This window comes from Dubosiella muris, from assembly GCF_004793885.1.
In the GTDB taxonomy this organism is placed as follows: Bacteria; Bacillota_I; Bacilli_A; order Erysipelotrichales; family Erysipelotrichaceae; genus Dubosiella; species Dubosiella muris.
In genome coordinates, this window is record NZ_SRYG01000013.1 from 1 (window position 1) to 57,337 (window position 57,337).

Annotated in this window: 54 protein-coding genes and 1 other annotated feature; of the genes, 20 read left to right on the forward strand and 34 right to left on the reverse strand. The window is 51.6% G+C overall.

Annotated features, from left to right (window positions below):
* The 8 genes from E5336_RS07035 to E5336_RS07070 form a co-directional block, all read right to left on the reverse strand.
* The coding region (locus tag E5336_RS07035; RefSeq protein ID WP_135980404.1) for a GH32 C-terminal domain-containing protein at positions 1-5,119 on the reverse strand (5,119 nt) is incomplete at its 3' end.
* A gap of 294 nt (positions 5,120-5,413) precedes the next feature.
* On the reverse strand, positions 5,414-5,647 hold the full coding sequence (locus tag E5336_RS07040; RefSeq protein WP_135980405.1) for a hypothetical protein: 234 nt from the start codon (positions 5,645-5,647) through the stop codon (positions 5,414-5,416).
* Positions 5,648-5,715: 68 nt separating this feature from the next.
* A complete protein-coding gene (locus tag E5336_RS07045; RefSeq protein ID WP_135980406.1) occupies positions 5,716-6,531 on the reverse strand; it encodes a hypothetical protein in 816 nt (271 codons plus the stop codon).
* Between the two features lie 296 nt (positions 6,532-6,827).
* A complete protein-coding gene (gene metA, locus E5336_RS07050; protein ID WP_135980407.1) occupies positions 6,828-7,766 on the reverse strand; it encodes a homoserine O-acetyltransferase MetA in 939 nt (312 codons plus the stop codon).
* Position 7,767: 1 nt separating this feature from the next.
* Positions 7,768-9,051, reverse strand: coding sequence for an O-acetylhomoserine aminocarboxypropyltransferase/cysteine synthase family protein (locus E5336_RS07055; protein WP_135980408.1), 1,284 nt, complete (start codon positions 9,049-9,051; stop codon positions 7,768-7,770).
* A gap of 35 nt (positions 9,052-9,086) precedes the next feature.
* Positions 9,087-9,313, reverse strand: a binding site (T-box leader).
* A 177-nt stretch (positions 9,314-9,490) separates the two neighbouring features.
* Entirely contained in the window at positions 9,491-9,739 is a 249-nt protein-coding gene (locus E5336_RS07060; protein WP_135980409.1) for a hypothetical protein, read from the reverse strand.
* 438 nt (positions 9,740-10,177) lie between these two features.
* Complete coding sequence (locus E5336_RS07065) at positions 10,178-11,266, reverse strand: FUSC family protein (RefSeq protein WP_135980410.1); 1,089 nt, start codon at positions 11,264-11,266, stop codon at positions 10,178-10,180.
* A 129-nt stretch (positions 11,267-11,395) separates the two neighbouring features.
* On the reverse strand, positions 11,396-12,865 hold the full coding sequence (locus E5336_RS07070) for a glycoside hydrolase family 1 protein (protein ID WP_135980411.1): 1,470 nt from the start codon (positions 12,863-12,865) through the stop codon (positions 11,396-11,398).
* A 176-nt stretch (positions 12,866-13,041) separates the two neighbouring features.
* Here E5336_RS07070 and E5336_RS07075 point away from each other — a divergent pair, with 176 nt between their 5' ends.
* The 3 genes from E5336_RS07075 (at position 13,042) to E5336_RS07085 (ending at position 16,312) form a co-directional block, all read left to right on the forward strand.
* The gene (locus tag E5336_RS07075) at positions 13,042-14,499 is read left to right on the forward strand and encodes a glycoside hydrolase family 1 protein (protein WP_135980412.1); all 1,458 of its coding nucleotides are present in this window, start codon (positions 13,042-13,044) and stop codon (positions 14,497-14,499) included.
* Positions 14,492-15,124 carry an HAD family hydrolase gene (locus E5336_RS07080; protein WP_135980413.1) on the forward strand — a complete coding sequence of 211 codons (633 nt, stop codon included), beginning with the start codon at positions 14,492-14,494 and terminating at the stop codon, positions 15,122-15,124. The genes E5336_RS07075 and E5336_RS07080 overlap by 8 nt, the downstream gene beginning before the upstream one ends.
* A gap of 162 nt (positions 15,125-15,286) precedes the next feature.
* On the forward strand, positions 15,287-16,312 hold the full coding sequence (locus E5336_RS07085; protein ID WP_135980414.1) for an Rpn family recombination-promoting nuclease/putative transposase: 1,026 nt from the start codon (positions 15,287-15,289) through the stop codon (positions 16,310-16,312).
* Positions 16,313-16,391: 79 nt separating this feature from the next.
* Here the strand turns inward: E5336_RS07085 and tig (E5336_RS07090) are convergent, their stop codons facing one another.
* From tig (E5336_RS07090) to tig (E5336_RS07100), 3 genes are all read right to left on the reverse strand, one after another.
* A complete protein-coding gene (gene tig, locus E5336_RS07090; RefSeq protein ID WP_135980415.1) occupies positions 16,392-17,606 on the reverse strand; it encodes a trigger factor in 1,215 nt (404 codons plus the stop codon).
* Between the two features lie 100 nt (positions 17,607-17,706).
* Positions 17,707-19,173: a glycoside hydrolase family 1 protein gene (locus E5336_RS07095; protein ID WP_135980416.1), complete on the reverse strand. Its 1,467-nt coding sequence runs from the start codon at positions 19,171-19,173 to the stop codon at positions 17,707-17,709.
* A 93-nt stretch (positions 19,174-19,266) separates the two neighbouring features.
* The gene (gene tig, locus E5336_RS07100) at positions 19,267-20,499 is read right to left on the reverse strand and encodes a trigger factor (RefSeq protein ID WP_135980417.1); all 1,233 of its coding nucleotides are present in this window, start codon (positions 20,497-20,499) and stop codon (positions 19,267-19,269) included.
* 139 nt (positions 20,500-20,638) lie between these two features.
* On the opposite strand from tig (E5336_RS07100), the gene E5336_RS07105 reads away from it, so the two are divergent.
* Positions 20,639-21,520 (forward strand): DMT family transporter, encoded by an 882-nt coding sequence (locus tag E5336_RS07105; RefSeq protein ID WP_135980418.1) that lies wholly within the window; start codon positions 20,639-20,641, stop codon positions 21,518-21,520.
* A 79-nt stretch (positions 21,521-21,599) separates the two neighbouring features.
* The gene (locus tag E5336_RS07110) at positions 21,600-22,397 is read left to right on the forward strand and encodes a YoaK family protein (RefSeq protein ID WP_135980419.1); all 798 of its coding nucleotides are present in this window, start codon (positions 21,600-21,602) and stop codon (positions 22,395-22,397) included.
* Positions 22,398-22,589: 192 nt separating this feature from the next.
* On the opposite strand, the gene rpoN is transcribed toward E5336_RS07110, so the two are convergent.
* A complete protein-coding gene (rpoN, locus tag E5336_RS07115) occupies positions 22,590-23,816 on the reverse strand; it encodes an RNA polymerase factor sigma-54 (RefSeq protein WP_135980420.1) in 1,227 nt (408 codons plus the stop codon).
* 110 nt (positions 23,817-23,926) lie between these two features.
* Between rpoN and E5336_RS07120 the strand changes: the two genes are divergently transcribed.
* The 8 genes from E5336_RS07120 to E5336_RS07155 all read left to right on the forward strand — a co-directional run bounded on the left by E5336_RS07120 (position 23,927) and on the right by E5336_RS07155 (position 31,714).
* The gene (locus E5336_RS07120; RefSeq protein WP_135980421.1) at positions 23,927-26,620 is read left to right on the forward strand and encodes a sigma 54-interacting transcriptional regulator; all 2,694 of its coding nucleotides are present in this window, start codon (positions 23,927-23,929) and stop codon (positions 26,618-26,620) included.
* Positions 26,621-26,745: 125 nt separating this feature from the next.
* Positions 26,746-27,174 carry a PTS sugar transporter subunit IIA gene (locus tag E5336_RS07125; RefSeq protein ID WP_135980422.1) on the forward strand — a complete coding sequence of 143 codons (429 nt, stop codon included), beginning with the start codon at positions 26,746-26,748 and terminating at the stop codon, positions 27,172-27,174.
* Between the two features lie 18 nt (positions 27,175-27,192).
* On the forward strand, positions 27,193-27,663 hold the full coding sequence (locus E5336_RS07130; RefSeq protein WP_135980423.1) for a PTS sugar transporter subunit IIB: 471 nt from the start codon (positions 27,193-27,195) through the stop codon (positions 27,661-27,663).
* Between the two features lie 9 nt (positions 27,664-27,672).
* Positions 27,673-28,455 (forward strand): PTS mannose/fructose/sorbose/N-acetylgalactosamine transporter subunit IIC, encoded by a 783-nt coding sequence (locus E5336_RS07135; protein ID WP_135980424.1) that lies wholly within the window; start codon positions 27,673-27,675, stop codon positions 28,453-28,455.
* Positions 28,436-29,257 (forward strand): PTS system mannose/fructose/sorbose family transporter subunit IID, encoded by an 822-nt coding sequence (locus E5336_RS07140; protein ID WP_348687811.1) that lies wholly within the window; start codon positions 28,436-28,438, stop codon positions 29,255-29,257. Before E5336_RS07135 ends, E5336_RS07140 begins: the two co-directional genes overlap by 20 nt.
* 15 nt (positions 29,258-29,272) lie before the next feature.
* Positions 29,273-30,268, forward strand: coding sequence for an SIS domain-containing protein (locus tag E5336_RS07145; protein WP_135980425.1), 996 nt, complete (start codon positions 29,273-29,275; stop codon positions 30,266-30,268).
* Between the two features lie 9 nt (positions 30,269-30,277).
* Entirely contained in the window at positions 30,278-31,345 is a 1,068-nt protein-coding gene (locus E5336_RS07150; protein WP_135980426.1) for an SIS domain-containing protein, read from the forward strand.
* 159 nt (positions 31,346-31,504) lie between these two features.
* Complete coding sequence (locus E5336_RS07155) at positions 31,505-31,714, forward strand: hypothetical protein (RefSeq protein WP_135980427.1); 210 nt, start codon at positions 31,505-31,507, stop codon at positions 31,712-31,714.
* Positions 31,715-31,773: 59 nt separating this feature from the next.
* On the opposite strand, the gene E5336_RS07160 is transcribed toward E5336_RS07155, so the two are convergent.
* On the reverse strand, positions 31,774-32,781 hold the full coding sequence (locus E5336_RS07160) for an aromatic acid exporter family protein (RefSeq protein ID WP_135980428.1): 1,008 nt from the start codon (positions 32,779-32,781) through the stop codon (positions 31,774-31,776).
* Between the two features lie 114 nt (positions 32,782-32,895).
* On the opposite strand from E5336_RS07160, the gene E5336_RS07165 reads away from it, so the two are divergent.
* Positions 32,896-33,501 (forward strand): HD domain-containing protein, encoded by a 606-nt coding sequence (locus tag E5336_RS07165; RefSeq protein WP_135980429.1) that lies wholly within the window; start codon positions 32,896-32,898, stop codon positions 33,499-33,501.
* Between the two features lie 61 nt (positions 33,502-33,562).
* Positions 33,563-34,630, forward strand: coding sequence for a 3-deoxy-7-phosphoheptulonate synthase (locus E5336_RS07170; RefSeq protein ID WP_277820817.1), 1,068 nt, complete (start codon positions 33,563-33,565; stop codon positions 34,628-34,630).
* A gap of 15 nt (positions 34,631-34,645) precedes the next feature.
* Here E5336_RS07170 and E5336_RS07175 read toward each other — a convergent pair whose 3' ends face one another.
* The 13 genes from E5336_RS07175 to E5336_RS07235 form a co-directional block, all read right to left on the reverse strand.
* Positions 34,646-35,032, reverse strand: coding sequence for a YybH family protein (locus E5336_RS07175; RefSeq protein WP_168353588.1), 387 nt, complete (start codon positions 35,030-35,032; stop codon positions 34,646-34,648).
* 14 nt (positions 35,033-35,046) lie between these two features.
* Positions 35,047-35,493 carry an AEC family transporter gene (locus E5336_RS07180; protein WP_168353589.1) on the reverse strand — a complete coding sequence of 149 codons (447 nt, stop codon included), beginning with the start codon at positions 35,491-35,493 and terminating at the stop codon, positions 35,047-35,049.
* Positions 35,454-35,888, reverse strand: coding sequence for a hypothetical protein (locus E5336_RS07185; protein WP_135980433.1), 435 nt, complete (start codon positions 35,886-35,888; stop codon positions 35,454-35,456). Before E5336_RS07185 ends, E5336_RS07180 begins: the two co-directional genes overlap by 40 nt.
* A 184-nt stretch (positions 35,889-36,072) precedes the next feature.
* Entirely contained in the window at positions 36,073-36,588 is a 516-nt protein-coding gene (locus tag E5336_RS07190) for a phosphatase PAP2 family protein (protein WP_135980434.1), read from the reverse strand.
* Positions 36,585-36,851: a hypothetical protein gene (locus E5336_RS07195; protein WP_135980435.1), complete on the reverse strand. Its 267-nt coding sequence runs from the start codon at positions 36,849-36,851 to the stop codon at positions 36,585-36,587. The genes E5336_RS07190 and E5336_RS07195 overlap by 4 nt, the downstream gene beginning before the upstream one ends.
* Positions 36,852-37,057: 206 nt before the next feature.
* Positions 37,058-37,519, reverse strand: a complete 462-nt coding sequence (locus E5336_RS07200; protein WP_135980436.1) for an SseB family protein — start codon at positions 37,517-37,519, stop codon at positions 37,058-37,060.
* A 69-nt stretch (positions 37,520-37,588) separates the two neighbouring features.
* Positions 37,589-38,140 (reverse strand): rubrerythrin family protein, encoded by a 552-nt coding sequence (locus tag E5336_RS07205; protein ID WP_135980437.1) that lies wholly within the window; start codon positions 38,138-38,140, stop codon positions 37,589-37,591.
* 70 nt (positions 38,141-38,210) lie between these two features.
* Positions 38,211-38,600, reverse strand: coding sequence for an Inorganic pyrophosphatase (locus E5336_RS07210; protein WP_135980438.1), 390 nt, complete (start codon positions 38,598-38,600; stop codon positions 38,211-38,213).
* A gap of 78 nt (positions 38,601-38,678) precedes the next feature.
* Positions 38,679-39,845 carry a GNAT family N-acetyltransferase gene (locus E5336_RS07215; RefSeq protein WP_135980439.1) on the reverse strand — a complete coding sequence of 389 codons (1,167 nt, stop codon included), beginning with the start codon at positions 39,843-39,845 and terminating at the stop codon, positions 38,679-38,681.
* Between the two features lie 13 nt (positions 39,846-39,858).
* On the reverse strand, positions 39,859-40,737 hold the full coding sequence (locus E5336_RS07220) for a Cof-type HAD-IIB family hydrolase (RefSeq protein ID WP_135980440.1): 879 nt from the start codon (positions 40,735-40,737) through the stop codon (positions 39,859-39,861).
* 93 nt (positions 40,738-40,830) lie between these two features.
* On the reverse strand, positions 40,831-41,799 hold the full coding sequence (locus E5336_RS07225) for an asparaginase (protein ID WP_135980441.1): 969 nt from the start codon (positions 41,797-41,799) through the stop codon (positions 40,831-40,833).
* Between the two features lie 3 nt (positions 41,800-41,802).
* A complete protein-coding gene (locus E5336_RS07230) occupies positions 41,803-42,315 on the reverse strand; it encodes a hypothetical protein (protein WP_135980442.1) in 513 nt (170 codons plus the stop codon).
* Positions 42,308-43,453, reverse strand: coding sequence for a glycerate kinase family protein (locus E5336_RS07235; RefSeq protein ID WP_135980443.1), 1,146 nt, complete (start codon positions 43,451-43,453; stop codon positions 42,308-42,310). Before E5336_RS07235 ends, E5336_RS07230 begins: the two co-directional genes overlap by 8 nt.
* A gap of 180 nt (positions 43,454-43,633) precedes the next feature.
* Here E5336_RS07235 and coaBC point away from each other — a divergent pair, with 180 nt between their 5' ends.
* Both coaBC and E5336_RS07245 read left to right on the forward strand, forming a co-directional pair.
* Positions 43,634-44,830: a bifunctional phosphopantothenoylcysteine decarboxylase/phosphopantothenate--cysteine ligase CoaBC gene (gene coaBC / locus E5336_RS07240; protein ID WP_135980444.1), complete on the forward strand. Its 1,197-nt coding sequence runs from the start codon at positions 43,634-43,636 to the stop codon at positions 44,828-44,830.
* The gene (locus E5336_RS07245; RefSeq protein WP_135980445.1) at positions 44,824-45,612 is read left to right on the forward strand and encodes a type III pantothenate kinase; all 789 of its coding nucleotides are present in this window, start codon (positions 44,824-44,826) and stop codon (positions 45,610-45,612) included. Before coaBC ends, E5336_RS07245 begins: the two co-directional genes overlap by 7 nt.
* 221 nt (positions 45,613-45,833) lie before the next feature.
* Here the strand turns inward: E5336_RS07245 and E5336_RS07250 are convergent, their stop codons facing one another.
* From E5336_RS07250 to E5336_RS07260, 3 genes are read right to left on the reverse strand one after another with little or no spacing between them, the layout of a single operon-like run.
* Positions 45,834-46,739 (reverse strand): ketopantoate reductase family protein, encoded by a 906-nt coding sequence (locus E5336_RS07250; protein ID WP_135980446.1) that lies wholly within the window; start codon positions 46,737-46,739, stop codon positions 45,834-45,836.
* A gap of 1 nt (position 46,740) precedes the next feature.
* Positions 46,741-47,328 (reverse strand): histidine phosphatase family protein, encoded by a 588-nt coding sequence (locus E5336_RS07255; RefSeq protein WP_135980447.1) that lies wholly within the window; start codon positions 47,326-47,328, stop codon positions 46,741-46,743.
* Positions 47,325-47,918, reverse strand: a complete 594-nt coding sequence (locus E5336_RS07260; protein ID WP_135980448.1) for a histidine phosphatase family protein — start codon at positions 47,916-47,918, stop codon at positions 47,325-47,327. Before E5336_RS07260 ends, E5336_RS07255 begins: the two co-directional genes overlap by 4 nt.
* A 111-nt stretch (positions 47,919-48,029) precedes the next feature.
* Here E5336_RS07260 and E5336_RS07265 point away from each other — a divergent pair, with 111 nt between their 5' ends.
* Both E5336_RS07265 and E5336_RS12405 read left to right on the forward strand, forming a co-directional pair.
* Positions 48,030-48,929 carry a DUF362 domain-containing protein gene (locus E5336_RS07265; protein WP_135980449.1) on the forward strand — a complete coding sequence of 300 codons (900 nt, stop codon included), beginning with the start codon at positions 48,030-48,032 and terminating at the stop codon, positions 48,927-48,929.
* A 167-nt stretch (positions 48,930-49,096) separates the two neighbouring features.
* Complete coding sequence (locus tag E5336_RS12405) at positions 49,097-49,273, forward strand: hypothetical protein (protein ID WP_168353590.1); 177 nt, start codon at positions 49,097-49,099, stop codon at positions 49,271-49,273.
* Positions 49,274-49,335: 62 nt separating this feature from the next.
* Here the strand turns inward: E5336_RS12405 and E5336_RS07270 are convergent, their stop codons facing one another.
* Together E5336_RS07270 and E5336_RS07275 are read right to left on the reverse strand one after the other, a co-directional pair.
* Positions 49,336-50,736: a 3'-5' exonuclease gene (locus E5336_RS07270; RefSeq protein WP_135980450.1), complete on the reverse strand. Its 1,401-nt coding sequence runs from the start codon at positions 50,734-50,736 to the stop codon at positions 49,336-49,338.
* Positions 50,737-50,775: 39 nt separating this feature from the next.
* A complete protein-coding gene (locus E5336_RS07275) occupies positions 50,776-52,014 on the reverse strand; it encodes a helix-turn-helix domain-containing protein (RefSeq protein WP_135980451.1) in 1,239 nt (412 codons plus the stop codon).
* Between the two features lie 71 nt (positions 52,015-52,085).
* Between E5336_RS07275 and E5336_RS07280 the strand changes: the two genes are divergently transcribed.
* On the forward strand, positions 52,086-53,645 hold the full coding sequence (locus E5336_RS07280) for an ATP-binding cassette domain-containing protein (protein WP_135980452.1): 1,560 nt from the start codon (positions 52,086-52,088) through the stop codon (positions 53,643-53,645).
* Between the two features lie 135 nt (positions 53,646-53,780).
* Here E5336_RS07280 and E5336_RS07285 read toward each other — a convergent pair whose 3' ends face one another.
* The 3 genes from E5336_RS07285 to E5336_RS07295 all read right to left on the reverse strand — a co-directional run bounded on the left by E5336_RS07285 (position 53,781) and on the right by E5336_RS07295 (position 57,326).
* Positions 53,781-54,971 carry a MupG family TIM beta-alpha barrel fold protein gene (locus E5336_RS07285; protein WP_168353591.1) on the reverse strand — a complete coding sequence of 397 codons (1,191 nt, stop codon included), beginning with the start codon at positions 54,969-54,971 and terminating at the stop codon, positions 53,781-53,783.
* 87 nt (positions 54,972-55,058) lie between these two features.
* Positions 55,059-55,811 (reverse strand): ChbG/HpnK family deacetylase, encoded by a 753-nt coding sequence (locus E5336_RS07290; RefSeq protein ID WP_135980454.1) that lies wholly within the window; start codon positions 55,809-55,811, stop codon positions 55,059-55,061.
* Between the two features lie 81 nt (positions 55,812-55,892).
* Positions 55,893-57,326, reverse strand: a complete 1,434-nt coding sequence (locus E5336_RS07295; RefSeq protein WP_135980455.1) for a PTS transporter subunit EIIC — start codon at positions 57,324-57,326, stop codon at positions 55,893-55,895.
* Positions 57,327-57,337: the final 11 nt, after the last annotated feature.

Consider the following 57,337-nt stretch of genomic DNA (forward strand, 5'->3'; position numbering starts at 1 on the left):
TGTTTTTCGCTTCCTCGCATGCCTTTTTCAGCGCGTCGGCATCGACAACCGGCTGCTCCGGCTTCTTCAACGCCTTTTGCGCATCATTCAGCGTTTTCGTGGCTTCATCCACCGCGTCCTGGCTCGCCTTGTCGTCTTTGGCGACTTCGTTCGCCTTGTTCAACGCGGTTGCGAACACCTTCCAGCTTTCCGGCGTGTAGTCCGCTTCATTCAGCTTGCCGGCCGCCTCGATGGCCGCATTCAAATCCGTCTTGTCTACAACGACCGGCTGTTCCGCCGTCGTGACCATAAAGTTTTTGAATGACGCTTTGCCATCCCACAGACCCAGTCCGACATGGGCTGTATCAAAGTGGGAATCGACGGCATCGTAGGTATGCTTTAACACTTCTTTTCCATCCACAGACACGGTGACGCTCTTTCCTTTTTTGGTGATTTCCACATTGTGGTAGGTATCGTCACACAGTGGCTTATCCAGCTCGACGGTCGCGTCATCTCCACCGCCAAACCGGAACAGACGCAGCGCGTTGTCTTGTGTCAGCTGCACGGCATACGCCTCCTTGTCGAAAGGACTGCCGTTGGAGGCAAAGAAGATGTTGACCAGTCCCGAACCGAATTTCACATCGGTCGACACGGTGTAATCCTTGTCAAATGTTTCCTTGGACAGCCAGAAGGCGTTTTGCCCTTTGTTGTCGTTGATAAGCTCGTCGTTTTCAATGACCCAGTTGCCATCGGTCACCGTGTCGTTCACGTTGGTGTTGAAATTGTCTTCCTTGACCGTGATCGCGAATTCCAGTTTAAGCGCCGGATCCGACTTCGCCTGGACGGTGATCGTCGCCGTGCCCGCTTTGTGTCCGCTCACGATTCCGTTTTCATCGACCGACGCGACATCCGGGTTATCTGAAGACCATTCCACGCTCTGATCCGTATCAACCGGAAGAATGTAAGCCGAAAGCTGTTTCGTTTTTCCGGTATAAATCGTTTGTTCTCTGGCGTCCGACGAATCAATTATCGTGCCGACATTTTCTTTTTCCCAAATCGAATCCAGCGGATAGACCGTCAAATCCACCTGGCAAGGATCACCTTCCACCACAACGCTTGCGCCACGGGAAGTTGGAAGCGGGAAGATCTGGTTCGCGCCCGCCGCCGTGTAACCGTTGGCAAACACTTCCACACTGCTTGCGTCCACAAACAAGTGGAGGTCGATCGACCCGTCCGCGTTGCGTGTCGTCTTGCTTCTTTGAATCAGATCCGACAAATCCTGGCTGTTCGTCTCGGCAAATTTATTCGAAATTTGAATGCCGGATTTGGAACGGTTGAGTGTCAGCGTATTGTTTTCCACATCGTAAATAACGGCTGTTTCTTCGCCATTGGCGCCTGTGCGCACTTTAAATCCGACCTTCTTCGTGCCGCTTTCCGGGATAAAGCGCGATACGATTTCATAGCTTGTTCCCTGGAAATCTTTCAACAAATCGTTGTCCGCGCCGACTTTGTCTGATTTTTCCACACCTGTGCCTCGAAGCTGTTCATACGCGTCGATTGGTGTTTGCGTCAGACGATATACGCCATTGGCGTCCCGCACCAATCCGATTTTCAAATGCAGGTTGAACGTTCCATTGTATTTCTGTCCTACCGTGTCGGCGACCTGATCGCAGTAGTCGTCCCACGTGTTCATCCAGTTCAATTCGATAATATCCGGAATGGTCGGGTTGGCCGCGGTTCCAAAGCTGGACTCGTAATACGTCATCGCCGCGTAGGAATCGCGTCCAAAATTCATGACGCCATCCTTGTCCTTGTAGTAGTCGTCCGGCACGAACGTCCATTTTCCATCGACTTCCTTCAAGTCGCCGACTTTGTAAAAACGCCCGCCTCTGGAAAGAATCCACTTCACTGTGCCGTCGACTTGCTGCGGATACAAATCCGGACATTCGGTATGCAAATCGTTGTACGCCGACTCCTCTTTCCAGTTCACCATGTCGTCGCTTGAATAAATGCGCAGTGGTCCGCCCGCCACGACCATGAACCATTTGCCTTCCCAGTTGAATACTTTCGGATCGCGGAAATCTTTGTTGTAGAGGGAATCGTCGCTCCAGTCCGCCGCGATTTTATCCGATTTTTTCCACGTCTTGCCTTCATCCTCGCTGTACGCGAGCTTGATTCGCTGGCCGTTGCCGTTTACCGTAATGTACGCGATCAATCCGCCTTTGCTCGTTTTAAACAATTTGGACGCGTTGGTTTCGTCCACCGCCACGCAGCCCGAAAACATCGTTCCGTTCATATCCGGATAAAAAGCGACTGGTTCCTCCTCCCAATGAAGAAGATCGGTGCTGGTCGCGTGCATCCAGTGCATCGGTCCCCACTTGGTGTCGTCGTAGAACTGATAAAACATGTGGTATTTTCCATTGTATTTGACAAGGCCGTTTGGATCGTTGGCCCATCCTTCCTTGACCGAATAATGGAACTGTCCGCGATATGGCTCATTGTAGTAGGTGGATTCTTTCGCGAACCGGTGCACATTCAGACGATACGTCCTTGAAACGCCCCCCTGCTCGATTGTCATCGTAATCCAGTTGGCGCCTTCGGCGATTGGAATATCCTGTCCGGCGGCGTACGTCGTTCCATCCTTTTCAAACGTCACGTTCGCGCCTTCTTTGATTTGCGCTTCCAAATAAACCGTTTGGGCGTCGTTTTTCACGTACTGCATCCATGTCGGCGATTCCGGGAAAAACTGCGCTTTCTTATCGACCGTGCCTGTATGGGATTTGACATCCACATCCAAAACGACCGGCGTGTTGTTTTCGTTAAGAACGGTGAATTTCGTGTTTTGGAACACGGCCTCGCTGTTCCAGTTCAACAAGCCGTAATAGCCTTTCGTCACGATCGTGTTTTGTCCAAGATCGTCCTTTTGCATCGTAAAGTCGCCAAGATTGGCGATGAGAACACCGTTGACCCAATACTGGATCGACCCGTCGATGCACACGACTTTCAAATGGTACGTATCCGCTTTTTCGACTTCCTTTTCGGTAATCAGCTGCTGGGCCTGGTCAGCCTCCCAGCGCCAGAATTTCGCCTTATGGCTGCCGGCATCCACATTGACCGCGTAGCCTTCCTTGCCGTTTTCGGTATTGGAAAAGCGGAACAACAGTCCGGCCGCCCCCGTATCGCCCCGGTAAGAAAGATCGGTTTCGTACACAAAGTTCTCTCCTTCCATTTGCGAAATGAGGAACGTGTCGCCTTTTCCTGTGGCGTCCGAAAAAAGTCCATCATCGCTCATCGACCAGCTTCCGCCTTGCGCGACCGATTCACCCAAATTGTTATCCCACCGATTATCCGTCTCGATTGGCTTCTTTTCCTGTTCGACTGTGCGATCCGTGAACCGGACATTCGAGAACGCCGCCTTGGCGCAAAATGTCAGCAATCCGACATAGCCGCCTTCCCAGTTTTCGATCGTCCCGGTCGCTGTGTGCATATTCGCACCCACGTTGCCAAATGTATATGTCAAAGAACCGTCTGCTTTCACGTCCACCGCCAGATGCAGTGGTTTGGTCGCATCGACATCGTCGACACGTCCGCCCGAAAGAATGTCGCGTCCCGCGCCGAATACGCGGAAATAGTCCGCCTCGTTTTTCCGCCTTGTATCGACGTTCGCTCCATACCACTTTGTGCCCGGCTGTTTTTTATTGGCCGCGCCAAACACGAGCGCCGCCGACATCTGGTCGCCTTCCTCGCCTTCGCCAGTTCCTGCCAGCAGCTGCACATCCGCCTCGAAATGGAAATCATTCGACGGGGTTTTCTGCGTGCTCAGCATCGCGAAATGATCGCCAGCCGCGTCCAGGATCAGCGCGTTTTGATCCACCGTGCTTCCCCCCGCGCCGACATTGTTGAAGTCTTCCGGCTTCACATCGTCCGCGCTTTTCAAAGCGGCTTTCGCGTCGTTCAACGCCTGCAGCGCCTGGGCCACCGTTTCCTCGCTCGCCGTGTCGTTATTTGCGACTTCTTTGGCCTTGTTCAACGCTTCCGTGAATGTTTTCCAGCTTTCTGTCGTGTATTCGGCTTCGTTCAGCTTGCCTGCCTCTTCGATTGCCTTGTTCAGGTCGGTCTTGTCCACACTTGGCTGGACCGGCTTTTTCTCTAATGCGGTTTGCGCCTCTGTCAGTGCTTTCGCCGCGTTATTCACGGCTTCTTGATTCGCCGTGTCGTCATTTGTGACTTCTTTGGCCTTGTTCAACGCTTCCGTGAACACTTCCCAGCTTTCTGTCGTATAGTCGGCTTCGTTCAGCTTGCCTGCCTCTTCGATCGCCTTGTTCAGGTCAGTCTTGTCCACACTTGGCTGGATCGGTTTTTCCTTCAGAGCCTCTTTCGCTGCTTGCAGCTGCGTGAGCGCCGCATTGATTTCTTCCTGGCTGACTGCTTTTTGTGCCACTTGCAATGCATCCACAAGCGCCTGCCAGCTCTCCGCCTCATAGTCCGCTTCACTTAGCGTCTGGCACTCCGCTATCAGTGCGTCCAAATCCGTGCGATCGGGAGCGGGTGGCTGCTCTTCCTCTTTTTCCAGCACAATGTTCGAGAAAGTCGCGCTGGAGGAATAAGTCATTAAGCCGATCCTTCCGCCATTGTAGCCTTCTTTTAATTCCGAACTGCAAACCAGTATCCCGTTGATCCAATAAGAAACGGTTCCCGCGGACGCCACTTGCACTTTCAAGGTGAAAGGCTGCGACAAGTCGATTCCATTGGCCTCAAACCATGTATTGGCTTGTCCTTTATCTCCCGGGCAGACCGCTTCGTGGGTCAAAGAATTGCCCCAAAGTCTGGCCGGATTGTTCCAGTCTATCTTCTTATGCACATTGGCCCGCATATCCCCGAATGCCAGCGCGGCCGATTGCTGACCGGCTTCAAAGTCGTTGAACGTCACCGTCGCCTGGTATGTGAAATACTTCGCCTCGCCCAGCTCGTCAAGCCACAACTCATTATCTCCGCCTGTGTTGTCAACCGTCACGCTTCCAACGGTCAAGGTTTCCGCATGGACCGGCCATGATGCCAACGGTCCAGCGACTGTACCAAGACTAAGCATAGCGGCGAGCACCGCGTTACCCGTTCGAATCAATATTCTCTTCTTCTCCATCTTCCCATCTCTCCTTTGTTGGATATCAGTATATCTGTCCTTATTCGATATCAGTATTTCATAAGAAGAAATAAGTAAAAAGTGATAATTGTCATCACTTTCCAAAAGAAAAGGAGGTTCCGTTTTTGATGCCTTCAAGCAACCGCTTCTCTCGCATGTCACAAACCTCTATATAGGTAATAATCCACCACTCTTTTATTGGATTTCATTATTGTCTTGCATATTAAAAAAGCATCATGACGGGTGCCATGATGCCGGACTGTTACGCGGGTTGTTTCATTTTGAAAAACGATTTTACCTGGGATAACGATTGATTGGTGATTCGCGCAATCTTTTTTCTTCGCGTAAATTGCGCATAATGGATTCCCGCTCTTGCGCACGTCCCTCGGCACGCCCTTCTCTACGTCCTTCGTTCTTGGACTCTCTTTCAAATTCTCTCATGATCTCGCACATGGCATTCACTCCTTTCGGTTTCTTTTTAAAATACGATACGGCTTCTCTAAGCTCATCATAAAACATATCATCCAAGTTTGCACAGTTAACGCGTAAAAATAAAACCTTCAACCCAGGGAATGGATTGAAGGCGGAAAACAGTTTTATCCTTTATTCAATGCTTGTTTTTGGAAAAACGTTTCGACTTTGGAAACAGTTTGTCCCGTTACTTCGGCGATCGTAGGACAATCCATGCCTTTGGCATACAATTTGCGCATAATGGCTTCCATGCGTTTCTTTGCTTTTTTACGTTCTTCTGCACGCCCCTTGTTTCGGGACTCCTTTTCAAATTCTCTCATAATCTCGCACATGGCATTCACTCCTTTCGGTTCCTTTTTAAAATACGATACGGCTTCTCTAAGCTCATCATAAAACATGTCGTCCGGGTTTGTACAGTGGAAATCATGCATCAGCTTTCCAATCGCGTCATCGCCCCGGTATTCTCCATTCACAAAGCGGATATGCGCTTTCGTATGCAGGATCCGTTTCCATTTCCGATCGAACCATTCATACGTGTAAAATGGCTCGTTTCGACGCATAAAATCTTTTCTTGTCAGGAAAACGACCCACGATTCGTTCAACGCGCAAAACGGTTCGTTTGGCTTCACCATATGGGAAACGAGCACGCTCAAATTGAACAACGCCCGCTGTCCAAGAGCCCTCCTGCCGTTTTCAATCTCAAAGTTGTACAAGTTGCCTTCCATATCCTCGACAAACAAATCGTAGCGGACATGCCGAAAAAACGGCAGTCCCTTCTTTACCTCCATCCCCCATCGCTTGACAACGAGGTCGGGCTTGCCGGTCAGGATGCGTGCCAGCAACGTGATGGCCGGTTTGCTGCGGGAAAACACTTCGTACATGAAAAAGTCGCTAAACAACGTGAATTGCTGAATCATAAAGTAGTATTGATGATTGTTCAAGTAAGCACCTCCAAAAATTATTTCAATGAAACCAAGATCGCAAAAGATCCATTTCTGTTTTCATGCGGTGCTTTGATCTAAAAAAGTGAAGAGGAAAAAATCAAAGGAAGCCATAAAAAGACAAGAGAGGAAAGAACCTGGGGAAAAAGAACGGAATCTTTCGATGATTGGAATCAGGCTCCGCCGGAAGGCGGATGTGGACAAACTATAGCATGAAAAAAATGAGGACGTCAACAGAAAAAGTGGAAGAACCCAATATCCTTCCACTTGTTAAACCGGAACTTCCCTTTTTTCATTTACTTTTTAAATTCCTTAAGCAGCTCGATCTTTTCCAAATCGTATGGCGTCGTCTGGTAGACGATGTAGTTGAGCCAGTTGGCATACAGCAAGTTCGCACTCGAACGCCACGTCATTCGAATCGGCTTCGTATCGTCGTCGTCCTCATAGTAGTTGTACGGCACGTGGATCGGCAGTCCGAGTTTTTTGTCGCGCAAATACTCGTTTTCCAGCGTATGCGGGTCGTATTCGGCATGTCCGGTAATAAACACTTGCCGGCCGCCTTCGGTGGAAACGGCGAACACACCCGCCTGCGGACTGGATGCGAGAATCTTGAGGGTGGGCACTTGTTCGATATCCTCCCTTTTGATCGTCGTATGGCGCGAATGAGGCACCATGAACGTGTCGTCGAACCCCCGAAACAAAATCGAGGACGACCGTTCGACCTGGTGCGGATACACGCCAAACAGCTTTTCCTCTAAATCGCGTTTTTGAATGCCATAGTGGTAGTACAGGCCGGCTTGCGCGCCCCAGCAAATGTGGAAGCACGAATACACATTCGTTTTCGACCACTCCATGATCTCGCAAAGCTCGTCCCAGTACTCGACATCCTCAAATGGCATTTGCTCGACGGGTGCCCCCGTGATGATGAGCGCGTCGTACTTGTTGTCCCGGATCTGGTCGAACGTCTGATAAAACTTGCCCAGATGGTTGCTCGACACATGCCTGGACTCGTGGCTTTTCGTATGGATGAATTCCAGCTCGACCTGGATCGGCGTGTTGCCCAGCAGGCGGGCGAGCTGCGTTTCCGTCTCGATCTTGGTCGGCATGAGGTTGAGCAGGACGACATGAAGCGGACGGATGTCCTGGGAAAGCGCCCGCTTTTCCGTCATGACGAAAATGTTTTCATCCAGCAGTGTCCGGGTCGCCGGCAAGTCCTCCGGAATCTTGATTGGCATGTCAGCACGCCTCCAGCGCCTGGGCGATGTCGTCAAGCAAGTCCTGCGTGTCTTCCAATCCGCACGACAGCCGCACCAGACCGCCGCTGATGCCCGCCGCGCGAAGCTCTTCCTCATTCATTTGCCGGTGTGTCGTGCTGGCCGGATTGAGCACGCAGCTGCGCGCGTCGGCGACGTGCGTTTCGATCGCCGCGATCCGCAACCGTTCCATAAATGTTTTCGCCGCCTCTTTGCCGCCAACCAGCTCGAACGACACGACGCCGCACGATCCGTTTGGCAAGTACTTTTGTCCCAGTTCATAGCATGGATCGCCCGGCAGTCCGCAATATGTCACCGACCGCACTTTCGGATGGTTCGATAAAAACTCCGCCACTTTTTGCCCGTTTTCGCAATGGCGCGGCATCCGCACATGCAGCGATTCCAGCCCCAAATTCAAATAAAACGCGTTTTGCGGCGATTGAATACAGCCCAGATCGCGCATAAGCTGAGCGGTCGCTTTCGTAATGTACGCGCCCTCTTTGCCAAACGCCTTCGTGTACGTGACGCCATGATAGCTTTCATCCGGCGTCGTCAATCCCGGAAACTTGCTCGCGTAGGCGTCCCAGTCGAAATTTCCCGAGTCGACGATGGCGCCGCCAACCGCCGCGCCATGGCCATCCATGTATTTGGTCGTCGAATGCGTCACGATGTCGCCTCCCCACTCGAACGGACGGCAGTTGATTGGCGTCGCGAACGTGTTGTCGACAATCAGCGGCACGCCATGGGCGTGGGCGACTTTGGCGAACTTCTCGATATCAAGCACCTTCAGCGCCGGATTGGCGATCGTTTCGCCAAACATCGCCTTCGTGTTGTCCTGAAAAGCGGCCGCCAGCTCTTCCTCGGACGCGTCGGGATCGACGAACGTGAAGTCGATACCCATGCGCTTGAGCGTGACGGCGAACAAGTTGTACGTCCCGCCGTAAATCGACGTCGAACAGACGACATGGTCGCCCGCGCCGGCGATATTAAAGATGGCGAAAAAATTCGCCGCCTGGCCCGACGATGTCAGCATGGCTGCGCTGCCACCCTCCAGCTCGCAAATCTTGGCCGCGACGCTGTCGTTGGTCGGATTTTGCAGACGGGTATAAAAATATCCGGTCGCCTCCAGGTCGAACAGCGCGCCCATATCATCCGCCAAATCGTATTTAAATGTCGTGGACTGCACGATGGGAACTTGTCTTGGTTCCCCGTTTCCCGGCCGATAGCCTCCCTGCACGCTAATCGTGCCAATTCCTTGTTTGCTCATTTCATATCCTCCTTGAAAATAAAAAAAGGTTTCCGCCATAGGACGAAAACCGCGATACCACCTATATTCGCGCGCTTCTCGCAAAACGCGCCTCGTCGGGAACAACCATTCCCCAGTCCGCTAACGGTGACTTCCGTTCCGCCTTACGTATCAGACGGACAGCTCAAAGACCATCTTCGCCGCGCGTCCAGCGATTCCTTCCACCACCCGGAATCTCTCTTGGCCCGCAACGCGCCGCTACTCTTCTCTTCCTCGCTTTTTTATATTGTCCCTACTTTACCACAATCATTTTCATTTGTCTTTCATTTTTTGAAAATTTTTCAAAAAAAGAGGCAAAACAAGATGCCCAAAAACGTCTTGCATGAATCAATAGGTATCCAAAAGATTTAGGTTACTATATCAACATACTGAATGAACTAAAGATCAAATACCCGTAGTTCTATTTACCGCTTACTTTTTTTGAATACCTATAACCTAAAACAATCCATATAAACAGCAGGATTATAAAAACACTTATATCAACAACTATTGGTGCTTTTAAAATTCTGAAAATTACTGTCAACACTGAACCTCCGCCAAAAAGCGCCATCGCTAATTTATGAATATATTTTAAGTAATCCTCAACAATATAGTTGTTATCGCAATCAAAATTGTCATAATACGAAACTCTTGTGATCAATGTCATCATTCTATATTTATAAAGAAAATAGGATAAAGCCATCACAAAAGCATAACTATTTATGATCATAAAACCACACAATAATCCTTTATTCGAAATAAATAGTGGCCCAATAATTATGCTCAATATATAAATCATACATAAAATATAATATTTTTTCATTTTTCCTCTCTCTGCTTACTTTATGTCTTCGTTTTTACTCTGCATATATTTGGGGAATAAAAGATGATTAGAAGAGAATATTTATACCAAAAACCGTTGATCAACAAGGAAATTGGAACAATTATTTTCTTTTCACATTCTTCTCTTCCTCGCCTTTTTATATTATCCCTACTTTACCACAATTATTTTCATTTTTTAATTTATTTCGTTTCCTCGTCCTATAAAAAAAGAAGGCGACCATTCCACAGTCGTCTTCCAACAATCCATTTCCTTTTTAAAAGATTGCTACTTTTTTTCTTCTTTTCGCGCGCCATAATGGGAACGATGCGGCAAAAAGCGATGCAGCACGAACCGGTCGTACACGTAGAAAAACGCGAGTGCGAACACGATTCCGATCAGCGTATCGGCGATGCGGATCCATACAGCCGCTTCCACGCCGTACATGCCGGCCGCCAGCATAAGCGCTCCAAAGCAGTTGAGCGCCGTCTTATGCTTGTACTCGGTGCAAAGACCCAGGCATAAGCCGCCAACCGGGCCGACAAGCGGGTACAAAGACGCGGGAAGAATCGTGTACACCACATAAAAGGCCGCGCTGCCGAGCACGACGCCCAGAAGCCGGTCGGAAAATTTCTCCCGGATTCTCGCTTCCACATCGACATCCGAAAGCAGCGATCCGCAAGCGAAGCCAGCCCACATGAATCGTTCCAAATGTATGGAGGAGAAAACCGCAAGCAGCAGCCCGACGCCAACTGCCAGCCGGATCCGCCATTGATCTTTGTATTCGTAAAGACTGAACCGCCTGATTTTGGACCAAAACGTAACATTCGCGTTTTGGTCTTTGTGGTTATGCGCGTAAACAAGCGCGCAAAGAACAAATCCAATGAGCGTCATCCACGCCCGATTCACAAACGCCTGTCCCTCCACCGGATTGCCGGTCAAAAAAATAAACGCAAACGAATACAACCCGCCGTTTCCCATTTTCGGATCGTCGCTCGTCATCATCAAAATCACGAAAAGCGACAGCCCATCCATTAAAAACTTGAGGACGGGATCCACCGCGTACGAGGCGACAGGCGCCACAAGCAGCAGCGCGAACACAATCGCCATATTGAGAATCGAATCGCGCAGGCAATATCCGTAATTCACAAAACGAACCGCCAGAAGGATGCAAAAAATCGAAACGGCCATCGCGCTGTTGTCGCTGCCAAACAAGGCCGCCATCACGCCAATAAAGGCGATGGCGAACACGACAATCAAAAGCGAGCGCACGATCATCCCCCGACGCAGCCGTTTGATTTCCTGCGGATCGTCGCTGGACCGGATCATCCGTTTCAGCACGTCCGGACTGCATTGCAGAATATCGTAAAATTTCATAAAAACGCCTCATTTCAATATTTTCCGATTTTCCATGGAATAGCTTAACAGAAAAGCGAAAAAAGTGAAATGTGAAACCCTTTTCAAGTTGAAACCGGCAAAAAAGGCACCCGAAGGTGCCGTTTTGTGTTAATCCAAATCCTCGCCATTGCTTTCGATGGCTTTTTTGTACCAGTAGAACGAGTCCTTTTTGCTTCGGGAGAAGTCGCCCGTTCCATCGTCGTGCCGATCCACGTAAATGAAGCCGTAGCGTTTGGCGTACTGACCCGTTCCCGCCGAAACAAGGTCGATCGGTCCCCACGTCGTGTAGCCAATCAAAGGCACGCCGTCCTCGATGGCTTCGCGCATCGCGATCAAATGCGGGCGGAAGTAGTTGATACGGTAGTCGTCGTGAATCGAGCCGTCCTCCTCGACCGTGTCGAACGCGCCAAAGCCGTTTTCCACAACCATGAGCGGCGTGTCCGGATAGCGGCCATGCAGCACATTCAACGTGTAGCGCAAGCCATCCGGGTCGATTTGCCAGCCCCAGTCCGACGCCTTCAAATACGGGTTCTTGGCGCCAAGCGACATGTTTCCCGACGTCTTTTCGGCGTTCTCGTCCACCGTCACGCAGTTGGTCATGTAGTACGAGAACGTGTACATGTCCACCGTTCCCTCTTTGAGAATCTTCTTGTCCTCCTCGGTAATGAACGACGTGTCGATGCCGTTTTCCTTAAAGTAGCGCCACATGAAGCTCGGGTATTCGCCGCGCACCTGCACATCGCCGCAAAAGTTGTTGTGGAGGTCGTCCACATTCATGCAGGCGAGCACGTCTTGCGGATTGGGCGTCAGCGGATACGTCGTCTCGTGGGCGATCATGTTGCCAATCATAAAGTCCGGATTGATCTCGTGGCCGGCTTTCACGGTCAGCGCGCTGGCCACAAACTCGTTATGCAGCGCCTCATACGTTCTTTGAAGGTTGTATTTCAGCTGGTCGAGCGGAATGCGATGGTCCGACTGAATATCCTCTTCGTCCATAACACCCAAACCATACAGCGGCCCGATGCCGCCGGCATGCATGCAAGGAATGTTGATTTCATTGAACGTCAGCCAGTATTTCACCTTGTCTTTGTAGCGCTCGAAGCATGTCGTGGCGTATTTGACAAACAGGTCGATGACTTTCCGGTTCGAAAATCCGCCGTATGTCGTCACGATATTCCATGGAATCTCGTAATGGCAAAGCGTCACAAGCGGCTCGATGCCGTATTTTTTGCATTCGTCGAATACCGCGTCGTAAAACGCCAGTCCGGCCTCGTTTGGTTCTTCCTCGTCCCCGTTTGGATAAATGCGTCCCCAGTTGATGGACAGCCGGAAGCATTTGAACCCCATTTCGGCAAACAAGGCGATGTCTTCCTTGTAGCGATGATAAAAGTCGATCGCCTCGTGGCTTGGATAAAACGCGCTGTCGTCCAGCTTTGGCAAAAACGTTCTTGGCGTGTTCACGTCCCCGCCCAGCAGCATGTCGGGTACGGACAGTTTCTTGCCGTCTTCTAAAAACGCGCCTTCGCACTGGTTGGCCGCGACCGCGCCGCCCCACAAAAAGTTTTCAGGAAATCCCATAATCGTATCCTCTCTTTCTGCTTCTATTTTATCATTGGACCCTTCTTTTGTAAGCTGTTACATCGTTCCCGTTTTTCCGCGTTTTCGGCCGTTTTTACCATAATTCGCAAATTTGAAAACCGTTACACTGTTACGGGTTGTTTTCCTATATAATAAAAAAAAGAGGAGATTTTTGTATGTATATCACAAAACCAAACAAAGAGTTCCCGAGCGATTTCCTTTGGGGGTCGGCTTCGGCCGCCTATCAGGTGGAAGGCGCCTGGGACGAAGACGGAAAAGGCCGCTCGGTTTGGGACGAGTTCGTCCGGATTCCGGGAAAAACATTCAAAGCGACGACGGGCGACAAAGCCGTCGACCACTATCACCGTATGGAGGAAGACGTGCGGCTCATGAAGGAAATGGGGCTGAAAACGTATCGCTTCTCGATTGCCTGGACGCGTATCTTTCCGGATGGCAACGGCGAAGTCAACGAGGAAGGCGTCGCGTTTTACAACCGGCTGATCGACGAGCTCATCAACAACGACATCACGCCGATGATCACAGTGTACCACTGGGACTTGCCGCAGGCCCTTGAAAACGAGTACGGGGGCTGGGAAAGCCGGCACATCGTCGACGATTTTGTCCACTACGCCAAAACGCTGTTCGAACGCTTTGGCGACCGTGTCAAGCACTGGATCGTCTTGAACGAGCAAAACGTATTTACCGCCCATGGCTGGCTCATGGCGACGCACCCGCCAGGAAAAGTCAACGACCGCAAGACATTTTACCAGGTGAACCACCACGCGTTCATGGCGCATGCCAAATCGGTCATCGCCTTGAAATCGCTATGGTCGGACGCAATGGTCGGATCGAGCTTCGCGTTTGGACCATCCTACGCCAAGAGCGACAAGCCAGAGGACGCGATGGCGAAAATGGATTATGACGACTTGCAAAGCTACTACTGGATGGACGTGTACGGCTATGGACGCTACCCGAGAGCCGCGCTGGCGCAGTTGCGAAGCGAAGGCGTGGCGCCGGTTTTCGAGGAAGGCGACGAGGAGATTTTAAAAGAGGCGGCCCAGCTTGTCGATTTTATGGGTGTCAACTATTACCAGACGTGCGTGGCGGAATACAACCCAATCGACGGTGTGGGCATGACGAACACGATGAACACGACTGGAAAAAAAGGAACGAGCACGGTGCAGGGTGTGCCGGGCTTGTACAAAAACCCGCAAAACGAGCATTTGCCAACGACGGACTGGGACTGGACAATCGACCCGGAAGGTTTGCGTTTCGCGTGCCGCGACATCACGAGCCGCTACGATTTGCCGATCGTCATTTCCGAAAACGGACTGGGCGCGTTCGACAAGCTGGAAGAAGGAAAAGTGCACGACCCGTATCGGATCGACTATTTGAAACGGCATTTGATCGAGCTGAAAAAAGCGATTGACGAGGGCTGCCGCGTTCTGGCGTATTGCACGTGGTCGTTTACCGACTTGCTTTCGTGGCTCAACGGCTACCAGAAACGGTACGGCTTCGTGTATGTGGACCGGGAGGAGGACGAAAACGAGGGCACGCTCAACCGCATCCCGAAAGATTCGTACTACTGGTACAAATACACGATCGAAACCAACGGGGCCGAGCTCGATGTGTAAAGCCTACAAAGCGGTTTTATACGACTTGGATGGGACAATCGTGAACACGCTGGACATGAACATGATCCCGCTGATGCGCGTTCTCGAAGAGGAAACCGGGCGGCCGTGGACGTGGGAGCAAGTGCTGCCATACGCCCCATGGCCGGGGTTGAAAGTCATGGAATCGCTGCATTTTCCCGATCCCGAGGCGGTGTACGCCCGCTGGGTCCAGGCGGTCAACGAATACGAAAACGGCGCGACGTTGTTTGACGGCTGGATGACCGTGTTCGAACGCTTCCAGCAGGCGGGTATCCGCCAGGCGGTCGTGTCGGCGAAAACGAGAAGCCAGTACGCCCTCGACGTGGCGGCGCATGGTGTCGACGCGTTCATGGAAACGGCCGTGCTGGCGGACGATACAACGAAACACAAGCCCGATCCGGCGCCGATTCGCCTCGCGCTTGAAAAGCTGGGACTGCGCCCGGACGAGGTGCTGTACATTGGCGACGCGCCCTCGGACTACGAAGCCGCCAACAACGCGGGTGTTGATTTTGGCTGGGCGAAATGGGGCGCCACGATGCCTTTGGAGCTGCCGGATTTTGTGGAAGTGTTTGAGTGCCCACTCGACTTGCTGCGGCTGATCCCGTAATTCATCAAAAACGCGTGACGTGATTGCGCGTTTTTATTTTTCTTGCGTTTCGAGAAAGGATTGCTATAATGGGAAAGTAACATTTCAAACCAATCATTCGATTGGTTTTATCCGGAATTTCTTTTTTCCACATGTATTCATCCCAGAAAGGAATCGTATCTCATGTCCAACAAAGACATCTCTCAAAAAGATCTTTTGCGGATTCCAAGTGTGGTCGCCTCTTTGATCAACTTTCTTCTTTACGACAACAAGACCGTGATCCGCGCTTCCCAAATCCGCTACATCGACTTATCCGAACATTTTTTCTTCGACAAGCTCTTGCGTCCTGTTTTTCCCGATGTGTGTGTTTTCGTTTCGGGTTCCAAACGCAACCTGCCCTTCATCCTTTGTTTTGAAAATCAGACCCGTTCCGATTCAACGATGGCGGTTCGTAATTTCATCTACATAGCCGCCGTCTTTTTGTGGCAGCTGCGACAGAAACATTCTTCCGGTTTTGAATGGACAAAAAACCGGTTCGTTCCTTGTGTCGTGTTCACCTTGCATTATGGCCGGTTTGCCTGGAAACCCAAGTCGTTTCGGGAATTATTTCAGTTCGATTCATATCCTTGCTTGCAACCGTTCCTGACCGATTATAAAATGAATGTAGAAAACATCGCTTGCTGGGACCGGGAAAAAATCGAGTCGATTCGAAGCGATTTCCGGTTCATTGCCGACTATTGCGCACAAATGCGCGCCAGTCACGGGAAAACCTACGAGCCGCCAACGACCTGGCCGATTGAACACGTCGAACAAACCTTGACGGCGCTGGCGGCTTTGTCGCAAGATCCCGATTTAAAGAAGGTATTCGATGAATACGTGCAACAATTCAAAACAAATGAACAGAAAGGAGCCCCGACAATGGCTAGTGTAATTGCCCATATCCTACAGCGCGGCGAGCGCATTGGAGAACAACGTGGTGAACAACGTGGTGAAAAACGCGGAAGACAACTTGGTTTTCAGGAGGCGGAAAGAAAATTTGAGAAAAAGCTCCACACCTTGACCCGGGAGCATAATGAAATGATCTCTACCTTCGTCATCCTCGCTCAAAAGCGCATGGTCGAACAGGGTCTGTCCGCCAGCGAGGCGCTCGACCAGCTCGGCTATCCGGAAACCATTCGCGCCAAAGTCCTTCCCTTTCTTGTCAACTGATGGATAATTTTCCTAAAGGCCTTCAACTGAAGGTCTTTTTCATACAAAAAAAAAGCCAGCGGCTGCTGGCTAACATATTTTATTTTGAATTGTTTTTCGTTAAGAAATCCAACGTCTTGCGCTGCACGATTTGCGGACGAATGACATCGTCGGAAATGAACATTTGAAGCTGTTCGGCCGGCATATGGTAAAGATTGCTCATCAATTCATATTCCTGCGCGATTTCTTCCTGTGTCGCTTCGATCTTTTCTTTTTCAGCGATCGCGATCAGAATCAGCGCTTGTTTGATTTGCGTAACCGCCTGTGGCTCAAGCTGCTTTCTGAACTCTTCCTCGGTTGTCTGCGCCATTTGCATATACTGGTCAAACTGCATGCCGTATTGCTGGAGCTGACCTTTCAGCTCGTTAAGCTGCTGGTCGACTTGCTGGTCGATCATCTTTTGCGGCACTTCCACTTGCGCATCCGCGACGACCTTGTCCAAAATTTCAATCGCCTGCTTGTTTTTGGCTTCCTGCTCTTTGATCTCCCGCATATGTTCTTTGGACGTCGCCTTGAACTCCTCGACGGTTTTCACATTTTCCAAACCGAGCTTTTCGATAAACGCGTCATCGAGCTGCGGCGCGATCTTTTCCTTCACCGCGTGGCAGGTGACTTGGAAAACAACCGGCGCGCCCGCCAGCGACGCTTCAAAGTAATCCTCAGGGAATGAAACGTTGATTTCCTTTTGTTCTCCCTTTTGAATGCCAATCAGCTGCTCTTCAAATCCGGGAATGAAGGAATGCGAACCTAAGATCAGCGGATAGTTTTCCGCGCTTCCGCCATCAAACGGAACGCCGTCTTTCACGCCGATAAAGTCGATAACGACCTGGTCGCCGTCCTGCGCGGGCCGATCCACGTCCTCCCACATATCCTGGGACTGGATTTGCTGGTTGACATACTCCAGCACTTCTTCGTCGCTTACACTGACTTCTTCTTTCAGCACTTCGAATCCCGTATACTTTCCTAAGTTGACATCCGGTACGAGCGTGCAAGCCACCGTAATGCGCAAGTCGCCGTCTTTTTCCTCTTTAAATTCGATTTCCGGCTGGGTCGCCAGCTTCAATCCTTCTTCGATGATCGCCTCCTGAATGAGCTGCATCGCCTCGAATTGTTTCGCGGACTCTAAATTGGCCGCCTCGTCTTCCGATTTTTGGCTTTCCGCGACGTTTTTAATGACTTCATCCAAGTCGGCTTTGGCAACAACCGCCTCGATCAGCACTGTGTCTTTATTTGGTTTATTGATTTTTTTATCCATGATGATCCATCTTCTTTCTACAGTTTCATTATAATCTCTCCATAACAATTCGGATAACCGTTTGCCTGCAAGAGAAGGCGCGAAACTATATATTCAAAATTCAATCCTCATTTTCCTCGTGCAAGCTTTTCCCGTTGGACGCGATCACGTCCTTGTACCAGTAAAAAGAATCCTTCCGCCTTCGCTCCAGCGTGCCGCGGCCTTCGTCGTCCTGGTCGACATAAATGAAGCCGTACCGCTTGCTCATTTGATTCGTCGACGCGCTAATCAAGTCAATGGGCGCCCACGACGTGTAGCCCATAACCTCCACGCCCAGGTCGATCGCCTTCTCCATTTCCAGAAAATGGTCTTTAAAATAAGCGATCCGGTACGGATCGTGGATGCTTCCATCCGCCTCCACGACATCCATGGCGCCCATGCCGTTTTCCACGACAAACAACGGCACCTGGTAGCGGTCGTACAATTCAACCAGCGAGATGCGCAATCCAACCGGGTCGATTTGCCACCCCCAGTCGCTGCTTGGCAAAAACGGATTTTTCACCCCGGTCACCGTGTTGCCCGGCACCCGGTCCGCGTCTGGACTGGCCGATTCCGTACGCGACATATAGTAGCTGAACGAAACGAAGTCGACCGTGCCGTCCTTGAGCACTTCCTCATCCTCTTCCCGCATCTCGATTCGGATGCCTTCCTGTTCGAACCGCTTGCGCATGAGCTTTGGATATTCGCCGCGCACCATCACGTCCGTGTAAAACAAGTTTTCCAAATTGACTTGCTGCGTCAAGGCGACATCCTCCGGATGACACGTGCGCGGATACGTCGTCAGTTTCGTCAGCATGCAGCCCATCTTCGCGTCCGGCAGCAGTTTTTCCATCAGCATCTTCGCGTACGCGCTCGCCACGAACTGATGGTGCGCCCCCTGATAACACGCCTGGCGCAAGGTTCCCGGCTCGCAAAGCTGGGGCACGATGCCCCCGCTCGTAAACGGATGCCGGATGATCGAGTCGATCTCGTTGAAGTTCAGCCAGTACTTCACGTATTCGCCAAAATTCGAATAGCACGCAAACACGAAATTCAAAAAGTAGTCAATCATTTTGCGACTCGTCCAGCCATTGTATTTCAGCGCCAGATCCAGCGGCATCTCGTAATGCGACAACGTGACAACCGGCTCGATCCCGTACTTTTTCAGTTCCTTGAACACGTCAAGATAATACGCGACCGCCTCCTCGTTAGGCAGTTCCTCCTCGCCGCGCGGAAACATCCGCGACCAGGCGATCGAAAGACGAAGCGTTTTAAATCCCATTTCCGCGAACAGCGCGATGTCTTCCTTGTAGCGATGGTAAAAGTCGACGCCGCGCCGCTTCGGATACGCGTCGTCCCCGTCCTGAATCGCCCGCTCGATTTCGTCGAGCGAAATCGCGTTGTGCGCCTGATAGTTCTTTACGTCGACATCGGGCTTGTATCGCGCCATATCGGCGACGGAAAATCCTTTTCCGCCTTCGCGCGCGCCTCCCTCAACCTGATTGGCCGCGATTGCGCCGCCCCATAAAAATCCTTCTGGAAATCCCATATTTATTCCCTCTCTTTTTCGTTTATTTTAACACGGTTTCGGTATTGGGATGCTTTCTTTTTTTCATTGTGTTTCATTTTTGAAAAAAGCCGGCTACTGCCCGGCTTTGTCCCCTTCCATGTTGTGGTCTTTTAAGAAGTCCATCGTCTTGCGCTGCGCGATTTGCGTCGCCACCGCCGGCGCCGGAATCATTTGCACCAGCTGGGAAGCCGGCATTTGATACACCCGCGCGAGCAGCTCGTACTCGGCTTGCAGTTCCTTCTCGTCCGCTTTGATTTGCTCCTTTTGAGCGATCGCGTCCAGCACGAGCGCCTGCTTGATTTCCTGCGTCGCCATCGGAACGAGCTGCGCTTTCAACGCGTCCAGTTCCTGTCCGCTCATTTTCAAATACTGCTCCATCGTCATCCCGTATTGCTGGATTTGATTTTGAAGCTGGCTCAAGCGCTGGGCCACCTGGTTGTCAATCATCTTTTGCGGAACGCGTACTTCCACTTGCGCCATCACTTTTTCCAAAATCGCCGCCGCGAGCTTGTCGTCCGCCTCGCGTTCCTTCACGGAAACGAGATGGTTTTTGACCGTTTCCTTCAGCTGCTCGACCGTTTTGATTTGCTCGTGGCCCAGCTTGGCGACAAACGCGTCCGTAAGCTCCGGTTCCACGGCTTCCTGCACCGCTTTGCACGTCACGTCGAAAACGACCGGCGCTCCCGCCAGGCTCTTTTCAAAATAATCGGCCGGGAAAGTCACTTCCACCGCTTTTTGCTCGCCCTTTCGAATGCCAATCAGCTGCGTTTCAAAGCCGGGAATGAAAGCGCCCGATCCAAGAACGAGCGGATAATCCGTCCCGCTTCCGCCTTCAAACACCGTTCCGTCTTTTTTTCCAACGAAGTCGATGATGACCTGGCTTCCGGATGTGGCCGGCTGGTCGGTTTCCTCCCATACCGGATGCGCGGCGATTTGTTTTTGGGCTTCCGCCAGAACCTCTTCCTCTTTGACGTCGACAATTTGTTTTTCCAGCTGGAAGTTGGTGTATTGTCCCACTTCGATGGCCGGAATCAAGGTGCACGTCACCCGCGCCTCGATATCGCCGTTTTCGTTTTCCTTTTCTTCGATTTCCGGCTCGGTGGCCAGCTTCGAACGCGTCTTGACAAACTCTTCCTCGATCGCCTTGGAAATCTCGTAGTTGAGAGCGTATTGGCGCACGGTCTTCTCGTCTGCGTTTTGGAGCATTTCTTTCGCCTTGGCCATCGTCTCTTCCAATTCTGTTTTGGAAATCGTCACATCCAATACGACGATTTCCTCGTTTCGATGATTCACTGTATACTGCATAAGATCCTCTTCTTTCCTGTGTTTTTATATTGTATCGTGTCCTTTGTCCTTGCAACAATGCGTTTGCCTGCATTTCGCCTGCGACCTTTCGACAGAGCCTATGGTAAAATAGACAAGCGAAAAAGGGGGAATTTATTTTATGGGTTTTGGATTGCTCGCGGGCGTCTTATGGGCGCTGGACACGGTCGTGCTCTCGAAGGCGCTCTCGTTTTACGAGGCGCTGCTCATCGCGCCGCTCGTGGCGGCGTTTTTGCACGACACCTGCTCGTTTGTTTATTTGACGTTTTACCATGGATGGAAAAAGGGAATAAAAAAAGCGGTGCGCGTGCTGCGTTCGAAACAAGGACTTTGGATCGTTCTGGCTTCGATTTTGGGCGGCCCGCTCGGCATGAGCGGCTACGTCAGCGCGATCTTCTTCATGGGACCAAGCTACACGGCCGCGTTTTCCAGCTTGTATCCCGCCTTTGGGGCGCTGATGGCCGTTGTCCTGTTCAAAGAAAAGCTGACTCGAAAACAAGTTTTTGGCATGTTTGTCGCCTTGGGCGGCGTCGTGGCGTTGTCGATGACGCCAAACGATTCGATTCGAAATTTTCCGCTTGGCCTTGGCTGCGCCCTGCTTTGCATGGTGTGCTGGGGACTGGAAGGCTTGCTCGCGCAGCAGGGAATGAAAAAAGAAACGATTTCCAGCGACCAGGCATTGTGGATGCGCCAGGGCGTTTCCGCCCTTGGATACGGGCTTGTCATCATGAATTTGATTTCGGGCTGGGAACTGGCGGAAACCATGGTCGTCCAGCATCATATAGGCTGGATCGCGCTGGCGGCGCTGGCCGGCACGGCGTCGTACTTGTGCTACTATCACGCGCTGCACCAAATCGGATCCACGAAAGCGATGCCGCTCAATATCACATACGTCGCCTGGTCGATCGGCTTGTCCTTTTTGATTTTGGGCGCCGTCCCTTCGGGGCGGGAAGTGCTGTTTGCCCTGGTTGTTTTGTGCGGCGCCATCCTGTCGGCCAGCTGAAAGCGCTGTCAACAAAAAATTCCATTTTTTAAAGGCTTTCTGTCCACTTTTTTTCATTCCCGAGTATAATAGGGGGCGTATGAATCAACTTCAAAAACAAGTGGAACAGGAAATCGAGGAAGAGCTCATCGACGAGCTCGCCGAAGAACAAATCGAGGAAACCGAGGAAAGCGAATTCGAGTATCTGGAATGCGAAAAGCGTCACGTGTTCCTTTTGCTGATGTTCGTCGGCGGCTTTTACGGCGCCTACACGTATTCGATTCGCGGGGGCGTGTTTTGCAACGCGCAAACCGCCAACTTTGTGTTGTTTGCCATGGCGCTGGGCAGCGCCAACTTCATGAAAGCCGTGTACTACCTCGTGCCGATGGGCGCCTACCTGCTTGGAACCATCGTTTCCGAGGCCCTCCCTTCCCCGATCAAAAAACATCACTGGCTGCGCTGGGATACGATCCTGATCGGTTTGGAAATCGTGGCGGTCGCCCTGCTGGGCTTCGTGCCGGACAGCGCGCCGTTCCAAATCACCCAAATTACGATCAACGTGCTGTGCTCGATGCAGTACAACACGTTTCGCCAGGCGCGGGGCATTCCGATGGCGACGACCTTTTGCACCAACCACGTCCGCCAGCTTGGCATTCATATCGTCAAAGCCCTCAAGCATCCGGAAAACCAGGCGTTCTCCAAGCGGGCGTGGCTGCATGTCGGCATGCTGGGCGTCTTTGTGGCCGGCGGCGTGCTCTCCACATTTTTGTGCGCGGTGTTTTCCGGCCGGGCCATCTGGTTTACTTTGATTCCGCTTGGCTTTATTTTCATCCAGCTCATTTACGCCGATCTCGTGAAAGAAAAAGAAGTCTTCGATATGACCCCGAAAGGACATTAAGACTTCTTTTTTATATTCTCTAAACCTTTGATTGAACTTTCCGCAAACGCCGGCTGGAAAAGCGCTTTGAAAATAGCGGTTCCCTTGTGCGTTTTGCTTATCAGATAGAACATTCCAGGCTTTCCGCGCCAGAAATTCTATCCCCTCGTCTTTATTGTACGCTTTTATTTATAAATGACCACCCTTAAAGCTTTATTTTTTCATTTTTTTCTTTCTTTGGCTTGATCCCGGGATTTTCATACTTGTACGATACTTTGCGACTGTCCGTCGGGAAACATACAATTCCATATCCGCCAAGGCTTCGGAAAGCTCCTGATCGCTTAACGGATTGTCCGGATCCTCCTGCTCCACAAGCTGGCGCAGCGCTTTGACAATCGAGTCTTTGCTCGTTCCGCCTTTCGTTTTTGAAATAAACAAATCTTTGACCGCAAAAATCTGATCTCCATATTGGTAGTACTTATTCGACAGCGTGCGGGAAACGGTCGATTCATGAAAACCGGTTCTCATCGCGATTTGCTGGAGCGTGCACGGATTCAATTCGTCATCAAATAAAAAATAGTTCTTTTGTATCCGAATCAACTCGTTCATCAAAATGAGCAAAGTCTTGTTTCTTTTATTGACAGAATCTATAAAAAACCGCGCTTCTTCCAAATACGCCTTGATTTCCGGGCTAGGCTCCTTCAAAACGCCGATTTGATTGTCAATTCGCAAAGCACCCGCGGTTCGAGGCACGATTTCAATTTGTTCATGCGCCACTTTGATCTCAAAATCCGGACGGATATAGGAAGGCGCCTCTGACGCGTAGGCCTGACATGGATCGAGCGAACAAGATTGAATCGCCCTGAGAGCCTGGTGGATACGGTTCGTCGAAACATTTTCCGCTTTGGCGATGCCCGCCAGATCTTTTTTCGCCAACGCCTCGGGATACATCTGGAAAATCCGGGCCGCGAAATCCTCGTTCTTTTTTCGCAGCTGCAAAACGACGCACTCGTTTCTTGACGTCGCCGCGACGCCCGCCGGTTCCAAAGACTGGACACAACGCAAGGCTCGTTTCAGTGCTTCGCCCGAACAATCCAAAACACGAGTCGCCGTTTCTTGATCCTCCAGAAAAAAGCCATGGGAATCCAGCGATTCAATAATATATGCGCAAAGGTTTTTATCGTAAGCGTAGCCGCTTGTGCGCAACTGCATGTACAAATCATCTTGAAGCGACGGCCGTTTCGAGAATGTCTCCTCTATGATTTGGTTCCAGTCCCGGCTTTCGTCCAATTCGACAAATGGATTCGAAAACGCCAGTTCCCGCATGCACTCGACAAGCTCCTCCTGGTCCATTTTCAAGACATCCAGTGATTTTTTCATCGTTTGCGTGAGTGTCAAGGTTTGTTTTTGGGTTTGTTTTTGAGAAAAATTTTGCTTCATACCGCCTTCCTCCTCACTAGTATATAAGCAAGAAACATGCCAACAAATCGTGACAAGGATTCGTTTGACTTTGCTTTTTTTTCAAAATATACTCCCTGTAGGTGATTCCTATGAAAGATACTCTTTTGCGTCAAATCTACGAACAAACCTTGTCCGGTGCCTATGATCAAAATACCGTGGCTTCTTTATCCGAGACTCTTCAAGTTCCTAAAAACAAAATTACGTTTGCGCTCCAGCAGCTGTTTCAGGAAGGGCGACTCATCAAAGCGGAAGGAAAACCGGTTCGCTTTTTAAGCCGCGCCGCTTTAGAGAATCAATACAACCTTTCCATTTCCGATACAAAAATCGGCAATCTCGAGCTTTGGCTTGCCGGCTTGGCGAAAGAACCTGCCGACTTTGAAAAACTGGTTGGCTACGACGGCAGCCTCGCCTCCCTTGTCGAGCAATGCAAGGCGACGATTTCCTATCCGCCAAACGGGCTTCCCCTCATGCTGACGGGCGAAACAGGCACGGGAAAAAGTTTAATCGCCCGCCTCACGTACGAGTATGCCAGCCGCCAGGGCTTGCTCAAACCCGATGCCCGATTCGTTTCGGTCAACTGCTCCGAATACGCCAACAATCCCGAGCTTTTGACAGCCAACCTGTTCGGCTACGTCAAAGGCGCGTTTACAGGCGCCGAGCAGACGACACCGGGCCTCATCGAGCTGGCAGACGGCGGTGTCTTGTTTCTTGATGAAGTGCATAATTTAAAAGGGGAATGCCAGGAAAAGCTGTTCCAGTTTATGGACCAGTCCATCTATCATCGAATGGGCGACAACAAAACGTGGCACACTTCCCATGTCCGGCTCATTTTCGCGACAACCGAGGATCCGGAAAAAGTCCTTCTCAAAACGTTGCAGCGCCGAATTCCGATGAATATCACCGTTCCCAATTTATCAAAACGGGGCACCTATGAAAAGGTACAAATGATTCACTCCATTTTTAAAACCGAACAACAGCGATTGAATGTTCGAATCAAAATAAGCTCGACCGTTTTTCGACTGCTCGTATCCTATCCGTTTCCGGAAAATATTGGCGGACTGAAAAGCACGATTCAATCTTCTTGCGTTCAGGCGCTGTTTCAAATCAACGATAGCGGCGAAATGGAAATCACTGCCAAAAATCTGCCTTCTGCGCTTTCAAAAAACATATCGGTGGCGTCCCTGAACAAATTGGAGGAGCCGTCTTGGATTTATATCGACGAGTTGCTGGATCTTGATCATAGCGCCGGAAACGACTTGGCGTTTTATCAGGAAATAATCGAATCGTTAGAAAATCCGGATACCTTCTTCGCTGTCTGGAAAGCCGAAAGCAGCTGGCTCATTCAGCATTTGAGCGGCGAAAATTCGGCACTCTGCGAGCAAAGACTGTATGAAAGCGTCCGGCACGTCTGCGCCGGCTACCATATGGAACTTTCAAGCAAGGATTTAGAAACGCTTCAAAAAGCGCTGGGATCGTTTTTACGCCAATCCAGGCTTCTTCATTTTTTGCAAAGCCAAAACCCGCTTCAAATTGAAAAACTTACGCTGCAAATGAAAAAACAAAAGTTTCGTTACTACAGCATGGCGTCTGAAATCGACTGCATGCTTGGCCGGGCGTTTGATTATAAATTGAACGATTTGCATCGTCTGGTTTTGGCGCTGCTGCTTTCCGGACTGGAAAAGCAGCAGTCGATTCCGAAACGAATGGGCGTGATCCTGGCTCATGGACTTTCAACCGCCAGCTCGGTTTCGGTTTGTGTCAACCAGCTTCTTGACGAGTATGTGTTCGACGCGATTGATATGCCGCTTTCGATTTCCCAGGAGCAATGCATTCGCGAATTGAATGACTATTTGAAAAAGATGGATGGCATCGAGGAGTTGTTTCTGCTCGTCGATCTTGGCTCTCTGGAAGACGTGTGGAAAGGATTGAACATCCGCAATGTAAATGTCGGGATTATCAACTCACTCAACTTAAAAATGGCCTTATCCATTGGCGAAGGACTGAAGCGCGGGCAACCAATGGAGGAGATTTTTGAAACGGCTAAAAACACGTGTACGGTTTCCTATCATATCGAGCGCAATCGTGAAAAACAAAAGCTGATCATCTGCTCTTGCGCAAGCGGACTTGGTGTGGCCGAAAAGCTGAAAACCGTAATTCTTGATTCTTTGCCGCCGGATTCTTCCATCCACGTCTTGACATACGATTACAATTCCTTGCTTTTAAAAGGCATCGAAGATCTGGCCTTCGCGGAATATCAGGTGATTTGCGTAGTCGGAACGTTGAATCCAAATATCGACCGCCTCCCGTTTGTCGCGCTGGATGATTTGATTTTGCAGGAAAGCACGAACTCGCTTGATTTGTATTTGAAAAGCTATATGGATCCTTGCGCGCTGGCGATTTTCAAAAAGAACATCGTGAAAAATTTCTCGTTGTCCAATATCATGAACGCGTTGACGATTTTGAATCCGACGAAACTGCTGGAACATGTGGCTAACGCCATCGACCGGCTTCAAACTTTGATTGACTGCCAGCTCACGAACAACACATGCTTCGGTTTGTACGTCCATGTGAGTTGTCTGATCGAACGGCTCGTCATGAATCGCGGTATCGAAAACTATAAGCAAATTGAACATTTCCAGACCCGTCAAAAACAATTTATCGACGCGGTTTGCGAATCGTTCCAGGATGTCGAGGCGTTTTATGGCGTCCATATTCCAGTCGAGGAAATCGGCTATATGTTCGATTATGTCAAAAACGATAAAAACTTTCAAAAGTGTGTCTGAACTGGCACACTTTTTGCTTGTATACAAGTGAAGCGAAACATCCAAAAAAAAAATAAAAATGACGGATGGCACGCTTCTTGCTTGAATACAAGTGAGAAGAATAAAAAAAGAAAGGAGGATATATGATGAGGAAAATCGTAATTGCTTCCCACGGCGAATTTGCCAGAGGATTGAAAAATTCTGTGGAAATGATCGTGGGCGACCTAGCCAAGGAAATCGACACATATTGCCTGTATCCATCGTGCAGTCCAAGAGATTACACAGATCAAATGGAAGCCGTGATCGCCTCGCATCCCGAAGACGAGTTTATCTTCTTATGCGATGTCAAAGGCGGCAGCGTCCATACGGCCGTTTCTCAGCTGTGCCGGTTTGAAAACGTCGTGGTATTCGGCGGAGTCAATATGAGTATCGTGCTGGATCTGCTCTTGTCAACGCCCGAAAGGATTTGTGTAAATCCGGCAATTCAAGAGCGGCTGGTTCGCGCCGGCCAGGAAGGGTTGTGCGTAACGAACTATCAAAAGATCCAAAAGCCATGCGAAGAGGAAGATTTTTAAAAGGAGGAACAAAAAACTATGATTAAAAAACTACGTGTTGACCACCGGCTGCTTCATGGTCAGGTGGCGTTTTCCTGGACGAGCGCGCTGAACGCCGACTGCATCCTGATCGCCTGCGACGCGGTCGTTTCCGACGAACTGCGCAAGACGACGATGAAAATGGCCAAGCCAAACGGTGTCAAGCTTGTCATCAAGTCGATTTCCGACAGCGTCAAAGCGCTTAATAGTGGTGTGACCGATAAATATAAGCTGTTTATCGTCGTCGAAAGCATCGCGGATGCAGCCACGCTCATCCAAAACGTGGATGCCATTCAAGCCTTAAATCTTGGAGGCACCAAGGCAACCGATGCGACCCGCAATATTTCCAAAGCGGTAAACATCACATCCGAAGAGGAACAAATTTTAAAAGAGCTCGTCGCCGACGGAGTCGACGTCACGATTCAGATGGTGCCGGAAGACACGCCGGTTCCGGTAGAAAAGGCGCTGTAGGTGGACACCATGCTTATACAGTCTATTTTGCTTGGCCTGGTTGCTATGCTTGGCAACGCCGAATATTTACTTGGAACGTGTTTGTTGTCCCGTCCGCTAATTATGGGAACCTTTACGGGTATCGTGCTGGGAGATATTGAACTGGGCGTAAAGATCGGAGCCACGATGGAGCTCGCCTTCATGGGCGCCTTCTCGATTGGCGCCAGCATCCCGCCCGAAATGATTTCGGGAACCGTGCTCGGCACGGCGTTCGCCATTACGACTGGTTCCGGCGCGGAAACCGCCCTGGCAATCGGTTTGCCGGTCGCTTCTCTTGTATTGCTGGCCAAAAACTTTGGCATGGTGTTCATCCTGCCTCCTTTCGTACACAAGGCGGATGAGTACGCCCAAAAAGACAACATGCAAGGCGTCGCGACCGTGCACTATCTGGCTGGATTCTTCGGTGTGAACTTGATTATCGGTCTTTGCGTAGCCGTTGGCTACTATTTGGGCGGCCCGGCCATCGAGGCGTTTCTGGCGATCATTCCGGCTTGGATTTCCAAAGGACTGGAAATCACGATGGGTCTGCTGCCGGCAATCGGGTTTGGCTTGCTCATGAAAATGATCATGAACAAAGCGAATGTGTGCTTCTTTATTTTAGGCTTCGGCCTCTCGGTTTATTTGAATTTGCCAGGAACGGGCATCGCGGTGTTCGGCGCGATCATCGCGATCGTTTTAACCCAGATCAAGCGGACGAGCATGCTGCAGCCCGCTGGCGCGCAAGGAGGAATGGATGATGACGACGACTTCTAAAAAACTGGAAAAGAAAGAGCTGATGTCCGTCTTTTGGCGTTCGTTCGGTTTGGAATGGGACTGGAACTATGAGCGGCAGATGAATATTGGCTATTGCTATTGCATGCTCCCCGTGATCAAAAAGCTGTATCCCGATCCCAAAGACCAGGAAGCGGCGATGAAACGGCATTTGGAGTTTTTCAACACGACGCCGCAGCTGGCTACGCTCATTCTTGGCATCACGGCCGCGATGGAGGAATCCAACGCCAACGATCCCGATTTTGACACGCAATCCATCAACGACGTGAAAGTATCCCTGATGGGTCCGCTGGCGGGCATCGGCGACTCCTTCATTTGGGGAACGCTGCGCATCATCGCGACCGGTGTCGGCTTGTCGCTGGCCACGCAAGGCAATATTTTGGGACCGATTTTATTTTTCCTGATTTTCAATATTCCCGCGCAGGGTCTTCGCTACTACTTGATGAACGCGGGCTACAAACTCGGAAGCGGCTTTCTGGCTACTTTGCAAAAAAGCGGCTGGATGGAAATGCTCACGTATGGCGCATCGGTTCTGGGATTGATCGTCATTGGCGGAATGACCGCGCAAAACGTCGCCATCAACATTCCGATGGTCATTGGAACCGGCGAGGAGGCGACGACGATTGGCGACATCTGCAACCAGATCATGCCTGGAATCGTGCCACTGTTATTTACATTTGGAATTTACTACTTGCTGAAATTTAAAAACGTGAAAACGACGACACTGCTGATCGTGTTTATCCTGATTGGTTTTGTCGGTGCGTTCTTTGGCATCTTAGGATAAAAGGAGGAAAAAAAGATGAAAAAATTCAACGAACAGGAAAAAGTGGAAAGCGTGCAGGGCGCGCTGGCGCTCCGTGGGCAAATTGAGGAAATCGTGGATGGGATTTGCGAAAAAGGCTACACCAACATTGTGTGGCTTGGCATTGGCGGCACGTGGGCGAGCGCGCAGCAGGCGACCGTGCATATGAAGGAAAAATCCGCCATCGAAACCTGGGCGGAAAACGCGGCGGAATACTTGACGACAGGCAACAAGCGCATTGGCGCAGGCACGATTGTGATCACGTCGTCCGTGACAGGCAACACGATTGAAGTGGTTGAAGCCGTGAAAAAGGCGCAGGAAGCCGGTGCGACGGTGATCGGGTTTATTGACGCGCCCGAAGCGGATCTGGCGAAGATGGTGGACCACGTCATTTCCTACAAGCAAAACGAGCAGTTGAAATTCTTCATGGTAGCGGATCGTTTCATGCGCAACGCGGGCGAGTTTGCCGATTATGAAGAAATGTATCAGGAATTTGATCAGCATTTGGCGCAAGCGCTTGTCGAAGTGGAAAAAGAAGCGGAGCCTTTCGCGATCGAGTTCGCGAAAAAACACTGGAACGACGACTTACACTACTTTGTCGGCGCGGGAAACCAGTGGGGAGCGACCTATTCGTACGCGATGTGCTATTGGGAGGAACAGCTTTGGATCAAAACAAAATCCATCACTTCGCCGGAATTTTTCCATGGCATGTTTGAAATCGTAACAAAAGAAACGCCTGTGACCGTATATTTAGGTGAAGACAAACAACGGGTTTTGTCGGAAAGAGTGGCGAATTTCCTGCCTCGTATTTGCGGCAATTACACATTCATCGACACGAAAGACTACGCGCTGGAAGGAATCAGCGAAAAATACCGGGGTGAGATCTCCCATTTGGTTATGCACGCGGTCAACAACCGGATCGACGTCCACATGGAGGACGAAACGAAGCATCCGATGGAAATCCGCCGGTATTACCGGGCGCTGGAATACTAGGAGAAATCTATGAAGTTCACGATACAGGACTATGTGGAACAAACGCTCCCGGCTTGTCAGGCGCTGCTATCCTCTTCGGCCCAAATGGAACCTTTGATTGCATTGTACAAAAAAAAGAAGCCGGAAACGCTTTGGCTGGTGGCTTCCGGCTCCAGTTTCAACGCCTGTGCCTGCGCACAGCCCTTGATGACAAGGTGGATGGAAACACGAGTGGAATTGATGACTCCATTCACCTTTCTTTATTATACACCGGATATCAAGCCGGACGACCTTATCGTCGTCATTACGCAAAGCGGGTTGTCCACCAACGCGATCGCGGTTCTTGATCATTTGCGATCTTATGAAGATGTCGTTTGTTTAACGGGAAACAAGCAGGCCGATGTCAAAGACCATACGAAGCTCGTTTTAGAATACGGCGTAGGCGAGGAACTCGTCGGTTACGTCACTAAAGGCGTCAGTACCTTGTGCCTTTATTGGCTTCGTTTCGCTCAAATCGTTTCAAACCGTCAAACGATAGACTGGGCCACGATTCTTCTGGCATGGACAGACGCCAAATCCCGGACGCTTCCGTTTATTCAGACACACTGGAAAGCTCTTTCGGCAATGGAAGTCGTCTACTGTCTTGGCACGCCTGCCAGTGCGGGCGTCGGCATGGAGGCCGCTTTAAAAATCGGAGAAACAATTCATATTCCGAGCGTCTACTACGAGGTGGAAGAGTTCATTCACGGGCCAAACCTCCAGCTCACGCCAAAATACACGCTGTTCTTTTTTGACAGCAACGACGATGCGTCGACGCGCTTGCATCAAGTGTACAAAGCCGCCAAATCGGTTACCGACCATGCGTATCTCATCACGATGGATGAAGCCTTTCAAGAAGATCCAAACGCGTTGCTAATCAAACCAAAAGTGGAATCCGGGTTCTCCTCTTTTGTCGAGCTTCCGGTTCCTCAACTGCTCAGCGCGCTGGTGAGCGAAAAACTGCACAGCACGATGCAGCACCCGCTTCTGAAGGAATTCAAAAAAATCGCGTCTGCGAAAACCGAGCATTTTGTCAACTACGACGAAGACGAAGCCTAGTTTTTAGAGTCCGATCGCGCGGACTCTTTTTTTCATCCCATTTTCTCAAAATTCACGCGTTTTCTTTCAAAAACTGAAAAAGTTGTTTCATTTTAAGCGCTCTCTTCTTCTTTTTCCACACCCGCTCTTATAATTAGAACCATAAGGAGGAGAAAACACATGTTAAAACTTTTACTCGCCGATCGTTCCACGACCGCTTTGATTTTATGGATTCTGATCCCCTGCTTCGCGTTGTGCGCCTGCCTTTGTGTGTGGTGCCCCGGAATCGAGTTTTTCTCCTTTTCCCTGGAAGGCATCGCTTCGGCGATCGCCGCGCTCATTTTATGGTACGCCTTGCGGTATTCCCGACTGCTCCACTCGCTGGATTGAATCTTTCCGCATGAAAAAGGTCTGCTCCTTTTCAAAACAGACCTTTTTTTGCTTTGTGTTCATGACCGCCAGTACGCCGCTTTTTGTTTTTCGCTCAATCCGTCAATATAATGCTGCTTGCACGCGACAAACTCCTCGAGATCGAGAAGAATGTGCATCAAATACGCCCGGCTCTCAAACTCCTGCCGCGTCGCGGGCAGCGGCTCGTCCTTCATTTGCCGCATGAGCTTTTCCAGCTCTTTCTGCTGCGCCAAAGGGGCGTTGGTTTCCAAAATATACCGGGACAAATAGCGAATGTAATTCGTCACGACTTTGGACTGTTTGGGATTCATTGGCATGCGGCGAAGCTCCCAAAGCATGCTTTTCAAAATATGGCACTGCGCCAGCCGCATCTTGAAATACTGGACATAGTAATTGGTGTGTTTGGAAAACGTGTTTTCCTCAAAATCCCTGGCCAGCGCGTACGCTTTCGTCAGGCTTTCCTCGTACGCCGTCACATGAAAAGCCTTGGCCGGCTCCTCGTCCAAATGATTGGCGATCCGCTCCAAAATCGCCACCAGCTCCTGATCGCTTTTCGCCATCCACCCCCGAAGCGCCCGCTCCGTCGTTCGCTTCGTGTAAAACTGGTTGATAAGCAACGCGCTTAGCACGCCAATGAGCACAATCAAAAACTCATGCAAAATCATGTCCGGGCTAAAGTCCTGATATGTCATAAAATGCGAGCAAATGACGCCATTCACCGCCAGCGTCGACAACAAATGCCACGCGTTGTACAACCAGTACAGTACCGCCATGATGAGTCCAAACGCGACGATGGGCAGCGGAACGAGCCGGTACACGACCCAGGAAACCGCCACCGTCACAAAATACGTCAGCAGACGATACAGCGTAAGCCGCACGGTTTCCCATTTGCTTGAAAGCAGCGTAATCAACGCGATCGTTCCCGTCGCGTACGGGGACAAGATTCCCAGACTTTTCGAAAGCGCCACCGCGAGAATCGTGCCGGCAGCCAGTTTCAAACCTTGAATGATCGTCTTTCGCGCCGTAATGGAAACCTGCATCGTCATCACCTTCTTCTACCGATTCATATCGTTTTCCGCGTTTCCCCGTCCACCATATCACATATAGGAAAAAAACAAAAAACATTGTACAATAAAAACCATGAAAGTAGAGGAACAAAAATGACCGCCGCAAAATCCGCCGACAGACTCCATTCCCAAATCGCCTTCGCGAAAGAAATCGACAAAGAAAAAACCATCGAGCGCCGCACGCTTTTATCCGACGCTTCCCGCTTTGAAAACGACGCCGAGCACGCCTGGCACGCCGCGCTCATGGCGATTGTTTTAAGCGAATACGCCAACGAGGATATCGACTTGTTCAAAACCGTCACGATGCTGCTGATCCACGACATCGTGGAAATCGACGCTGGCGACACGTACGCCTACGACGAGCAAGGGCAGGCCAGCCATTTCGAGCGCGAGCAAAAAGCGGCCAACCGCCTCTTCGGTCTCCTTCCCGCCGATCAAAAACAGTTTTTTCTTTCCTTGTGGCAGGAGTTCGAAGAGCGAAAGACTCCGGAAGCCAAATTCGCCCGCTGCCTCGACAACTTCCAGCCGACAATGCTCAACGACGCGACCGGCGGCGAAATGTGGAAACGCAATGGGATCAAATTGAGCCAGGTGCTCCAGCGCAACGAGCCCTCCGCCCTGGGCTCCAAAGCATTGTGGGACTATTCTCTGGAACATTTCATCCGTCCTCACGTGGGAGAAGAGTTGAAAAACGAATAATTCGTTTTCATTGTTTTCAATTTCTTTCATTTTGAGTATAATGAACAAGTAATTTCCAAAAATTGCGTATCATAGAGAGGAAAAGAGAGGTAACCCTATGGCGTTCAAGATCAACCATGAGCTTCCAAGTCCCGACGTCTTGAAAGAGCTCATTCCCATGGATGAGGAATCCAAACAAAAAAAAGCGATCCGCGACGAGCAGATCAAAGATATCTTTACCGGCAAATCCGACAAATTCATTTTGATTGTCGGACCATGCTCTGCCGACAATCCGGAAACCGTTGTCGAATACGTGCATCGCCTTAAAGCGATCGAAGACAAGGTCAGCGACAAAATCCTGATCATTCCCCGCGTCTACACGAACAAGCCGCGCACGACGGGTGACGGCTACAAAGGCATGCTGCACCAGCCCGATCCCAACGAGCCTTCGGACTTGTTGTCGGGCATCATCGCCATCCGCAAGATGCATTTGCGCATCGTGCAGGAAACCGGCCTTTCCGCGGCCGATGAAATGCTGTATCCAAACAACCGCGACTATCTCGACGACTTGCTCAGCTACGAGGCCGTCGGCGCCCGCTCGGTTGAAAACCAGCAGCACCGGCTCGTGGCCAGCGGCGCGGACATCCCGGTCGGCATGAAAAACCCGACGAGCGGCGATTTTTCCGTCATGCTCAATTCCGTGACGGCCGCCCAGCATCCGCACAACTTTATCCATCGCCTGTACGACGTGGAAACGACAGGCAACCCGCTGGCGCATACGATTTTGCGTGGCGGCGTCGACAAATTCGGCACCGCGATCCCGAACTACCACTACGAGGATCTCATCCGGCTGCTGGACGCCTACAAAAAGGCCGATTTGAAAAATCCGGCCGTCATTGTCGACTGCAACCACTACAACTCCGGCAAAAAATACAAGGAGCAGATCCGCATCGCCAAGGAAGTGCTCCATTCCAGAAAGTATAACCCCGAGCTCAAGAACCTCGTCAAAGGCTTGATGATCGAAAGCTACCTCGAGGAAGGCCGGCAGGAAATTGGCGAGGACATGGTGCCCGGCAAGTCGATTACCGACCCGTGCCTTGGCTGGGATGACACAGAACAGCTAATTTACGAGATTTACGAGAAATGCTAAAGGCGTTTCTCTTTTTTATTTCGAATAATGCACATGGACGAGTTTCCATTGTCCATCCACTTTTTGCACAACTTGCGTTTCCAGTCCCCGGATGCCGTATGACTCGCCCGTTTCCCGTCTGACGCACTCTGTACGATACTGGAAAATCACGATGGCCAGCTCCTCGGCAACAAAGCGCACTTGAATATCCTCGGCAATCAGCTCGATCCGTTCATACGCGCCCTGAATACCGCCAATCAAAAAATCCCTTGTAATCGAATCAAGTCCGCTATACGAATCGGTAATGGAAATGAGCGTATTGTTTTTTCCGGTCCACAAGCTTTTAAACGCCTCGATGTCCTGGGTGTGAATCGCGGCCTGATACCGGCGCACCAGCGCGAAAATCTCGTTTTGATCCTTCATATTTTTTCTCCTTCTTAGATCCATTGTAAAACAAACGTGAACAGCGGAATACTCACAAAAGACAAAAATGTCGACAAAACCATGAGCTGGCTTGCGAATTTCGGATTCTTTTGGTATTTTTCCGCCAAAATGACCGTCGTGGTCGCCGCGGGCATCGCTGTCAGCAGGACGGAAATCTGTTTCGCCAGCGAATGAACCGGCAGCCACCACACGAGCAGAAGCGCCACAGCCGGCAGGAGCAAGACCCGATACACGCTAAAGAGAAAACCGCGCCATGGAAAGAGATCTTTCCAGTCCAAACGACCGACGATCGTGCCGATAATAACCAGACACAACGGCGTCGAGCAGTTTCCCACCATACTGAGCGTCTTCGATACGCCTTCCGGCAAAACGAATCCCGCGCCATACGCCGCCATAACGCCTATGCCAATAAAAATCGAAACGACGCACGGATGGAACAAGATCTTCCGCCAGTCGACGTCTTGTTTTTGGTGTGTACAACGACAACCCGTACGACCACATCAAAACGCGCTGCGGCAACACGCTGATCGACGCGAACAGCAGCCCTGTCGCTCCGTAAAGACTTTGCGCGATGGGCATGCCGATAAAACTCGCGTTCGTCACCATCGTGGCGTACTTCGCGCAAATTTGCTCGCCATTTCCCCACGTTCGGTAAAGAAACCGGTTCAAGATCCAGTACAAGCCTTGGCATCGCGATGGCAAGCACGAACACCTGGCTTGTCGAAACGAGGATCTCGGGCGTCAGCTTCATCTCGAACAAGGAAACGATCGCGCACGGCAACACGATATCCACAACAAAATCCGTCAGCTGCGAAACGGTTTGCGCGTTCAGCATTCCTTTTTTTCAATCCAGATTCCCATTCCCAGCAAGCACAAAATTTCCAGCTCCAAATCCAGCATAATTTCCCTTCTTCCATCAATGTAATCTTTCTTATTACAAAAAGAGGATATCACAGATTATGTGTAACATCAAAAGTTACATTTGATCAAAAAAAGAAAAGAGATCCTTCGATCTCTTCCTAGGGTTTCGCGCCCACCGCTTTCAGCGCCCGATACGTCAGCCAGCTTAACACGCAAGCCACCAAAATACCGCCCAGCACATCCGTCGGATAATGCACGCCCAAATACAAGCGCGACAGGGCGACAACGATCGCGTACGCAAAAAGCGGAATCGTCCATTTTTTTTGTTTGCACCACAAGCTCATCCACGCCAGAGCGAACACCGCCGTCGTGTGGCTGGAGGGAAAGGACGAGCCGCCCGGCACCGGGCCAAGCAGATCGAGGCCCGGAATGGCGATAAACGGCCGGATCCTGGAAAAAAACGGCTTGATCACAAAGGCGTTGCACGCCAGACAAATCGCCAGACTCGCCAACGCGAAAATCGCGAACCTTCTCGTCTTTTTAAAACAAAGCAAAACCACGAACAGCCCCGCTACAAACGGAATCGAGTTCGTGATCCACAACACGATCGTATCCAGGCCGACGTGCCGCACATGGTCTTGCAGCCAAAGCAAGATCCCGCCATCCCAATTCATAAGTATTTACTCCTCCACGCGTAGTAATCCGCGTCTTTCGCCTCGTCGATGCCGTCTTCCCGCGCCACGACGCGAAAGTGCATCGTAGGAAACAGCGCCCGAAATTCCGGTACGGACAACGCGGCATGCCAGTTTGGATGCACCGTCAGCAGCTTATCCTCCTTTTGGCGAACAAGGATCGGCTGCTCGACCATCCGCGCGACTTCTCCTTCGCCAAGCGCGCGTAAAGCCTGCTCGCACGATAAAATTTCAATTTGACTCATAGAGAAAGAATACCACAATCGCCACACGTTCGCATCTGTTAACAAATTTTCAAAATTTTTTTATCGAAATTGAAAATGTGCGTTCAATCGCAAGCAAAATCCCCTCATTTTTTTCGGTTTTCGCCTATAATGGAACCGTAAACGAAGTGGTTTACATTCACTCATCTAGGATGGAGCGTTGCAGCGTTCCATCTTTTTCTTCGCGCCTACGCCTGCTGCTTTTGCGCTTCTTCCAAAAAGAAACGGCACGCGTCCGCCGGCACGACGAAATCATACGTCCATGGATCAAACACCAGACCGGCGCATTGCGGATCGCTGCCGGCGATTTGCATCAGCTTCTGGAGCGGGTAGGCGATGACGTTCGTACGCGAGCCGGCCTTCTCGGCATACACGCTGCGCGTAAACACCGGCACATAGTGGGCGCCATCGTGTCCCGCGCGCACCGTTTTGATCGTAAAGCCGGACAGCTCCCCGTTTTGATCGAAGTTGTTCCGAACGGGCACGACGCCTTCGCCGCCCGCTTTCGCCATCAAAAATATTTGTTCAAGGACCGTGTACGGCGCGCCCAGTTTTCCTGCGGCGATCCATTCCCGCACCCGCTGTTCAAAAGTCGGATAGGCGATCTTTTCGATGTGGGCCCGGATTTCCTGTTCATTGTCGTTCATCATTAAAACCTCGTTTCTTTTTCCATTATAAAACAAAAAGAGGAGTGAATGGAATCACTCCCCGCCGCCTTTTTAGCAGTCGTAATCAATAAGCTCCTGGAAGTTGGCCTGGCTGTTTTGGCAAACCGGACATTTGAGTGGCGCTTCCTCTGCCTCGCAAATGTATCCGCACTTCAAGCACATCCATTTTACTTTGTGGTCGCGTTTGAACACCGTTCCGCCCTGCACTTCGTTGAGCATCGTTTGATACCGGTCGCGGTGATGGTGCTCGATCTCGCCGACTTTGCGGAACAGCTCCGCCATTTGCGTGTTGCCTTCCTCTTCGGCTTCTTTGGCAAACGTGTCATACATCGTTTCCCATTCGTAATTCTCGCCGGCCCAGGCGTCCGTCAGATTTTGAACCGTTCCCGGAATCTCGCCGTCGTGAAGCGCTTTGAACCACATTCTCGCGTGCTCGTTTTCGTTGGCCGCGGTTTCATTGAAAATATCGTAAAGAACCCGATATCCATCTTTGAGCGCCTGTTGCGCGTACCACTGGTATTTTGTGTACGCCATCACTTCGCCGGCCAGAGCCGTCTGCAAGTTCTTTAGAGTTTTTTCCCCTTTTAAGTTGACAGTAAACATATTTGATTACCTCCGTTCCTTTTTATTTTATGCCTTTCGGTTTCCCGGTACAAAAGAAACGACCAGCTTCTTAGTCGCTGGTCGCCCATGATGGCATCTCTTTCCCTCTGCGCACAAGGATCGCTTTCTGGAATTGAGTCTGATTCAAAAACTGTAGGATCTTTTCCGTTTCCTGCTCGGTGCATCCGACCAGAAGCTTCACTTCGCAATCTTTTTTCAAAATATCCGCCGAAATGGCGATCGCCTCCACCCGGTTGGCTTTTCCGGATCCTTTGAACAAGTCGATCGGACTTTGATCCGATCCCACGCTGTCCGCCAAAAATCCATAGTCAACCGGATATACGAGATTGGAATATTTAAAATGTGTCGATCCTTTGGGCCTGTCGATCGTGCACGTGCACGACAGGAGCAGTGTGTCGAGTTTTTGCCAAAAATATACATTGTTCTCTAACGCTTTCATAAAGACCTCCATTGATATGCCGGTTTCATTATTATACATCTTTATTGAAAGATTTACATGTGTTTTTGAAATGTTTTTTCAAAAATAATCCGCGAACAACACGCCTTGCGGCCGGACGCAGCGCGCGATCATCGGCCAAAGCTTCGCGTCCGCCTCGACGCGCCCGCGATCCCGGTCCAGATCGAACACGCCAAAAAACAACTTCACGAACACTTCGATATCCATACGGGCCGTTGGCTCTTCTGTGCGGAACACCTTCTTCACCTTCGTGTGCCCTTTTCGATGCTCCACCTCGTATATGCCAACGTTCCATGGCGCGTACCGGTCGCTGCGAATCTCGATAGCGAACTTCGCCTTGCGGGCGAACGGATACGAGCGCAAAAACGCCTCCACGTCCACGACACGCGCCATCATGCCCCGCTGAAACCGGATCGTGGTTTCCGGGCTGGCGTCCTCTAAAATATCGACAATCTCATCCAGTCCCTGACAGCACGAATAGGCGATCGTGTCCACGCCTTCCTGCTCGCGCAGCTGGGCCAGAAACGCGCGCAGCACCGGCTCCTGCCCGACGATTTCAAAAATAGACAGCGTCCGCTTTTCCAAGTCCTCCAAATACGCCATGTAGCCGACCGGCTCGTCGTCTTCGTACGCGATCCAAAACCGGTACGGCTTGCGCAAATGAAACTTATACTCTTCCCACCATGGCTCGCGCGCCATCAGCCCGCGCGCCCGGTTGGCGCGTCTGGCGTACAAATCGTGCACGATTGGCGCGGCCTGCGCCCAATCCACCTCTTCGATGCGATACGTGTGGTCGAAGCGCGGCAAATCCCGCTGGACGATTTGAAAATCCAGCATGTCGAACACTTTCTCGTAGCCAAACCGGCGGTAAAACCGATAGGAAAACGGCGCCAAATACGACAGGACGCATCCCTTTTCATGCAGTTTTTTAAAGATCGCGCTCATCAAATCGTCGATTCGATGCTGGTGCTGAAAATTTTCGGACGTCGCCACGAAACCAATGCCCGCCATCGTATACGGCGTCCCAAAAAAGTCGATCGTATACGGCGTGGCGATAATTTGGCTTGCCAGCGTTTCGTCTTCGAACGAGCCAAAAGAATCCGAATGCGCGACAAGCAAGTCGAAGCGCGCCTTCATCGCTTCCGGCGTGTTCCACGGGAATCCTTCGCAAATCAAATCGAGCTGCGCCTTCCGGTCTTTTTCGTTCAATTCTCTTACGTATTTCATTGTATCCTCATTTCTATATGATGCCGACTTTCAAAAAGTCCTCGTTTCCTTCGAGCAGTTTGTCGATGACTTCGCCAATCCCGTTTTCGTCGTTGGTTTTCGTCACGACATTGGCCGCCGCTTTGGCGGTATCCATCGCGTTGCCCATCGCCACGCCGATGCCCGCTTTCGCCAGCATTTCCACATCGTTTTCCGCGTCCCCGAACGCCATGACGTTTTCCATCGTATAGCCTAGCTTGCGGGCGATCTTGTCAAGCGCCGACGCCTTGGAAACGCCTTTCGGCATGATTTCCAGCCATTCCGGCCCCACAAGCAGCACGTCGTAGTCCTTCAGGTCCGCCTTGAGATTGTCGAGGTTTTTATCGAAAAACGACGCCGAATGCACGAGGCACACTTTGTTGATGTCCTGCGTCAAGGTAATGTCTTTGTATGGCAAGTCGATAAAGTTGCGGTGGCTCGCCCCCGCTTTCAGCCCGTAGTCGGCCGGCTCGCCGCGCACGATGGTTTTCACCGTTTTTTTAATTCGTCCCAGCCGGGAAATGTAGCTGTAAAAATCGTACCCGCAGCAAAAGATGCCTTCCACATTGTACTTCCGGCACACTTCCTGGATCTTCAATCCGTCTTCCGGCAGCAGAACATCGTCCAAATCGTATTCTTTTTTTTCAAAATCATACAAGATCTGCCCGTTGACGAGCGCGAGAAAATGCGGACCGTGTTCCAGCCCGAGCGGCTCGTAAACAAACCGGCAGCCGTTTTTATCGCGTCCGGAAGCAATCACGATGTGCATGCCCGCCTGTTTGGCTTTTTCAATCGCCGCCAGCGTTCGCGGGTCGATCGTCTTTTGCGAAGTAAGCAGCGTGCCGTCTAAATCAAAAGCAAGAATATTGATCATAGTTGTTTTTTTCCTTCTTCTTCCTGTTGTCCATTTCATTATACCGCATTGCCAAAAAAAAGCGCCCGGAATCGGGCTTCTTCTTTGTCGTCCTCAATACGTTTCAAACGCTTTGCGCAAGCGTTCCTCGTCGCAGCCGGCCGCCAGGCCGACCATGAGCAGGATCCGCGCCTTGTGCGGCGAAAGCCGGTATGCCGGAATCGTTTTTCGCAGCGGGTCGAACACGTCCGAGTCAAACACCGCGCCCTCCAAAATCCGGGAGGCGCGCACGACGACGCACGACGTCTCGTTCGTTTCCAAAACGCGGCGGATCGAATCGGGATAATTGCCCGAGCCGCTTCCCGCCAGCACGACCCCGTCGTTGTGCGCGAGCATCCACTCCAACAGTTTCGGGTCGCAGTCCGCGTGCACATAGTAAATGGACACCTTGGGCAGCGTGTCGTACTCCAGCGTGGAAAACTCGCTTTGATACGTGTGCATCCGGTACGGCATGTTCTGCAAGTACACTTTCTCGTCCCGCATATAGCCCAGCGTTCCAAACTCGCCCATTTTGAAGGCGTCGGTTTTGATGCTGTTGGTTTTCGTGATATCCCGCCCCGAATAAATCGTGTCCGAGAACACCGCCAGCACGCCGGCGTCGCTCGCTTGCGGATGGGTCGCCAGCGCCACCGCTTCGTACAAATTCATCGGCCCGTCCGCGCTGGTGGCCGTCGCCGGACGCATGGCGCCCGTCATCACGACCGGTTTACGAATGTCCAGCGTCAGGTTCAGGAAATACGCCGTTTCCTCGAACGAATCCGTTCCATGCGTGATGACGATACCGTCGATGGAGTCGTCATGGCCAAGCGCGTAGCACAAATTCCGCAGCTCGACCCAGTCCCGGGCGGTGATGTCGTTGGAGTCTTTTTGGTACAGGGAAATCAAATGCAGCCTGGCCAGCTCGTTGATTCGCGGAATGCTGGCGATGATCGAATCCACGTCGATTTCCCCCGCCTTGTAGGCCGAGGCGCTGCCTTGACCCGCAATCGTGCCGCCGGTGGCGATAATCGCGATTGTCTTCATAGGCTAGGCTTCCAAATAATCCCAGACGCCGGTTGTTTCCGCGCTGTCCCAGTCGATGGACGAATCGACATCCCACAAGCTCATCGTCTGGTTTTGCGGATCGTAGCCGATGGCCGCCTGCTTCACCTCGCCCTTCTCGATCGTGTAAATCGTCGGGGTGTATAAAAAATAAGGAAACAGGGCGAGAAACTGCTTGCCATCCTCGTTTTCCGACACAAGCGTCAAGTCGTCTTCCTTTTCGCGCTTGAAATCAAAATCCGTCACATCCAGCACGTACACGGTTCCGTCGTGGTCCTTTTTCGTTTCGTCCACATAGTCGTTGAGTTCCTGGCAAAACGGACAGTTGTCCCGCTCCACCAGCAGCTTGAACGATTCCTTTTTTTCGATTTTCTCGTTCAATTCCGCCATCGTGACCGGCTCTTCCCGAAAATCCTTTTTGGCCGCGCAAGCCGTCAGCGCGAAACCGAGCACGAGCACAAGCGCTCCCGCCACGATTTTTTGTATTTTTTTATTCATCTTTGATCTCCTCGATTCCTCTAATGAGTTTTCCCACTGAAAACGCGAGCGCCTCCAGCTTTTCCTTTCCGCACGACAGCGCGGTCTGAAAGTCCATGGCCCGGTCCGCCGTCGAAAAAATGCCGATAACGCCTTCCTTGTAAAGGGGCTCGTAGCCCGCGCCCAGCGCGCCGCTCAAGCACACCACGGGCACGTGGCGGCGCGAAGCGACCTTCGCGATGCCGTACGGCACTTTTCCATACAAGGTTTGGGCGTCGGTCTGCCCTTCGCCGGTGAAAACGAGGTCGGCCTTGTCGAGCGCCTCCGGAAAGCGGGCGTAGTCCATGCACACCTCGATGCCGGGACGCATCGAGGCCCGGAACACGCCCAAAAGCACTCCACCGATGCCGCCGGCCGCGCCCGAGCCTTCAAACGCGTCCATGTCGACGTGAAACGTCTGGTCGATTTTTTGATTGTAGTGGGCCATGGCGGTATCGAGCCGCTTCATTTGCGAAGGGAAAATGCCCTTTTGTCGCCCAAACGTGTACGTCGCCCCGTTTTTTCCGAGCAGCCGGTTTTTCACGTCGCACGCCACGATCAGCTCGACGTCGCGATCAAACGAAAATCCCCGTTTGTCAATAAAGGCGATGCGTTCCAGATTGTAGGCGTTGGGCGCCAGCAGCTGGCGCTGGGCATCGTAAAATTTGGCGCCAAACGCCTTCAGGATCCCCATTCCGCCGTCGTTGCTTCCCGAGCCACCCAAACCGATGATCATCTTCCGGCACTTACGCCGCAAGGCGTCCTTCATGAGCAGCCCGACGCCAAACGACGACGCGGCCAGCGGATTGCGGTCCGCGCGCTCGTACAAGTTGAGCCCGATGCAGCTGGCGACATCCAGAACGGCGAGTTTTTGCTCCTCGTTCCAGGCGTAGCGGGCTTTGATGCGCCGTCCGAGCAAATCCACGGTTTCGACTTCCACCATTTTGCCGCGGATGTAGCCGCACAGGACTTGCGCGAAGCCTTCCCCGCCGTCCGCCATCGGATACGTTTCGACGCGCCACTTTGGATTGGCGGTCCGCAATCCTTTTTTCATACATTCGCATGCCTGCTCGCTTGACATACATCCTTTGAATGAGTCGCAGGCGATTAAAATATTCATAGTTCTATTTTACTTCTCCGCTTCGGGAAATCAATCGTAAGTTCGCATGTTGGCCATCCTTTTCCACATTCGTTTCCTCCCTGGCGATTTTTCCCGTTGGAATCACAGGGACAATGATTTATAATGGAAAAAATAAAAGAAAGGAACACACATCGTTTTGATGTCTGGAAGCAATATACTATGGATAAAAAACATATCGTGATCGCGGTGACCGGCGGGATCGCGGCGTACAAGGCGTGCGATTTAGTGAGCCGGCTGACGAAAAAAAACTATGAAATCAAAGTCGTCCTCAGCGCGCACGCGATGGAATTCGTGAATCCAATCACGTTCGAGGCGCTTTCCCATCACAAATGCGAAACCTCGCTGTTCGACAAGACGAACGAGGATCCGATCGCCCACATCACCCTGGCCAAGTGGGCGGACGCGTTCGTCATCGTTCCGGCGACCGCGAACATCCTCGCCAAAGTCGTGTATGGCATAGCGGACGACCTCGTTTCCACGACCGCGTTGGCGTGCCACACGAAAAAAATGATTTGTCCGGCCATGAACGTGCATATGTACGAAAACGAGGTTACCCGGCAAAACCTGAAAAGAGCCAGAGAGCTGGGCTGGCACATCGTGGAGCCGGAAGAAGGCATGCTCGCCTGCCAGGATGTCGGCAAAGGAAAGCTCGCCTCGGTCGACTCGATCGCGGAGGCGATCGACCAGTTGTTCGCTCCCCGGATTTTGGAAGGAAAACGAGTTCTGGTGAGCGCGGGACCGACGCAGGAGGCGCTGGATCCGGTGCGCTTTATTTCCAACCACTCGTCCGGAAAGCAAGGTTTCGCGATCGCGAAAAAGGCGCGCGATTTGGGCGCGCGGGTCACGCTCGTGCACGGGCCGGTCGATTTGGCGGCACCCGAGGGCGTCGACACCGTACCGGTGCGCAGCGCGCAGGACATGTTGGAAGCGATACAAGCCCGCCACGCCGATCAGGACTATATCATTATGGCGGCGGCGGTATCGGATTATCGTCCAAAACGCGTCCATGAGCAGAAAATGAAGAAAAAGGACGATGAAATGGCGGTCGAGCTTGTGAAAAACCCGGATATTCTCGCCTGGCTTGGCGACCACAAGCCAAAAGGGCAGATTCTTTGCGGTTTCGCGATGGAAACGGAAAACCTGGAACAAAACGCGAAGGAAAAGCTGGCGAAAAAACACTGCGACCTCCTGGTGGCCAACAACTTGTTTACCAAAGGAGCCGGCTTCCAGACTTCGACCAACGTCGTCACGATCTTCTTTCCGGACGACAAAGTCGAGCTTGGCACGCTGACGAAGGAGGAAGTGGGCGAAACCATTTTGAAAACGATGAAAACACTGGAGGAAAACGCATGCTAGTAGCCATCGACGTAGGAAATACGAACATCACGATCGGCGTCTTCAAACACGACGATCTGATTGCCAATTATCGGCTGACGACCAAGATTCGCCGGACTTCCGACGAGTACGGTTCCAGTCTTGTCAACTTTTTGACCGCGGCGGGCATCGACCTTGACGACGTGCACAACGTCATCGTTTCCAGCGTCGTCCCCAAGATCATGCACTCCTTTCGCAACGGCATCATCAAGTTTCTCGACATCGACCCGATCATTGTCGGCCCGGGTATCAAAACGGGCATCAGCGTCCAGCTTGAAAACCCGAAAAGCGTCGGCGCGGACCGGATCGCCGATTGCGCGGGCGCGTACCACGAGTATGGCGGACCGGTGCTGGTCGTCGATTTTGGCACGGCCACGACGTACGACTACGTCACGAAGGAAGGTCACTTTAAAGCGGGCGCGATTGGCGTAGGCATCGAGTCGGGCGCCAACGCCTTGTGGGGTCAGACGGCGCAGCTGCCGGAAGTGGAAATCAAACGGCCGGACACGATTTTAGCCAAAAACACGCAGGCAGAAATGCAGGCCGGCATCTTCTACCAGTTTCTGGGCGGCTTCGAATTGACCGTGAAGCAGTTCAAAAAGGAATTGAAGGAGGATTTCAAGGTCATCGCGACCGGCGGTTTGGGGCGCGTGATTTGCGACCACACCGACTTGATCGACGTGTACGATCCAAACTTGATTTTTAAAGGTCTGAAGCTCATTTACGAAAAAAACAAGGATGTCAAATCCGCTCCAAAAGAATAGGCAAAGCGCGTCACGGGCGCGCTTTTTATGTGGCTTAACCGGGTCGAAAATTTGTATACTTGCGCGTAGTCTACTCGTAAGGATACAAATTCCTTTCACGCAGGGATCCTACAATCAAAAAGGCGATTTCACATTTTCTCTCTTCTCGGGAGGCAATCGAAAAATCAATAAAACCTTATTTCCGCATTTTAGAACAAAAAAAGGCGAAGATATTCGCCATTTTACCGTTTCTCGATCTCCTTGATTTTTCCATACAGCATCGTGTTGACCGGGGCTGGAACGCCCGCTTTTTTCGCGATGTCCATGATCGTTTTCGCGAACAAGTCGACTTCCGTCTTCCGTCCGGCCAGCACATCCTGCGCCATGCTTGGCATCGAATCCGGATCGAGGCGCGCGATCGCGTCCTCCCAGCTTTCGATTTCCGCATCCGAAATGCGAACGCCTTGCGTCGCGAGCACATCCCGCGTTTCCTTCATCGTGTCGACAAAAAGCCGATGGAGCTCTGGATCCCACATCACGTTTCCATACGTCGCGCGATGGATGGCGCACACCTGGTTGATGCCGCAATTCAGCATAAGCTTGGAATACTGGTCGTGGACGATATCGTTCGAGGCGACATACGGAAACCGGATTCGTTCAAAAAAATCCACCAGCGCTTCAAACGCCTCTTTCTGGCTCTTTTGCTCCATGCCGATCACGAGCTCGCCCGTGCTGGAATACGTCAGCTCGCCATCGTGGTAGCGGGCGTCCATTTTCTGGGAGATGGCGCGAATGACCGGCTGCGAAAACGCGCGCATGAGCGTTTCGTCGCTTTCGATGCCGTTCAGACAGGAAACCAAAATCGTGTCCGGCTTCAAAAACGGTTTGATTTGCTCCATCGCGTCCGCGAAACCCGAAGCTTTCGTGGCGATCAATACGAGATCGACCGGATACGCGTCGGCCGGACTGACATACCGCACCGTCGTTTTCACGCCGTTGACGACGTAATCGTTTTGCTGGTAGCGCGCCTTCCGGTCTTCATCGCACAAAAACGCGAACCGGTCGCCAATCTTTTCCTCGATAAGCGTGCCAAACAACCCGCCGACCGCGCCCCGGCCAACGACGAGCACCTTTTGAATCGCGTCCATGTCAGTCCCCTTCCGGGCGGTTTGGATTCACGATCCGCTCGAGAACGAACCGTCCATCCTCGAACGTGTACTCGAGCACGCAGCAATTATAAAACCGTTCCGTCTTTTTCACCTTGGCGTCCTCTTCCCACTGCCGGTAAAAGTTGGCGATCGCCCCTCCATGCGAAACCACGAGCACGCTTTCGTGTCCCTCCTGTTCCATCAAACGGGTCAGAGTCTCGTTCATGCGCTTTCCAACCTGGGCGCGCGTCTCCCCGCCGCCATATACCGCAAAAAACGTGTCGTATGCCTCCAACGGCGGATTGAGCGCTTCGCTTTCCCCGTCAAACTTGCCAAAATTCATTTCCTTCAATCCTTTGAGCCGGACGTACGGCAGCGACGTCACGAGCTCGAGCGTGTCGCTGGCGCGCTCCGAAGTCGAGCACGCCGCGTCGGTAAAGACGATGCCGTTTTCGTCAAACCACGCTTTCGCCTTCAACGCCTGCGCCTTTCCTAGCTCTGTCAAAGGCGAATCGGTCCAGCCCTGGATCTTTTTCTTCTCGTTGAACATCGTCTCGCCATGCCGCATCAAATACAGTTTTTTCCTCATAAAACAAATTTCTCCTTTTCCGTTTGCACGAACCGGACCAGCTTCATATCGTAACCGTCGATTTCGTATTCGAGAATGCAGCCGTTGCGAAAATCGCGCGGATCCTCGATCGTCTTGTCCCTTGGCAAAGAGCGGAACAAGCCCGAAACCGGAATGCCGTGGCTCACGCACAACACGCACTCATGATCGGGCTGGGCCATGATTTGCACGATCGTTTTGTACGCGCGCACGATCGCCTCTTCCATCGTCTCGCCGCCGACTGTCTTGAAATACGTCGCCATGTCGCCCGATGGAATGTCGGCGTGGAAAGCGCCATCGTACCGGCCAAAGCTCATTTCCCGCAAGCCGGCCGTCGTGAACCGGGGAATATCGTATCCGGCGGTGATGAGGCACATCGTGTCGATCGCGCGCTGCAAATCGGACGCGTAGGCGTGGTCGAAACGAATGCCGTGTTCGTCAAAATACGCCCGGACCTTACGCGCCTGCGCCTTTCCCTTTTCGGTCAGAGGCGAGTCGCTCCATCCCTGGCATCGCTTTTGCACGTTGAATTCGGTTTGTCCGTGACGGACAACATACACTTTCTTTTTCATAATTTTATTATAAAGAAAAAGAAAAAAATTTTCAGAAAAACATTGCTTGATGCGAACTCCAAGGAATATGATGAAAATACCAAAAATATGATAAGGAGAAAGGTTGAACTTATGGAAAAATCAAAAGTGTATTTCACCAAAGACACCGGTTCGAAAAGCCTTGTCCGCCTGTACGAGGCGCTGGGCAAGGAGCTGACAGGCAACGTGGCCGTCAAGCTGCATTCGGGCGAAAAAGGCAATCAAAACTTTTTGCGGCCTGAATTTGTGAAGCCCATCATCGACAAAGTGAACGGAACCGTTGTCGAATGCAATACGGCATACGGGCACGACATGGGCGGGCACCGCTTCAACACGGAAAGCCACCGCCGGGTTCTCAAAGAGCATGGCTGGACGGAAAACTTCGATGTCGACATTCTCGACGCCGAGGGACCGGACCTCGTTCTCGACGTGACAAACGGCAAGATCCTCAAGGAGAACTATGTCGGCAAGGACATCGACAAATATGGATCCCTGCTCGTTCTTTCCCACTTTAAAGGGCACCCGATGGGTGGTTTTGGCGGCGCGCTCAAACAGCTCTCGATCGGTGTCGCCTCCTCGGATGGAAAATGCTGGATCCATTCGACCGGCAAATCCAAAGACATGAAAGACTGCTGGGAAATCCCGATCGAGCACGACGAGTTTCTGGAAGCCATGGCGGACGCGGCGCAAACCGTCCACAACTACTTCAAAGACCATGTCGTCTATATCAACGCCCTTGTCAATTTGTCGGTAGACTGCGACTGCTGCCACGTGGCGGAAGATCCTTGCATGAAAGACATCGGAATCATGATTTCGACCGATCCGGTCGCCATCGACCAGGCGTGCCTGGACATGGTGTACAATTCGACCGATCCGGGACGCGACCATCTTGTGGAGCGCATCGAATCCAGAAACGGACGCCACACGGTGGACGCGGCGGCCGCGCTCGGCTTTGGAACGAAGGAGTACGAGCTGATCGACATCGACAAGTAAAAGCTTCCCTGACGCCAACCGGCGTCTTTTCTTTTGATTGCGCTTTCAATTTTCAGGATAAATAAAGTAAACGCTTACTTTTATATTGTTGAATCTTTTTTATGTATTTCCCTTTGACATTTCAAAAAAAAGGACTATATTGAGGATGTTCAAAGGAGGAACAAACCATGAAATTCAACAAAATCAACAAAATGAAATCCGATGAAATGATCAAACGATATATGAGCTCGAGAACGAGCGACTTTGACTGGAGCATGCCTTCCAGCATTCGGCCGGCTAAATCCAACGTTCAGCTTGGCGCCGTTCAAAAGGCCGTTTTGAACGAGTCCGGCGTGCTTCATTAATTTTCCCCAACGCCTTCGGGCGTTTTTTTTTGTTCCAAAACGCAAAAAAAAACAGCCCTCTTTTATGGCTGTTTGGCCAGACGTTTTGCCGCCCGAAGCAAAAGAAGCTGCCGCTCTTTTTTAAAATGGATCGCGTCCATGAACGAGGCGCCTTTTAAAAGCCATTCCACTTCTTTTCCGGCTTGTTTTTGGTGCTGATACACGTTGGCGATTTCTACAAACAGCTCCGCGCAGCGCAAGCCGTTCGCGTACGCCTTTTTCAAAAAAGTCTTGGCTGGCGTGTAGCGCCGGCGCTTGCGCGCCTCAATGGCTTTCGTAAGATAAAACCGGTACGCCAGGCCGCGCTCGTAATCCGCCAGATTGAATGGCTTCGCGGCTTCGATCTTCAGCTTTTGCGCAAACGGAACCGGTTTCGCCTCCTTCTGCGTATACGAAGACGTCAAAACGGTTTCGCGCAGCCGCGGTCTAATCTTCTCGTACGTCTGCTTCTCAATGCCATACATCCACTCGACACGCCGGCTTTCGTCCTCGAACGAACATTCCATCGCCTTTTGGATCGAGGCTTGAATATATGGCTTAAAATATTCCAGCTGGCCGATCTCGTCCAAAGAAAGCCGAAACAAGCCGTACTCGCATTCTTTCTGGTTGGCAAACGTCCACGTCCAGGGACATTGTTCCAGCAAATCCGCGTTGGCTAAAAGGGAAAACGAGTCGCCCGCACATACGAAGCTGCATACCGGCTTTCCTTTCGCGCGCACCGTGACGACCGAGCTGCCGCTCTTGCCAACACCCCAGTCCGCCTCGCCCATGGAAACAATGGCAGACACGATTTCCAGCTCCCGCTTCGAAAGCGCTTGCGCCACGTTTTTGACATGCCTTTTCAAAGCCGCCTGATCACTCATCAACCGGGCGAGAATGTGTCCGCACGCCACGGCGTCATCCAAAGCCCGGTGGTGGTTTTCCAGTTCGATGGCCAGCTCCTCGCAAACGACGTTGAGCGCGTGTCTTGACATGTGCGGCAGCAGCTTTTGCGACAAGTCGACCGTATCCAAGTATCGAATCGTCGCCGAGTAGCCGAGCCGCTCCAGCGTGGCCTTCAAAAACGCCGTGTCAAAGCCCGCATTGTGGGCGACCACGATTTCCTTTCCTTCCAGCGCGCCGCCCAAAAACCGGACAAACTGTTCCCACACCTCTTTTTCCGGTGGCGCGGTTTGCACCATTTCGGATGTGATGCCGGTCAGTTCGGTAATAAACGGCGAAACGGTTTCAACCGAATGGACGAGCGAGGAAAACGTCTTTGCCGGCTTCCCGTTTTCAAAAAAGCAGGCACCAATTTCGATGACACGCCCGTTTTGGCTGTCCCGGCCATCCGTTTCAAAATCAATAGCGACAAAACAATCCGCGATTTTGTCTAAATCCAGCGGATATTGTTTCATACTCCTTCGCGATACAAATGGTTTCATACCGCCATTATACACCTACACGATTTTTAATAAAATTTTCTACTCCAGCTCCATCCACTCCCGCTGCCATTCGACAAGCTCGCGCAGCGATTCCACATCTTTGTCGTCCAAGATCCGCGTTCTCGTCTCGATGACGCACCCCAGCAAAAACCGGTACACGTCCCTTTTGCGGCGCGCTTCACTTTGATGGCCCAGCGTCTTCAAGGTACGGTGGATGTTTTTACGCCTCGAACGAAGTAAATCCTCCACCAGCGTCAATCCAGCTTTTGTCCATGGATCGCTGGCGATTGGAAGAAGCATTGACAGCTCCTCTTGGGCCCGACTGGTTTCGCCAAGCAAAAAGTATCCCATCGGCAGCAGCCCGAAATTGCCGTCCAAAAGCGTTTCTTTCGTCCGGTTTTCCTCGATGAGCGCGCACCCTTGCGCGAACTCCTTTTGCTGGAAGGCAATCCAGATCCGCTGGTTCACGACTTCCTGCCAAGAAACGCCCTCCGTCTTTTCCAGTTGATCCAGCTGGCGGTTTGCCTCTTCATACGCGCGCATCGAACACAAAAAGCACACCGACTGCATCGTGGCATCCGCGGCCCGGTTCCACTGGTTTTGTTCCACAAACAGCGCTTTCGCCTTTTGCGTGAGGCGCAGTCCCTCCAAAGGATGTCGGGCGCCGATTTCCCGCTGACCGAGCCACAACAGCGCCAGCGCCTCGACTTTCCGGTCGCCGCATTGGCGGGCGAGCCGCAAGCCGGTTTCCAGCAGCCTTCGGGCCTCCCGTCCATCCGTGTTCCAAATTTGGTCGTAACCGGCCACCGCGTAAAAGAGCGCCAGCTCCCGCTCCTCCAACACGTCGTAATCCTGTTCAATGGCTTCAAGCCGCTCGTGCCACGCCTTTTTGTCCTTTCCATAAAACGGTACGTCCAACACAAAATCGAGCAGCTGACGGTGGAAATACCCGTAGTTTATCGCTTGATTTCTGATTTGGATCTCATTGGCTTCTTCCTTGTTCCGTGTGTAAATGGCGTTCCGCGCTTTCGCGATTTGCCCTTTCGCTTCGTCCAGACGACTCCAATCGTCGTCAAAGGGAATTTCGTATCGTTCCATAAAGCGTTGAAACAACGCCTCGTCAACGGCCCGGATTCCTTTTTCCATTTGAAACAATGTCGTTTTCGAAACCGAAAGATCGCCAGCCACGTTTTCGAGGGAAAATCCCCGTTGCGACCGCAACGCCCGCATAAGCGCGCCTTGAACGTGGCTTTTCTCGTTTTTTCCAGTCTTCAACATTCCTGAATATCCTTTCCTTGAGAAAATACAGCTCCATTATAAAATGATTTCAAACGAGAAAGGAAGACTTTATGATTCGTCGACTGTTTTTTCATCAAAATCGCCTGCTCGCGCAAATTTTTTTCTGGCTCGTGCTGGCGGCCGTCGTGGAACTCGGAAGCGCCGTCGTGTTCGGCTTGCTCATCGACCACATCGCCGATTTGAACCGCCTTCGCTTTTACGCGATGTGCGCCGGGTTCATCGTTTTGCATTTCATCGCCCAGTACGGCCGGGAGCGGATCATGGAGAAAGCGAAGCGCCAGACGCGGGTGACTTTGCTCGAGGGCGCGATCCAGGCGTACCTGGCCGAGTCGAACATAACATTTCACCAAACGGAATTGAACGCCTACTTGAACAAGCTGTCCACCCAGATGGACACGCTCATGGACCAGTACATGACGCCGTTGCTGAAGGCGATGGGGCTGGCCGTCAACTTCGTATTTGGCTGCGTGTACTTTTTCACCCTTTCCCCGCTGATCCTTTGCTTTTTGCTGGCGGGCAGTATCGTCATGGTCGGTTTCAACGCGCTGTTTCAAACGAAGCTGAAGGCAAGCCAGCAGGCGGTACTCGACCAGCAGAGCCAGTGGCTGGCCCGCGTCCAGACAATGTACCACAACTTTTCGGTCATCAAAAACTACGATTTGGAAAAGCGGGAACAAAACACGTTGCGAAAGACGATTCACGCCGGCGCGGACGCGATATACGCCAATCATCTTCTTCTGGCCAGGCTGGATGCGATCAATTTCGAGATCGGCTACGTGTTGTTTTTCGGGCAGGTGTTTTTGTGCGGACTTCTGCTGCGAAGCGGCGCGGCGGCCGGCCTGGCGGTCAGCGCGATGCAGGTGTCCAACACGATCACGAATCCGGTCATCAACTTTTCGACGATTCGCAACCGGCTTGTATCCAACGCGCCGATCCTCGCCTCGTTTTTGGCGTTGCGCGATCGAGCGGTTTCCTCTTCCATTCCAAGTGAGGATCCCAACTCGATCCCGGTTCAAATCGACAAGCTCGTCATCCAGGGCAAAACGATTCTTCATGACATCGACTTCACGTTCCGCGCTCATGAAAAGGTCATGATCGTCGGCCCGTCGGGTTGCGGCAAGACGACGTTGTTCAACGTGATCAAAGGCGACATCGCGCTCGATCCGCCGCTGCCCGACTTTCACGCGTATTGTTCGATCGTCGAGCAGGACGCGCCGTTGTTTCCAGACAGCGTGGCGGACAACATTTGTCTGGATACACCACGCGACGAAAACCGGCTCGCCGAGGTTTTGGATCTAGTTGGACTTTCCCATTTGGATCCAAACCAAAGGCTGCGTTTGGATCACGACGTTCTTTCGGGCGGCGAACGCCAGCGCATCCAGCTGGCCCGGGCATTGTACCAGCGACGGCCTTGGCTTTTGCTGGACGAGGCGTTTTCCGCGCTGGACACGCAAACGACCGCGGCCATTGAACGCGTGTTTGTGGAATGTTCCGAATTGGCGATGGTTTCCATTTGCCACAAACCGGTCGCGGCCAATATGGCGCTTTACGATGCGATCGTCTTCATGGAACGGGGAACGATCCAGCGTGTGCAAAGAAAAGAAGATTGAGAAAAAGGAAATCGGATTTCGCGAAACGGATTTCTTTTTCTATACCTCCCGCACCAAAAACGCGCAATTTACACTTTTTCAAGGGACTTTTTAATTTCTGCGCAAAAAAGGACAGCTTGCACTGTCCCAAAGTATCTATTCCGCTTTCACAAACGTGAAGAAATCCAGCGCCTCGATCAAATCAAAGATTTCCTCCTCGCTCGCGTCGACATACCCCAGCAAGTTGCGCTGGCCGTCGTTTTTCATCGGCTTCAGCACGATTTGCACTTCGCCCGCATAATGGCGTAAGTGATCATTCACGATGACGACGTCGCCACGCTCAAACATCGGCTTGTCGCAAACGCGCGGTTTGATTTCCTCTTTGCCGCACGCCATCCGGCTCAACCGGGAACGTAGCATATAGTTCAAACAATCGCCCAGATCGGCGTGAAAGCCAAAGTACAACCGCTCCTTTTCCGCCTCGCTCAATCCTTCTTCCTCGTGAATCAAAAAAGGAATGCGAACGAGCTGTTCCTTTGGCACGGTCTTGCCATGCATCGCGTACATGCTTCGCAAAGCGCGCGCCATTTTCGGATCCACTTCTTTTAAAGAAACCGTCGCCTTGTCCAAAACCCGCGCCACGGCTTCCAGCTCTTGCTCGCTGGCGAACGCGTTGCCAAACAGCGCCAGGTCGATCGTCTTCATCGCCAGCATGTGCTTGAGCTGGGCGCTCACCGGCATATCCCGGTGTTCCTCGATTGTCGGCAGCCCGTCCGATACCGGCCACGGGCCATGCGTTCCTTCCACCTGCGAGTTCAAAAACATCGCGACCGGAATGCCCAGCTTGTGAAAATGCGCGTTCATCCCTTTGATTTGCTCATAGCTTGGCGCCGTATAGCGCTGCGGATAAAAGTTGTGGCACGTGGAGATCCGCTCTTTTTCCGCTCCGTGCGCCAGCGCGTTGTCCACCACGCGAATCATCGACGTGTTGTATTCGATCCGGATGCCAAACGGGTTGTTGATCAGTGCCGCGTCCCGCTCGTCCCCATACGGACCATCCATCCGAAGAATGTCAATGCCCATTTCGTTAAAGACCGAAAGGTCGTCATAGCTGGCGCCAATCTTTTCAAAAAACCACGTGTTGACGTCGCCGTCGACCACATACCCCAGCCCGTGGGCGATGTCCGTTAGTTTTTTAAAATAATCCACGATTTCCTTTCGCGTTCCATCGACCGAAAAGATGGACGTGAAAATCGTGTCGAAGCCGTATTTCGCTCCCAATGTCAAATACGCCTCGATTTGTTCCAGTGTTTCCTGTTCCGGATACACGCTCAATCCAAGTTTCATGTTCGTTTCTCCTTTATTCTTTGGATTCATTATAAAGAACAATCCAAAGCGAAGGGAACAAATCTTTTCCTAACGCCGGAATGTTTTTTACTTCACCTCGTCATACGATATGACTTGCACGTCGTTGTCTTTCAGCCATTGTTTGACGTCCGGATCTATCGTCATTTGCACTTCCAGCGTTCTTGGCTTGAGCAGCGAGGATGTTTTTAAAATAAACGCGTCCAAATAGCCCGGGTGGAGCACCATCATCGGAACGACATTCTCGTCATAGTCCGCCAGCGCCATCCGCTTCAACGTTTCAAACGGGTCGTAATCTTTGTCGTTGAAATGAAAATTGCTTGCCATCCAGCTGTTTTTAAACGGAACCGGTCCGCTAAAGCTCATTCCCAAATAGTGCAAGCCATGCCGCTTCGCCACGATTTCCAGTCCCTTGAAAAAGTTGTCGCTTGCCACCGCGTGTCCTTCAAAGTAGCCCGGCTTTCTGCCCGTGATTTCCTTGAATTTTTCATATTGCGCTTCGATTTCCAAAACGACCTCCTCCAGGTCGACAAAATCCTCTTTCGCCGAACGATATGTCTTTGAGCTTTTGAAATTGCCGTTTTCGTCCACAAGCGATGGAATATCCTTCGGATCGCAAAGCGGTTTCCCCACACAAATGTTCGTATGCTGTCCGATACACACATCGAGATCCTTGATCAAATCAAACCCGTTTTTCGCTTCCGGCATGTTCGGCATCAGTCCCACCGACCGCACGATACCATGCCGAACGCTGTCCATAATGCCGTAGTTCACACCCCGCGAATAGCCCAAATCGTCCGCTCTTACTAAAATCTGCTTCATTTTCCTTTTCTCCTTTTTTCCTTTATTGTATCGAATAAGAAGAGCTACGGAAGAATGTTTCTTCCGCGGCCCGTCTTTGGATTAAATTTCCAATACAGGTTCCAGCTCCTCGGCCTTTTCCACTTCGTCCTCTTCCTCGAAGCCCCCTAAGATGTACGTCAAGACCGCGGTTGCCAGCATGCCAAGCACGGAAGCGATGATGCCATTGACTAAATTGCTCGTTCCTCCGGCCACAAAGCCAAGGACTGACAAAAAGTTCGTCGCGCCCAGCACATAGGTACTTACATGCGTAATCCCCGCGTACAAGCCACCAAGCAGGCCACCGCCAAGCAGCGCCAGAAACGGTCGTTTGTAGCGCATGCCGACACCAAACAGCACCGGCTCGGTCACACCGCCAAGAATACCCGACACGAAATATCCAAAGCTTTCCGCTTTTTCCTCTTTGTTTTTTTGCTTAAAGAACGCGCCCAGCGCCATACCGAACGCGGACCATGTCGCGATTCCTCCGGCAACAAGCACAAACGAATCGCTTCCTGTCTGAAGCATCGTCGTAATGGCGAATGTAATCAGCACCGCGTGCATGCCCGTCATGACAAGGAACTCCCACAGCGCCGCGACAACCGCTACCGCGACAAAGCCGCCCACATCGCCAAAGCCAATCAGCAAATCGCCTACCCACGCGCCAATATAGCCGCCAATCGGACCACAGACGCAAAACAGAAGCGGAACCATGACAGCGAGGGTCAGTGTCGGCACAAAAATCGTCGACAACACATCCGGAACGACTTTTTTAAAGAACGTTTCCACGACGCTCATGATCGCGACCGCCAGTAAAATCGGCAAAACGGATTGCGCGTACGACTGCACCGGCGCGCTCAACAAGCCGTAAATCGAAATCGACTCCTTTGTTCCGATCAAGTTGACAAAATCCGGCACCAGCAGCAACGTTCCCATCATCATGCCTAGCGTGACGTTGGCGCCCAGCTTCTTGGCCGCCGAATACCCGAGGAATACCGGCAGAAAGTAATAGAACGCGTTGTAAATCGCGTTCAACAGCAAGTACGTGTCACTCTCGGCGCTAATGAGCTTTAACATGTCCGGCCCAATCAAAACAAGCACGGTTTTGAACATCGCCGCTCCGATCATGACGCCAATCAGCTGCGTCATCGCGCCCGACATATAGTTCATGATGTTCGATCCGATCGTTTTCAACGTCAGTTTCTCCTTAGGCTGATCAAGGTTTTCCTCGATCGCGGCATGTTGCTGGAAGCCGCCCGTTTCGCACACCGCCTTGTACACCTTTGGCACGTTTTGCCCAATGATGATCTGGTACTGGCCGCCCGAATGCGCGACGCCCAGCACGCCTTTGATTTTCTTTACCTTTTCGTCGTCCACGATGCTTTCATCTTTCAAATTCAGGCGCAGCCGCGTCATGCAGTGCGTCACAAACGAAATGTTTTCTTTCCCGCCCACAAGCTCTAAAACGCTTGCCGCGATTTGCTGGTTTTTTTCCATCTTTCTTTTCC

What these genes read in the sequence shown, in the direction of transcription:
- metA (WP_135980407.1), bottom strand. Translation starts at nt 7,766, where the DNA reads ATGCCAATCAAGATTCCGGAGGACTTGCCGGCGACCCGGACACTGCTG.
- E5336_RS07055 (WP_135980408.1), bottom strand. Translation starts at nt 9,051, where the DNA reads ATGAGCAAACAAGGAATTGGCACGATTAGCGTGCAGGGAGGCTATCGG.
- E5336_RS07060 (WP_135980409.1), bottom strand. Translation starts at nt 9,739, where the DNA reads ATGATGACATTGATCACAAGAGTTTCGTATTATGACAATTTTGATTGC.
- E5336_RS07065 (WP_135980410.1), bottom strand. Translation starts at nt 11,266, where the DNA reads ATGAAATTTTACGATATTCTGCAATGCAGTCCGGACGTGCTGAAACGG.
- E5336_RS07070 (WP_135980411.1), bottom strand. Translation starts at nt 12,865, where the DNA reads ATGGGATTTCCTGAAAACTTTTTGTGGGGCGGCGCGGTCGCGGCCAAC.
- E5336_RS07075 (WP_135980412.1), top strand. Translation starts at nt 13,042, where the DNA reads ATGTATATCACAAAACCAAACAAAGAGTTCCCGAGCGATTTCCTTTGG.
- E5336_RS07080 (WP_135980413.1), top strand. Translation starts at nt 14,492, where the DNA reads ATGTGTAAAGCCTACAAAGCGGTTTTATACGACTTGGATGGGACAATC.
- E5336_RS07085 (WP_135980414.1), top strand. Translation starts at nt 15,287, where the DNA reads ATGTCCAACAAAGACATCTCTCAAAAAGATCTTTTGCGGATTCCAAGT.
- tig (WP_135980415.1), bottom strand. Translation starts at nt 17,606, where the DNA reads ATGGATAAAAAAATCAATAAACCAAATAAAGACACAGTGCTGATCGAG.
- E5336_RS07095 (WP_135980416.1), bottom strand. Translation starts at nt 19,173, where the DNA reads ATGGGATTTCCAGAAGGATTTTTATGGGGCGGCGCAATCGCGGCCAAT.
- tig (WP_135980417.1), bottom strand. Translation starts at nt 20,499, where the DNA reads ATGCAGTATACAGTGAATCATCGAAACGAGGAAATCGTCGTATTGGAT.
- E5336_RS07105 (WP_135980418.1), top strand. Translation starts at nt 20,639, where the DNA reads ATGGGTTTTGGATTGCTCGCGGGCGTCTTATGGGCGCTGGACACGGTC.
- E5336_RS07110 (WP_135980419.1), top strand. Translation starts at nt 21,600, where the DNA reads ATGAATCAACTTCAAAAACAAGTGGAACAGGAAATCGAGGAAGAGCTC.
- rpoN (WP_135980420.1), bottom strand. Translation starts at nt 23,816, where the DNA reads ATGAAGCAAAATTTTTCTCAAAAACAAACCCAAAAACAAACCTTGACA.
- E5336_RS07120 (WP_135980421.1), top strand. Translation starts at nt 23,927, where the DNA reads ATGAAAGATACTCTTTTGCGTCAAATCTACGAACAAACCTTGTCCGGT.
- E5336_RS07125 (WP_135980422.1), top strand. Translation starts at nt 26,746, where the DNA reads ATGAGGAAAATCGTAATTGCTTCCCACGGCGAATTTGCCAGAGGATTG.
- E5336_RS07130 (WP_135980423.1), top strand. Translation starts at nt 27,193, where the DNA reads ATGATTAAAAAACTACGTGTTGACCACCGGCTGCTTCATGGTCAGGTG.
- E5336_RS07135 (WP_135980424.1), top strand. Translation starts at nt 27,673, where the DNA reads ATGCTTATACAGTCTATTTTGCTTGGCCTGGTTGCTATGCTTGGCAAC.
- E5336_RS07140 (WP_348687811.1), top strand. Translation starts at nt 28,436, where the DNA reads ATGATGACGACGACTTCTAAAAAACTGGAAAAGAAAGAGCTGATGTCC.
- E5336_RS07145 (WP_135980425.1), top strand. Translation starts at nt 29,273, where the DNA reads ATGAAAAAATTCAACGAACAGGAAAAAGTGGAAAGCGTGCAGGGCGCG.
- E5336_RS07150 (WP_135980426.1), top strand. Translation starts at nt 30,278, where the DNA reads ATGAAGTTCACGATACAGGACTATGTGGAACAAACGCTCCCGGCTTGT.
- E5336_RS07155 (WP_135980427.1), top strand. Translation starts at nt 31,505, where the DNA reads ATGTTAAAACTTTTACTCGCCGATCGTTCCACGACCGCTTTGATTTTA.
- E5336_RS07160 (WP_135980428.1), bottom strand. Translation starts at nt 32,781, where the DNA reads ATGACGATGCAGGTTTCCATTACGGCGCGAAAGACGATCATTCAAGGT.
- E5336_RS07165 (WP_135980429.1), top strand. Translation starts at nt 32,896, where the DNA reads ATGACCGCCGCAAAATCCGCCGACAGACTCCATTCCCAAATCGCCTTC.
- E5336_RS07175 (WP_168353588.1), bottom strand. Translation starts at nt 35,032, where the DNA reads ATGAAGGATCAAAACGAGATTTTCGCGCTGGTGCGCCGGTATCAGGCC.
- E5336_RS07185 (WP_135980433.1), bottom strand. Translation starts at nt 35,888, where the DNA reads ATGCTGAACGCGCAAACCGTTTCGCAGCTGACGGATTTTGTTGTGGAT.
- E5336_RS07190 (WP_135980434.1), bottom strand. Translation starts at nt 36,588, where the DNA reads ATGAATTGGGATGGCGGGATCTTGCTTTGGCTGCAAGACCATGTGCGG.
- E5336_RS07195 (WP_135980435.1), bottom strand. Translation starts at nt 36,851, where the DNA reads ATGAGTCAAATTGAAATTTTATCGTGCGAGCAGGCTTTACGCGCGCTT.
- E5336_RS07200 (WP_135980436.1), bottom strand. Translation starts at nt 37,519, where the DNA reads ATGATGAACGACAATGAACAGGAAATCCGGGCCCACATCGAAAAGATC.
- E5336_RS07205 (WP_135980437.1), bottom strand. Translation starts at nt 38,140, where the DNA reads ATGTTTACTGTCAACTTAAAAGGGGAAAAAACTCTAAAGAACTTGCAG.
- E5336_RS07210 (WP_135980438.1), bottom strand. Translation starts at nt 38,600, where the DNA reads ATGAAAGCGTTAGAGAACAATGTATATTTTTGGCAAAAACTCGACACA.
- E5336_RS07215 (WP_135980439.1), bottom strand. Translation starts at nt 39,845, where the DNA reads ATGAAATACGTAAGAGAATTGAACGAAAAAGACCGGAAGGCGCAGCTC.
- E5336_RS07220 (WP_135980440.1), bottom strand. Translation starts at nt 40,737, where the DNA reads ATGATCAATATTCTTGCTTTTGATTTAGACGGCACGCTGCTTACTTCG.
- E5336_RS07225 (WP_135980441.1), bottom strand. Translation starts at nt 41,799, where the DNA reads ATGAAGACAATCGCGATTATCGCCACCGGCGGCACGATTGCGGGTCAA.
- E5336_RS07230 (WP_135980442.1), bottom strand. Translation starts at nt 42,315, where the DNA reads ATGAATAAAAAAATACAAAAAATCGTGGCGGGAGCGCTTGTGCTCGTG.
- E5336_RS07235 (WP_135980443.1), bottom strand. Translation starts at nt 43,453, where the DNA reads ATGAATATTTTAATCGCCTGCGACTCATTCAAAGGATGTATGTCAAGC.
- coaBC (WP_135980444.1), top strand. Translation starts at nt 43,634, where the DNA reads ATGGATAAAAAACATATCGTGATCGCGGTGACCGGCGGGATCGCGGCG.
- E5336_RS07245 (WP_135980445.1), top strand. Translation starts at nt 44,824, where the DNA reads ATGCTAGTAGCCATCGACGTAGGAAATACGAACATCACGATCGGCGTC.
- E5336_RS07250 (WP_135980446.1), bottom strand. Translation starts at nt 46,739, where the DNA reads ATGGACGCGATTCAAAAGGTGCTCGTCGTTGGCCGGGGCGCGGTCGGC.
- E5336_RS07255 (WP_135980447.1), bottom strand. Translation starts at nt 47,328, where the DNA reads ATGAGGAAAAAACTGTATTTGATGCGGCATGGCGAGACGATGTTCAAC.
- E5336_RS07260 (WP_135980448.1), bottom strand. Translation starts at nt 47,918, where the DNA reads ATGAAAAAGAAAGTGTATGTTGTCCGTCACGGACAAACCGAATTCAAC.
- E5336_RS07265 (WP_135980449.1), top strand. Translation starts at nt 48,030, where the DNA reads ATGGAAAAATCAAAAGTGTATTTCACCAAAGACACCGGTTCGAAAAGC.
- E5336_RS12405 (WP_168353590.1), top strand. Translation starts at nt 49,097, where the DNA reads ATGAAATTCAACAAAATCAACAAAATGAAATCCGATGAAATGATCAAA.
- E5336_RS07270 (WP_135980450.1), bottom strand. Translation starts at nt 50,736, where the DNA reads ATGAAACCATTTGTATCGCGAAGGAGTATGAAACAATATCCGCTGGAT.
- E5336_RS07275 (WP_135980451.1), bottom strand. Translation starts at nt 52,014, where the DNA reads ATGTTGAAGACTGGAAAAAACGAGAAAAGCCACGTTCAAGGCGCGCTT.
- E5336_RS07280 (WP_135980452.1), top strand. Translation starts at nt 52,086, where the DNA reads ATGATTCGTCGACTGTTTTTTCATCAAAATCGCCTGCTCGCGCAAATT.
- E5336_RS07285 (WP_168353591.1), bottom strand. Translation starts at nt 54,971, where the DNA reads ATGAAACTTGGATTGAGCGTGTATCCGGAACAGGAAACACTGGAACAA.
- E5336_RS07290 (WP_135980454.1), bottom strand. Translation starts at nt 55,811, where the DNA reads ATGAAGCAGATTTTAGTAAGAGCGGACGATTTGGGCTATTCGCGGGGT.
- E5336_RS07295 (WP_135980455.1), bottom strand. Translation starts at nt 57,326, where the DNA reads ATGGAAAAAAACCAGCAAATCGCGGCAAGCGTTTTAGAGCTTGTGGGC.